This window comes from Kitasatospora sp. NPDC001664 (genome assembly GCF_053596675.1).
Genome location: NZ_JBSFGS010000008.1, coordinates 110,068 through 165,096 on the forward strand (window position 1 = coordinate 110,068; position 55,029 = coordinate 165,096).

Annotated in this window: 54 protein-coding genes and 4 tRNA genes (1 of these 58 only partly in view); 23 read left to right on the plus strand and 35 right to left on the minus strand. The window is 73.3% G+C overall.

Features of this window, described 5'->3' with window-relative positions:
* Nucleotides 1-16: 16 nt before the first annotated feature.
* Entirely contained in the window at nt 17-508 is a 492-nt protein-coding gene (locus ACWCYY_RS13655; protein WP_345287098.1) for a hypothetical protein, read from the plus strand.
* A 68-nt stretch (nt 509-576) separates the two neighbouring features.
* On the opposite strand, the gene ACWCYY_RS13660 is transcribed toward ACWCYY_RS13655, so the two are convergent.
* A complete protein-coding gene (locus ACWCYY_RS13660; RefSeq protein WP_345287100.1) occupies nt 577-1,278 on the minus strand; it encodes a Crp/Fnr family transcriptional regulator in 702 nt (233 codons plus the stop codon).
* Nucleotides 1,279-1,388: 110 nt separating this feature from the next.
* Between ACWCYY_RS13660 and ACWCYY_RS13665 the strand changes: the two genes are divergently transcribed.
* A complete protein-coding gene (locus ACWCYY_RS13665; protein WP_449796123.1) occupies nt 1,389-1,994 on the plus strand; it encodes an HhH-GPD-type base excision DNA repair protein in 606 nt (201 codons plus the stop codon).
* Here ACWCYY_RS13665 and ACWCYY_RS13670 read toward each other — a convergent pair.
* Nucleotides 1,987-2,193, minus strand: coding sequence for a KTSC domain-containing protein (locus tag ACWCYY_RS13670; RefSeq protein ID WP_345287104.1), 207 nt, complete (start codon nt 2,191-2,193; stop codon nt 1,987-1,989). The two genes, ACWCYY_RS13665 and ACWCYY_RS13670, sit on opposite strands and share 8 nt — an antisense overlap.
* Nucleotides 2,194-2,250: 57 nt before the next feature.
* Here ACWCYY_RS13670 and ACWCYY_RS13675 point away from each other — a divergent pair, with 57 nt between their 5' ends.
* Nucleotides 2,251-2,958 carry a nucleotidyl transferase AbiEii/AbiGii toxin family protein gene (locus ACWCYY_RS13675; protein ID WP_345287106.1) on the plus strand — a complete coding sequence of 236 codons (708 nt, stop codon included), beginning with the start codon at nt 2,251-2,253 and terminating at the stop codon, nt 2,956-2,958.
* Nucleotides 2,959-2,965: 7 nt separating this feature from the next.
* Here ACWCYY_RS13675 and pyrB read toward each other — a convergent pair whose 3' ends face one another.
* Both pyrB and ACWCYY_RS13685 read right to left on the minus strand, forming a co-directional pair.
* Nucleotides 2,966-4,000 (minus strand): aspartate carbamoyltransferase, encoded by a 1,035-nt coding sequence (pyrB, locus tag ACWCYY_RS13680; protein WP_345287108.1) that lies wholly within the window; start codon nt 3,998-4,000, stop codon nt 2,966-2,968.
* Nucleotides 4,001-4,107: 107 nt separating this feature from the next.
* Nucleotides 4,108-4,626 carry a YbhB/YbcL family Raf kinase inhibitor-like protein gene (locus ACWCYY_RS13685; RefSeq protein WP_345287110.1) on the minus strand — a complete coding sequence of 173 codons (519 nt, stop codon included), beginning with the start codon at nt 4,624-4,626 and terminating at the stop codon, nt 4,108-4,110.
* A 67-nt stretch (nt 4,627-4,693) separates the two neighbouring features.
* Between ACWCYY_RS13685 and ACWCYY_RS13690 the strand changes: the two genes are divergently transcribed.
* Entirely contained in the window at nt 4,694-5,419 is a 726-nt protein-coding gene (locus ACWCYY_RS13690) for a rhomboid family intramembrane serine protease (RefSeq protein WP_345287112.1), read from the plus strand.
* A 93-nt stretch (nt 5,420-5,512) separates the two neighbouring features.
* Entirely contained in the window at nt 5,513-6,670 is a 1,158-nt protein-coding gene (locus ACWCYY_RS13695) for a hypothetical protein (protein WP_449796124.1), read from the plus strand.
* 184 nt (nt 6,671-6,854) lie between these two features.
* Here ACWCYY_RS13695 and ACWCYY_RS13700 read toward each other — a convergent pair whose 3' ends face one another.
* Entirely contained in the window at nt 6,855-8,432 is a 1,578-nt protein-coding gene (locus ACWCYY_RS13700; RefSeq protein ID WP_345287116.1) for a helicase HerA-like domain-containing protein, read from the minus strand.
* A gap of 147 nt (nt 8,433-8,579) precedes the next feature.
* On the opposite strand from ACWCYY_RS13700, the gene ACWCYY_RS13705 reads away from it, so the two are divergent.
* Complete coding sequence (locus ACWCYY_RS13705) at nt 8,580-8,876, plus strand: type II toxin-antitoxin system VapB family antitoxin (RefSeq protein ID WP_104817069.1); 297 nt, start codon at nt 8,580-8,582, stop codon at nt 8,874-8,876.
* Nucleotides 8,877-9,093: 217 nt separating this feature from the next.
* Nucleotides 9,094-9,759, plus strand: coding sequence for a LytR C-terminal domain-containing protein (locus ACWCYY_RS13710; protein WP_449796198.1), 666 nt, complete (start codon nt 9,094-9,096; stop codon nt 9,757-9,759).
* Between the two features lie 108 nt (nt 9,760-9,867).
* On the opposite strand, the gene upp is transcribed toward ACWCYY_RS13710, so the two are convergent.
* Nucleotides 9,868-10,503 carry a uracil phosphoribosyltransferase gene (gene upp / locus ACWCYY_RS13715; RefSeq protein WP_345287119.1) on the minus strand — a complete coding sequence of 212 codons (636 nt, stop codon included), beginning with the start codon at nt 10,501-10,503 and terminating at the stop codon, nt 9,868-9,870.
* A gap of 164 nt (nt 10,504-10,667) precedes the next feature.
* Here upp and ACWCYY_RS13720 point away from each other — a divergent pair, with 164 nt between their 5' ends.
* From ACWCYY_RS13720 to ACWCYY_RS13760, 9 genes are all read left to right on the plus strand, one after another.
* Nucleotides 10,668-10,874 (plus strand): hypothetical protein, encoded by a 207-nt coding sequence (locus ACWCYY_RS13720; RefSeq protein ID WP_345287121.1) that lies wholly within the window; start codon nt 10,668-10,670, stop codon nt 10,872-10,874.
* Nucleotides 10,875-11,107: 233 nt separating this feature from the next.
* Complete coding sequence (locus tag ACWCYY_RS13725; protein ID WP_449796125.1) at nt 11,108-11,620, plus strand: tRNA adenosine deaminase-associated protein; 513 nt, start codon at nt 11,108-11,110, stop codon at nt 11,618-11,620.
* Nucleotides 11,621-11,653: 33 nt separating this feature from the next.
* Nucleotides 11,654-12,151, plus strand: coding sequence for a tRNA adenosine(34) deaminase TadA (gene tadA / locus ACWCYY_RS13730; RefSeq protein ID WP_345287125.1), 498 nt, complete (start codon nt 11,654-11,656; stop codon nt 12,149-12,151).
* A gap of 44 nt (nt 12,152-12,195) precedes the next feature.
* A tRNA-Ser gene (locus ACWCYY_RS13735) sits at nt 12,196-12,285 on the plus strand.
* A gap of 120 nt (nt 12,286-12,405) precedes the next feature.
* Nucleotides 12,406-12,660, plus strand: coding sequence for a hypothetical protein (locus ACWCYY_RS13740; protein WP_449796126.1), 255 nt, complete (start codon nt 12,406-12,408; stop codon nt 12,658-12,660).
* Between the two features lie 395 nt (nt 12,661-13,055).
* On the plus strand, nt 13,056-13,220 hold the full coding sequence (locus ACWCYY_RS13745; RefSeq protein ID WP_345287128.1) for a hypothetical protein: 165 nt from the start codon (nt 13,056-13,058) through the stop codon (nt 13,218-13,220).
* A gap of 82 nt (nt 13,221-13,302) precedes the next feature.
* On the plus strand, nt 13,303-13,596 hold the full coding sequence (locus tag ACWCYY_RS13750) for a Dabb family protein (RefSeq protein WP_449796127.1): 294 nt from the start codon (nt 13,303-13,305) through the stop codon (nt 13,594-13,596).
* A 237-nt stretch (nt 13,597-13,833) separates the two neighbouring features.
* The gene (locus ACWCYY_RS13755) at nt 13,834-14,787 is read left to right on the plus strand and encodes an RNA polymerase sigma factor SigF (protein ID WP_449796128.1); all 954 of its coding nucleotides are present in this window, start codon (nt 13,834-13,836) and stop codon (nt 14,785-14,787) included.
* Between the two features lie 158 nt (nt 14,788-14,945).
* Nucleotides 14,946-15,899 carry an RNA polymerase sigma factor SigF gene (locus tag ACWCYY_RS13760; protein WP_449796129.1) on the plus strand — a complete coding sequence of 318 codons (954 nt, stop codon included), beginning with the start codon at nt 14,946-14,948 and terminating at the stop codon, nt 15,897-15,899.
* 3 nt (nt 15,900-15,902) lie between these two features.
* Here the strand turns inward: ACWCYY_RS13760 and ACWCYY_RS13765 are convergent, their stop codons facing one another.
* A complete protein-coding gene (locus ACWCYY_RS13765; RefSeq protein WP_449796130.1) occupies nt 15,903-16,790 on the minus strand; it encodes a tyrosine-protein phosphatase in 888 nt (295 codons plus the stop codon).
* A 152-nt stretch (nt 16,791-16,942) separates the two neighbouring features.
* A complete protein-coding gene (locus ACWCYY_RS13770; protein WP_345287135.1) occupies nt 16,943-17,143 on the minus strand; it encodes a hypothetical protein in 201 nt (66 codons plus the stop codon).
* Between the two features lie 155 nt (nt 17,144-17,298).
* Here ACWCYY_RS13770 and ACWCYY_RS13775 point away from each other — a divergent pair, with 155 nt between their 5' ends.
* Nucleotides 17,299-18,270, plus strand: coding sequence for an aldo/keto reductase (locus ACWCYY_RS13775; protein WP_449796131.1), 972 nt, complete (start codon nt 17,299-17,301; stop codon nt 18,268-18,270).
* Nucleotides 18,271-18,385: 115 nt separating this feature from the next.
* Here ACWCYY_RS13775 and ACWCYY_RS13780 read toward each other — a convergent pair whose 3' ends face one another.
* The 3 genes from ACWCYY_RS13780 to ACWCYY_RS13790 all read right to left on the minus strand — a co-directional run bounded on the left by ACWCYY_RS13780 (nt 18,386) and on the right by ACWCYY_RS13790 (nt 23,989).
* Complete coding sequence (locus ACWCYY_RS13780; RefSeq protein ID WP_449796132.1) at nt 18,386-19,162, minus strand: C40 family peptidase; 777 nt, start codon at nt 19,160-19,162, stop codon at nt 18,386-18,388.
* The gene (locus ACWCYY_RS13785) at nt 19,159-20,508 is read right to left on the minus strand and encodes an SPFH domain-containing protein (protein ID WP_449796133.1); all 1,350 of its coding nucleotides are present in this window, start codon (nt 20,506-20,508) and stop codon (nt 19,159-19,161) included. The genes ACWCYY_RS13780 and ACWCYY_RS13785 overlap by 4 nt, the downstream gene beginning before the upstream one ends.
* Nucleotides 20,509-20,674: 166 nt before the next feature.
* Complete coding sequence (locus ACWCYY_RS13790; RefSeq protein WP_449796134.1) at nt 20,675-23,989, minus strand: Ig-like domain-containing protein; 3,315 nt, start codon at nt 23,987-23,989, stop codon at nt 20,675-20,677.
* Between the two features lie 416 nt (nt 23,990-24,405).
* Between ACWCYY_RS13790 and ACWCYY_RS13795 the strand changes: the two genes are divergently transcribed.
* Nucleotides 24,406-25,566: a globin domain-containing protein gene (locus tag ACWCYY_RS13795; RefSeq protein WP_345287146.1), complete on the plus strand. Its 1,161-nt coding sequence runs from the start codon at nt 24,406-24,408 to the stop codon at nt 25,564-25,566.
* A gap of 67 nt (nt 25,567-25,633) precedes the next feature.
* Here the strand turns inward: ACWCYY_RS13795 and ACWCYY_RS13800 are convergent.
* From ACWCYY_RS13800 to ACWCYY_RS13810, 3 genes are all read right to left on the minus strand, one after another.
* Nucleotides 25,634-25,709, minus strand: a tRNA-Arg gene (locus tag ACWCYY_RS13800).
* Between the two features lie 39 nt (nt 25,710-25,748).
* Nucleotides 25,749-25,824 (minus strand) — tRNA-Arg (locus ACWCYY_RS13805).
* A 124-nt stretch (nt 25,825-25,948) separates the two neighbouring features.
* Nucleotides 25,949-26,039: transfer RNA gene (locus ACWCYY_RS13810), tRNA-Ser, on the minus strand.
* Nucleotides 26,040-26,241: 202 nt separating this feature from the next.
* Between ACWCYY_RS13810 and ACWCYY_RS13815 the strand changes: the two genes are divergently transcribed.
* Nucleotides 26,242-29,499 carry a PAS domain-containing protein gene (locus ACWCYY_RS13815; RefSeq protein ID WP_449796135.1) on the plus strand — a complete coding sequence of 1,086 codons (3,258 nt, stop codon included), beginning with the start codon at nt 26,242-26,244 and terminating at the stop codon, nt 29,497-29,499.
* 87 nt (nt 29,500-29,586) lie between these two features.
* Here the strand turns inward: ACWCYY_RS13815 and ACWCYY_RS13820 are convergent, their stop codons facing one another.
* Together ACWCYY_RS13820 and ACWCYY_RS13825 are read right to left on the minus strand one after the other, a co-directional pair.
* Nucleotides 29,587-31,245, minus strand: coding sequence for a long-chain fatty acid--CoA ligase (locus ACWCYY_RS13820; RefSeq protein WP_345287149.1), 1,659 nt, complete (start codon nt 31,243-31,245; stop codon nt 29,587-29,589).
* 143 nt (nt 31,246-31,388) lie between these two features.
* Entirely contained in the window at nt 31,389-32,354 is a 966-nt protein-coding gene (locus ACWCYY_RS13825) for a DUF1906 domain-containing protein (protein WP_345287151.1), read from the minus strand.
* 121 nt (nt 32,355-32,475) lie between these two features.
* Here ACWCYY_RS13825 and ACWCYY_RS13830 point away from each other — a divergent pair, with 121 nt between their 5' ends.
* Entirely contained in the window at nt 32,476-33,411 is a 936-nt protein-coding gene (locus ACWCYY_RS13830; protein ID WP_345287153.1) for an EamA family transporter, read from the plus strand.
* Between the two features lie 142 nt (nt 33,412-33,553).
* On the opposite strand, the gene ACWCYY_RS13835 is transcribed toward ACWCYY_RS13830, so the two are convergent.
* The 11 genes from ACWCYY_RS13835 to ACWCYY_RS13885 all read right to left on the minus strand — a co-directional run bounded on the left by ACWCYY_RS13835 (nt 33,554) and on the right by ACWCYY_RS13885 (nt 44,530).
* Nucleotides 33,554-33,883: a hypothetical protein gene (locus ACWCYY_RS13835; RefSeq protein ID WP_345287155.1), complete on the minus strand. Its 330-nt coding sequence runs from the start codon at nt 33,881-33,883 to the stop codon at nt 33,554-33,556.
* A 302-nt stretch (nt 33,884-34,185) separates the two neighbouring features.
* Nucleotides 34,186-35,133 (minus strand): glutathione S-transferase family protein, encoded by a 948-nt coding sequence (locus ACWCYY_RS13840; protein ID WP_345287157.1) that lies wholly within the window; start codon nt 35,131-35,133, stop codon nt 34,186-34,188.
* 67 nt (nt 35,134-35,200) lie between these two features.
* Nucleotides 35,201-35,815 carry a CE1759 family FMN reductase gene (locus ACWCYY_RS13845; protein ID WP_345287158.1) on the minus strand — a complete coding sequence of 205 codons (615 nt, stop codon included), beginning with the start codon at nt 35,813-35,815 and terminating at the stop codon, nt 35,201-35,203.
* The gene (locus tag ACWCYY_RS13850; protein WP_345287160.1) at nt 35,812-36,894 is read right to left on the minus strand and encodes a CE1758 family FMN-dependent luciferase-like monooxygenase; all 1,083 of its coding nucleotides are present in this window, start codon (nt 36,892-36,894) and stop codon (nt 35,812-35,814) included. The genes ACWCYY_RS13845 and ACWCYY_RS13850 overlap by 4 nt, the downstream gene beginning before the upstream one ends.
* Before the next feature lie 123 nt (nt 36,895-37,017).
* The gene (aroC, locus tag ACWCYY_RS13855; protein ID WP_345287272.1) at nt 37,018-38,202 is read right to left on the minus strand and encodes a chorismate synthase; all 1,185 of its coding nucleotides are present in this window, start codon (nt 38,200-38,202) and stop codon (nt 37,018-37,020) included.
* Between the two features lie 2 nt (nt 38,203-38,204).
* Nucleotides 38,205-39,434: a 3-hydroxybenzoate 6-monooxygenase gene (locus tag ACWCYY_RS13860; RefSeq protein ID WP_449796136.1), complete on the minus strand. Its 1,230-nt coding sequence runs from the start codon at nt 39,432-39,434 to the stop codon at nt 38,205-38,207.
* Between the two features lie 153 nt (nt 39,435-39,587).
* A complete protein-coding gene (locus ACWCYY_RS13865) occupies nt 39,588-40,778 on the minus strand; it encodes a transaldolase family protein (RefSeq protein WP_345287164.1) in 1,191 nt (396 codons plus the stop codon).
* On the minus strand, nt 40,778-41,539 hold the full coding sequence (locus ACWCYY_RS13870) for a glucose 1-dehydrogenase (protein ID WP_345287166.1): 762 nt from the start codon (nt 41,537-41,539) through the stop codon (nt 40,778-40,780). The genes ACWCYY_RS13865 and ACWCYY_RS13870 overlap by 1 nt, the downstream gene beginning before the upstream one ends.
* A gap of 35 nt (nt 41,540-41,574) precedes the next feature.
* A complete protein-coding gene (locus ACWCYY_RS13875; protein ID WP_345287168.1) occupies nt 41,575-42,060 on the minus strand; it encodes an AtaL-like protein in 486 nt (161 codons plus the stop codon).
* A gap of 171 nt (nt 42,061-42,231) precedes the next feature.
* Nucleotides 42,232-42,849 (minus strand): NAD(P)H:quinone oxidoreductase, encoded by a 618-nt coding sequence (gene wrbA / locus ACWCYY_RS13880; RefSeq protein WP_345287170.1) that lies wholly within the window; start codon nt 42,847-42,849, stop codon nt 42,232-42,234.
* A gap of 202 nt (nt 42,850-43,051) precedes the next feature.
* Nucleotides 43,052-44,530 carry a multicopper oxidase family protein gene (locus tag ACWCYY_RS13885; protein ID WP_380149492.1) on the minus strand — a complete coding sequence of 493 codons (1,479 nt, stop codon included), beginning with the start codon at nt 44,528-44,530 and terminating at the stop codon, nt 43,052-43,054.
* A gap of 343 nt (nt 44,531-44,873) precedes the next feature.
* On the opposite strand from ACWCYY_RS13885, the gene ACWCYY_RS13890 reads away from it, so the two are divergent.
* Nucleotides 44,874-45,749, plus strand: coding sequence for a shikimate dehydrogenase (locus tag ACWCYY_RS13890; RefSeq protein WP_345287176.1), 876 nt, complete (start codon nt 44,874-44,876; stop codon nt 45,747-45,749).
* Between the two features lie 125 nt (nt 45,750-45,874).
* Here the strand turns inward: ACWCYY_RS13890 and ACWCYY_RS13895 are convergent, their stop codons facing one another.
* Nucleotides 45,875-47,089 carry an IS701 family transposase gene (locus tag ACWCYY_RS13895; RefSeq protein WP_345287178.1) on the minus strand — a complete coding sequence of 405 codons (1,215 nt, stop codon included), beginning with the start codon at nt 47,087-47,089 and terminating at the stop codon, nt 45,875-45,877.
* Between the two features lie 276 nt (nt 47,090-47,365).
* Here ACWCYY_RS13895 and ACWCYY_RS13900 point away from each other — a divergent pair, with 276 nt between their 5' ends.
* A complete protein-coding gene (locus ACWCYY_RS13900; protein ID WP_345287180.1) occupies nt 47,366-48,067 on the plus strand; it encodes a ScbR family autoregulator-binding transcription factor in 702 nt (233 codons plus the stop codon).
* 54 nt (nt 48,068-48,121) lie between these two features.
* Here ACWCYY_RS13900 and ACWCYY_RS13905 read toward each other — a convergent pair whose 3' ends face one another.
* Nucleotides 48,122-48,760, minus strand: a complete 639-nt coding sequence (locus ACWCYY_RS13905) for a ScbR family autoregulator-binding transcription factor (RefSeq protein ID WP_345287182.1) — start codon at nt 48,758-48,760, stop codon at nt 48,122-48,124.
* 274 nt (nt 48,761-49,034) lie between these two features.
* On the opposite strand from ACWCYY_RS13905, the gene ACWCYY_RS13910 reads away from it, so the two are divergent.
* Nucleotides 49,035-49,997 carry a ScbA/BarX family gamma-butyrolactone biosynthesis protein gene (locus tag ACWCYY_RS13910; RefSeq protein WP_345287184.1) on the plus strand — a complete coding sequence of 321 codons (963 nt, stop codon included), beginning with the start codon at nt 49,035-49,037 and terminating at the stop codon, nt 49,995-49,997.
* Between the two features lie 27 nt (nt 49,998-50,024).
* Here the strand turns inward: ACWCYY_RS13910 and ACWCYY_RS13915 are convergent, their stop codons facing one another.
* The 6 genes from ACWCYY_RS13915 to ACWCYY_RS13940 form a co-directional block, all read right to left on the minus strand.
* Nucleotides 50,025-50,723, minus strand: coding sequence for an HAD family hydrolase (locus tag ACWCYY_RS13915; RefSeq protein WP_449796137.1), 699 nt, complete (start codon nt 50,721-50,723; stop codon nt 50,025-50,027).
* 156 nt (nt 50,724-50,879) lie between these two features.
* On the minus strand, nt 50,880-51,212 hold the full coding sequence (locus tag ACWCYY_RS13920) for a hypothetical protein (protein ID WP_345287188.1): 333 nt from the start codon (nt 51,210-51,212) through the stop codon (nt 50,880-50,882).
* A 98-nt stretch (nt 51,213-51,310) separates the two neighbouring features.
* Entirely contained in the window at nt 51,311-53,245 is a 1,935-nt protein-coding gene (locus ACWCYY_RS13925) for an anthranilate synthase family protein (RefSeq protein ID WP_345287190.1), read from the minus strand.
* A gap of 69 nt (nt 53,246-53,314) precedes the next feature.
* Complete coding sequence (locus ACWCYY_RS13930) at nt 53,315-53,950, minus strand: isochorismatase family protein (protein ID WP_345287192.1); 636 nt, start codon at nt 53,948-53,950, stop codon at nt 53,315-53,317.
* A 117-nt stretch (nt 53,951-54,067) separates the two neighbouring features.
* Entirely contained in the window at nt 54,068-54,847 is a 780-nt protein-coding gene (locus ACWCYY_RS13935) for a 2,3-dihydro-2,3-dihydroxybenzoate dehydrogenase (RefSeq protein WP_345287194.1), read from the minus strand.
* Between the two features lie 81 nt (nt 54,848-54,928).
* Nucleotides 54,929-55,029: the 3' end of a 3-deoxy-7-phosphoheptulonate synthase gene (locus tag ACWCYY_RS13940; protein ID WP_449796199.1), read on the minus strand. Its footprint extends 1,108 nt past the window's final position; the window shows 101 of its 1,209 coding nt (coding positions 1,109-1,209); its start codon lies off the right edge, out of view; its stop codon occupies nt 54,929-54,931.

The following is a 55,029-nucleotide window of genomic DNA, read 5'->3' on the forward strand; positions in this document are numbered from 1 at the left end:
GAATCATCAAATCGACATGGCGGCTCAGCCGGAGCCGTCCGCGCTGAGCGTCGCACTCAGCGCGCTGACCGCCTTCCAGGGCTACGTGCAGCAGGCCGACAGCAAGGTCAACACCCTCCTGGTGGTGCACACCGGCGGGGTGGTCGCGGTGGTGAGCGCCCTGGCCGGGCGGGACACCCCGGCCCGCTTCCCGGTGCCCACGCTGCTGGTGATGGCGGGCTTCGTGGCGGCCTTCCTGATCTCCGGACTCCATCTGGTCCAGGCGCTCCGCCCCCGGCTGAGCCCGCCGGTGCCGCCCAGCCGGTTCGCCATGACGGGCGTCGGCCACCTCGGCCTCGGCCACGTCGCCGGGGCCGATCCGGACGCCCAGCGGGTGGAGGCCTGGGCGATGGCCCAACTGCTGGGCCAGATCGCCCTGCTGAAGAACCGGCACCTGGCCAGGGCGACGCCCTGGACGGCCGTGATGCTGCTGCTCGGGGTGGTGGCGGCCCTGCTCCGCTCCTGGTGACCGCCGGGAGCGGGGCGGGGGAGCTCACGCGTCGGCGAGGTACCGCGGAGGGGCCGGAGCGGGGCGGCTCACTCGTCGGCGAAGTGCCGCAGCCCCTCCAGGTCGAGCACCACGACGCTGCGGTACTGCGAGCGGACCAGCCCGGCCGCCTTCAGGCGGTGCATCGCCCGGCCGACGGCGTCGGTGCCCGCCCCGATCAGCCGGCCGAGCTCGGGCTGGGAGAGCTCGACCCCGATGCTGTGACCGCCGCCGACCCGGTGCCCGTACTGCTCGACCAGCTCGACCAGGATCCGGGAGAGCCGCTGCGCCACGTCGAAGGCCGCGAAGTCGAGCCGGCGCCGGTTGGCCGAGTTCAGCCGGTCCGCCATCATCACCGTCAACGCCAGCCCCGCCGAGGGGTGTTCGGCCAGGAAGCCCATGAACCGCTCCCGCGTGACGTGGCCGACCAGCACCGGGCTGCAGGCCGTCACGGTGGCCGAGCGCGTCCCGTCGGTGATCACGGCCTGCTCCCCCACCAGGTCTCCCCCGACCCTGATGCCGAGCAGCCCCTCCGCCCCGTTCTCCAGGGTCGCGGTCACCTTGGCGCAGGCCAGCGCCGAGCTGTCCACCGGTTGGAGCAGGCAGACGTGGGTGCCGTCGTCCCCCTGACGCACGATCACTTCGCCCGGCGCGTACCGGACCTGACGGGCCAGGCCCAACAGACGCTCTGCCTGGACCGGCTCCAGCCGGGCCAGGTACGAGTTGCGTGCCCAGGGCGCGTTCTCCCTCATGTCCGGTATTGAACCCCCGTCGGAGCCCCAGGTGAAGCCCTCGGAGCGGCACCCCGCCGGGGCGGGCGGGCACACCTACGCTGGGCCGCAGCGACGACGAGGAGACGGCGATGGCGACCGAGGTGCACCTGGCGCAGCAGGCGGAGGCCGACGAACTGCTCGGGCGCAGCCCGTTGGCGGCGTTGATCGGCATGCTGCTGGACCAGCAGGTGCCGATGGAGAAGGCGTTCAGCGGGCCCCGGGTGGTGCTGGACCGGATGGGCGGGGAGGACCTGGACGCGCACGCCATCGCCACCTACGACCCCGAGGGGTTCGTGGCGCTCTGCGCGCGGACCCCGGCCGTGCACCGGTACCCGGGGTCGATGGCCAAGCGGATGCAGCAGCTCTGCCAGTACCTGGTGGCGGAGTACGACGGCGACGCGGAGGCCGTCTGGCGGGGGGCCTCGACCGGGGCCGAGCTGCTCAAGCGGCTGGAGGCGCTGCCGGGGTACGGGCGGCAGAAGGCGCAGATCTTCCTGGCGCTGCTGGGCAAGCAGTACGGCGTGCGGCCGGAGGGCTGGCGGCAGGCGGCCGGCGCGTACGGGGAGGAGGGGAGCTTCCGCTCGGTGGCGGACATCACCGGGCCGGAGTCCCTCTCCCAGGTGCGGGCGCACAAGCAGGAGGTGAAGGCGGCGGCCAAGGCGGAGAAGGCCGCCAGGACGGGCCGGGTCAGCTGAGGCGGCGGTAGGGGTACCGGTCCCGGATGTGTGCGTGGAAGTACCGGCCGAGGCTGGGCGCGGCGAGCAGTGCGCGGTACTCCGCCTCGGGCACGTCCGCGTACGCGTAGACCGAGCCGCCGTGGAACTCCAGCTCCAGCGTCGTGCCCCGGTGACCGACGGAGGAGAGGCAGCTGGATTCGACGGGTAGGCGTTCCACTGGGTGCTCCGCCCTCCAGTATGAGCGGGGAGCCGCAGGCCCGGCGATACTGACGGCATGTCACCCATGACGGACACCGGACGGCGGCTGCTGGCCGATCTGCTGGCGCTCGGCACCCGCTTCCCGCTGGTGCTCGGCGGCGACTGCGCCGCCCTCGCGCACGGCCTGCCGGACCGGCCGGTGCGCACGGTGGAGCTGGCGACCGCGAGCCCGGTGCCGCTGGAGGAGCTGACCGCGCGGACGGCCGCCGAACTGCTGGCCCGCGGCTGGACCGTCCGGGTGCTGGTGGACGATCCGCTGGCCTCCGCCCTGACGGCGGCCGCTCCGGGAACGGGCGAGGAGTACGGGGTGGAGCTGCGGAAGGAGAACTTCTGGCAGCCCCCGCACCAGGGCCCGGACGGGCCGGTGCTGGCCCTGGCGGACCTGGCCGGGACGAAGGTCCGCGCCCTGGTCGACCGGGGGCTGCCCCGGGACCTCGCGGACCTGTTCGCCCTGGCGGACCGGTGGTCGTACCCGGAGCTGGAGACCCTGGGCCGCCGGCACACCGGCGAACCGGGGCTGGACCCGGCCGAGCTGCAGGCCCGGCTGGCCGAGGCGGGGTGGCGCGAGGAGCGCGACCTGGCCCGGCTGGGGCTCGACGCCGGGGAGTCCGCCGCCCTGCGCGACTGGGCGCAGGGCTGGCTGGACGACCTCACGGAGCGCCTGATGGAACGTCAGGCACCGCTCGCGGAGGAGGACGACGAGGACCCCGACGGGGAGTCCTGAACCGCCGTCACTTGTAGAACGGCGCGTCGTCCGGCCCGACGTACTCCGGCCGGTACCAGCGGGCCGGGCGGAGCGAGCCGGGGATCTCCTCGGCGACGCCGAGCACCGAGGCGAAGAGCGCCATCCGGGTCGGGATGCCGGCGTCGGTCTGCCGGAAGACCGCCAGCCGCGGGTCGCGGTTGAGGTCGGCGCTGAGGTCGTTGGAGCCGGGGCGGGAGTCCCGCGGGAGCGGGTGCATGATCACCGCGTCCTCCCGGCAGACCCGGTTCACCAGGGCGCTGTCGATCCGGAAGTCGTCGCTGTAGGGCAGCGGCCGGTCCTTGAAGCGCTCGGTCTGCAGACGGGTGGTGTAGACGAGGTCGGCGTCCTTGAGGCCCAGGGTCGGCTGGTCGGTCACCTCGACCCGGTGGCCGCGCTCGGCGGCCAGCTCCAGCAGGTGGGCGGGCATGCCCAGCTCCTCCGGGGCCACGCAGACGATGGTCATGTCCTGGTAGCGGGAGAGCAGCTTGACCAGCGAGTGCACGGTGCGGCCGTGCTTGAGGTCACCGACCAGGGCGATCCGGCGGCCGTCCATGGACTTGCCGAGCCGGTCGAACTCGCGGTGCAGGGCGAACATGTCCAGCAGCGCCTGGGTCGGGTGCTCGCCCGCCCCGTTGCCGGCGTTGACCACCGGGACGTTGGTCGCGGCGGCGAACTCGTGGATCGAGCTGACCTCGGGGTGACGCATCACCACCAGGTCGACGTAGCCGGTCACCACGCGGCTGGTGTCGGCCAGCGACTCGCCCTTGGCGATCGAGGTGACCTCGGTGCCGGTGGTGGAGGTGACCCCGCCGCCCAGGCGCAGGAACGCGGTCTCGCAGCTGAGCCGGGTACGGGTGGAGGCCTCGAAGAACAGGCTGGCCATCACGGCGCCCTCGAGCACCCGGGTGGTCTGCTCGCCCCGGGCCACCGGCACCAGCAGGTCGGCCAGCCGGAACAGCTGCTCCAGGTCCTGCCGCTCGAACTGGTCGCTGGAGAGGATGTGCTTCCCGGTCAGTGACATGGCGGCTGGGTTCTCCCTCGGGCGACGCGCTGGACGCCGTCAGTTTACTGGCCGGGCACCGGCCGCCGCCCGGGCCCTCCGCGGGCCCGGACGACGGCCGCCGCAGGTCACGGCCGTGCGTACTCGACGGTGAGCAGCGCCCGGCCGAGCGCGTGGTGGGTGAGGTGGAAGCCCACCACCGCGGCCGGGGTGTCCGGGGTGAGGTCGAGCTCCGCCACGTCCAGCGCGTGCACCGCGAAGACGTACCGGTGGGCCGGGCCGGGCGGCGGGGCGGCCCCGTCGTAGCGGTGGCCGGGGAAGTCGTTGCGGACGTGGAACGCCCCGCCCGGCAGGGTCCCGTCCGAGGCACCGGCCCCGGCCGGGAGCCCGGTGGTGCCGGCCGGGAGGTTGACGGCCAGCCAGTGCCACCACCCGCTGGCGGTCGGCGCGTCCGGGTCGTAGCAGGTGACCGCGTAGCTCAGCGTCCCCTCCGGGGCGCCGGACCAGGCCAGCTGCGGCGAGGTGTTCCCGGCCGCGTGCACCTGGGCGTCCGGCATGGTGCCGCCCTCGGTGAGGTCCTCGCTGGTCAGCTCGAACGACGGGACCGGGGGCAGGAATTCGTACGGCAGCGGCGGGCGCCGGCTCATCGCGGGACCTTCCTCGACTTCGGTGGCGGGGGTCACCGTGCAGCCTATGACCTCTAGAGTGCGGGGCATGGCAGCCGAACAGACTCCCGCTCCCGACTACGGCCGAATGGTCGCCGAGGCCCGGCGGGCCTTCTACGTGATGTTCGGGGTGCTCTGCCTGGTCTGGGCGCTGCACCTCGTCAACTGGCTGACGGACTACCAGCTGAGCGTCGACGGCGGCATCCGGGCCCGTGAGCCCGACTCCCTGCCGGACCTGGTCTCCGCGCCCTTCCTGCACGTCAACTGGGCGCACCTGGAGGGCAACTCCGGCCCGCTCTTCATCTTCGGCTTCCTCGCCGCCTACCGGGGCGTCAAGCGCTTCCTCGGGCTCACCGCGCTGGTCGCCCTGACCAGCGGGACGGCGATCTGGCTGTTCTCCCCGGAGCGCTCGCTCACCATCGGGGCCAGCGGACTGGTCTTCGGCTACTTCGGCTACGTGGTGCTGCGCGGCCTGATCGACCGGAACCTGATCGACAGTCTGGTCGGCGTGGTGATGGGCGCCTCCTTCGCCTACATCCTCACCACCGCGGTGCCCGGCACCCCCGGCGTCAGCTGGCAGGGCCACCTGGGCGGGCTGCTCGGCGGCCTGGCGGGCGCGTGGCTCTTCCGCGAGCGCCGCCCGAAGGCCTCGACCGCCGCCGCGGCCGCCCCCTCCTCGGCCGTCCTCCCCGCCCAGTCCGCCCCCACGGAGGGTGGAGCCGCGCTGACGGAGCGCCAGAAGCTGCTCAAGGAGCTGGACGACCTGGGGCTCTAGACCCGACGCGCCCCCCTTGGAGGTATAGACCATTCGAGGGCCCCCCGGTTAGCGTGGTCGCACCCGCCCGCACCACCCGTCCGGAGCCGCCCCGTGGACTCGTCCGTCCTCGCCTTCGCCACCGACCTGCTCGACGAGGGCCCCGAGACCTTCTTCGGCAACCTCACCGACCGCGCCGGGGTCGGCGGCGTCACCCTCGCCTCGGTCTACCACGAGGCCCGCGACGTCTTCCCGCACAACCCGCACCGGGTGGTCCGCTACCTGGAGCCGGGCGCCGCCTACTTCCGCCCCGACCCGGCCCGCTGGGCCGGGCGCCGGCTCACCCCGCTGCCCTCCACCGCGATCGGCGACCGCGACCCGTTCGCCGAGGCGGCCGAGGAGGCCCGGCGGCGCGGCCTCAAGCTGCACGCCTGGACGGTCTTCTGCCACAACGACCGGCTCGGCTTCCGCCACCCCGAAGTCTCCCCCGAGAACGCCTTCGGCGACCGCCACCTCACCGAGCTCTGCCCGGCCAACCCCGAGGTCCGCGACTACGCCACCACCCTGGTCGGCGAGTTCGCCCGCTACGGCGTCGACGCGATCCGCGCCGAGTCGCTGCACTTCCACGGCCTGCGCCACGGCTACCACCACGAGCGCTACTTCGAGCAGCTCGGACCGGTCACCGAGGCCCTGCTCGGCCTCTGCTTCTGCGAGCACTGCCGGGCCGCCTTCGGCCCGGACGCGGAGGCCGTCCGCACCGCCGTCCGCACCGAGGTCCGGGCCCGCCTGGCCGACGAGGCCCGGGCCGCCGAGCCCGCCCCGCTCGACGGCCTCGCGGACGGCGCGGTGGCCGCGTACGTGGACGCCTCCGCCCGCACCGTCACCTCGCTGGCCACCGAGGTCGCCGAGGCGGCCGCCGCCGACGGCATGCGGCTCAGCTTCATGGACGGCGGCGGCCCCGGCACCGGCTGGCTCTCCGGCATCGACCTGCCCGCCCTGACCAAGGGCGTCCACCAGATCGAGACCCTCGGCTACGCCCGCACCCCCGAGGCGGTCCGCGACAAGGTCGCCGCCTTCGCGGTGCACGGCGTGCGCCCCGAGGAGATGGCCGTCATCCTCCGCCCGATGACCGAGGACTGCGACGGCCCCGCCAACCTCGCCGCCAAGATCGCCGTCCTGCGCGAGCTCGGCGTCCCGGAGGTCGAGTTCTACAACTACGGCCTGATGCGGCTCTCCTCCATGGACCGCATCGGCCAGGCCCTCCGCGGCTGACCCCCCGTCACCACCCCGGCCGGGAGGTCCCGCCCCACCCCGCGAGACCTCCCGCCCCGCCCGCCGCAGGCGCCGCTACCGCTTGCGGCGCGACGTCCCGAAGACGCTCCGCAAGACCTCCCTCCCGACCTGCGCCCCGGCCGACCTCTCCCTCCCCTGCCCTCCCCGCCCGCCGCAGGCGGCCCTACCGCTTGCGACGCGAGGTCCCGAAGATGCTCCGCGAGATCTCCCTCCCGAGCTGCGTCCCCGCCGAGCGCGCGAACGACTTCAGCATCGGGTTGTTCAGCAGCGCGTCCATCAGCCCCGGCTCGGGCTTCGCCGCGGGCGGCGCGGGAGCAGGAGCGGGCTCGGGCAGTGCCTCGGGCTGCGGCGGCGCCTCCGGCTCCGGCTCCGGACGGGCCGTCAGCTTCTCGTACGCCGACTCGCGGTCGACCGCGTCCCGGTAGCGCCCGATCAGCGCCGACCCGTCCACCGCCGCCCGCAGCGCCTCCGCCGGCACCGGCCCCATCAACGACTGCGGCGCCCGCAGCCGGGTGGCCGCGACCGGCGTCGGCGCGCCCTTCTCGGAGAGCACCGTCACCACCGCCTCCCCCGTCCCGAGCCCGGTCAGCACCTCCCCGAGGTCGTAGGCGGCCGACTTCGGGAAGGTGGAGACGGTCGCCTTCAGCGCCTTGGCGTCGTCCGGCGTGAAGGCCCGCAGCGCGTGCTGCACCCGGTTGCCCAGCTGCGCCAGCACGTCCCCCGGCACGTCCTTGGGCGTCTGGGTCACGAAGAAGACCCCGACCCCCTTGCTGCGGATCAGCCGCACCGTCTGGGTGATCGCCTCCAGGAAGGCCTTCGAGGCCCCCTTGAACAGCAGGTGCGCCTCGTCGAAGAAGAACACCAGCTTGGGCTTCTCCGGGTCCCCCACCTCCGGCAGCTCCTGGTAGAGCTCGGCCAGCAGCCACATCAGGAAGGTGGAGAACAGCCGCGGCCGGTCCTGCACCGCCGGCAGCTCCAGCACCGAGACCACCCCGCGCCCGTCCTGCGCGCACCGCAGCAGCTCGGAGGTGTCGAACTCCGGCTCGCCGAAGAAGGACCCGGCCCCCTCGTTCTCCAGCACCGTCACCGACCGCAGGATCACCCCCGCCGTGGCGGCGGACAGCCCGCCGATGCCCTTGAGCTGCTCCTTGCCCTCGGGGGAGGTGAGGAAGGAGATCACCGCCGAAAGGTCCTTGAGGTCGTAGAGCTCCAGGCCGTTGCGGTCGGCGAAGTGGAAGATCAGCGAGAGCGAGGCCTCCTGGGTCTCGTTCAGCTCCAGCACCTTGGACATCAGGAGCGGCCCGAAGCTGGTCACGGTGGCCCGCAGCGGGATGCCGTCGCCGAGCCCGCCGAGGGCGTAGAACTCGGCCGGGCAGCCCTGCGCCGACCAGACCTGCCCGACCTCGGCGGCCCGGCCGGCCACCTTCTCGTTGGCCTGCCCGGGCGCGGAGATGCCGGAGACGTCGCCCTTCACGTCGGCCAGGAACACCGGGACGCCCTGGGCCGAGAGCTGTTCGGCGATCAGCTGGAGGGTCTTGGTCTTGCCGGTGCCGGTCGCCCCGGCCACCAGACCGTGCCGGTTCAGCGCCCCGAGCGGGATGCGGACCGGCGCCCCGGGGAAGGCGGTGCCGTCCAGCAGCACGGCGCCGAGGTCGAGCGCGGGGCCGGTGAAGGCGTATCCGGCCGCGATCTCCCGCACCTCGGCCGGCAGCTCGTCGATGGGCTTCTGGTCGGTGGTCATCTCGGCAGGCTCCCGGTCCTCGCGAACGGATCGTCAGAACAACCACCCCGAAAAGGGGATGTTTCCTATGTAATCCCTACGAATCACCGAACGCAGGCCGGGTCACGCTTGCTGTGCCCCGGGGCGGCGTGACGGTAGGCTTTCCGTGTGATCTTCAAGCGCATCGGCAACGCACGGCCGTACCCGGATCACGGCCGGACCAGCACCCGCCAGTGGGCGGACGTCGCGCCGCGCCCGGTGCGGCTGGACCAACTGGTCACCACCAAGGGCCAGCTGGACCTCGAGACCCTCCTGGCCGAGGACTCCACCTTCTACGGGGACCTCTTCGCCCACGTGGTGAAGTGGCGCGGCGACCTCTACCTGGAGGACGGCCTGCACCGCGCGGTCCGGGCCGCGCTCCAGCAGCGCCAGGTCCTGCACGCCCGCGTCCTCGAGATGGACTGACCCTCCGTCACTCCTTCGCGGGACCGCTGCCGTCGTCCGTTCGGACGCCGGTACATCCTTTCGAGTGCCCGCGTACTCCAGATGATGATCATTTAGTACCTCCGGGCCGGGTGTGGCACTAATCTGCTGATTACGGCCGCAGACTCCGGCACTCCGCCCCGTCGGCCGCATCCGCCCGACCCTTGCCCTGGCACGAGGGGGAGACCGACCCGTGAGCATGTTGACTCCCCAGGGACTGAAGGGGAAGCAGTACCGGATCACCGGTAACTCCTACCCCCGCCTTGGACGCCCGCCGAAGAAGAGCCGCAAGATCCTTGCCGCGATCGGCGCCCTGCTGGCCCTCTCGCTGATCGCCCTCGGCGGCGTGCAGCTGGTGGACATCTTCTCCGGCACGAAGGGCGGCACCGCGCAGGCCTGCGCCTCCCCCTCCGGGAAGCCGCTGGCCGCCCCCGAACCGGCCGGCACCCCGGCCGCCTCCCCCACCGCCGGCGCCACCTCGACGGCCGTCCCGCAGCCGAACGCCGTGACGGTGAACGTCTACAACGCCACCGCCAAGTCGGGCCTGGCCGCGCGGACCGCCGAGGAGTTCAAGAAGCGCGGCTTCACCATCGGCAAGGTCGGCAACGCGCCCGCCAACGTGGAGAAGCTGCCCACCACCACCGTCCAGGTGATCAGCGGCCCCGGCGGCCTCGGCGGCGCCACCCTGCTCGCCTCCCAGGTCGGCGGCGCCACCAAGTCGGCCGACACCCGGGTGGACGGCTCCGTGGACGTGGTGGTCGGCGACGCCTTCACCGCACTGCTCGAACCGAACCAGGCCGCCGCCGCACTGGCCGAGGCCACCAAGCCCTCGCCCACCCCCAGCCCGGTGCCCGGCAGCTGCTGACCGGCCCCGCCGCCGGGCGCCGACGGCCGCCGTGCGGCACCACTGACCGAACGTCAGGAGGGCCCCACCCCCGTGCGGGGGTGGGGCCCTCCTCGCGTGCTCCGTGCCTCAGCCGGCGGTGCCGTACAGGCGGTCGCCCGCGTCGCCCAGGCCCGGCACGATGTAGCCGTTCTCGTTCAGGCGCTCGTCCACGGCGGCGGTCACCACGGTGACCGGCAGGCCGGCCAGCTCGCGCTCCATCACCTCGACGCCCTCCGGCGCCGCCAGCAGCACCACGGCGGTGACGTCGGTGGCGCCCCGCTCGATCAGCATCCGGATCGCCGCGACCAGCGTGCCGCCGGTGGCCAGCATCGGGTCCAGCACGTACACCTGACGGCCCGAGAGGTCGTCCGGCATCCGGGTGGCGTAGGTGGAGGCCTCCAGGGTCTCCTCGTTCCGCACCATGCCGAGGAAGCCGACCTCGGCGGTCGGCAGCAGCCGGGTCATCCCGTCCAGCATGCCGAGGCCGGCCCGCAGGATCGGCACCACCAGCGGGCGCGGGTAGCTGAGCCTGGTCCCGGTGGTGACGGCGACCGGGGTGGTGATCTCCACCTCGTCGGTCCGGACGTCCCGGGTGGCCTCGTAGGCGAGCAGGGTGACCAGCTCGTCGGTGAGCCGACGGAAGGTCGGCGAGTCGGTGCGCTCGTCACGCAGGGTGGAGAGCTTGTGGGCCACCAAGGGGTGGTCGACGACATGGAGACGCATGTTCCGACCATAACGGGCATCGGCACACCCGTACGACCAGCCGGGCCGCACCCCTCCCCACCTGCGGGCTTCACCCGGCCCGCCCGGCGACCCGCCGCACCGGGTCGCCGGAGCCGCGCACCAGCTGTGGTATTTACCGGACACATCTGGGAAAGTCGGACCTTATGAAGAGCAGCACCCCGGCACCCGGGCCTCGCTCGACAGAGGAGCCCGAGGTCCCGCACGAGACCGAAGCCGAACGCCGCCGCCGGCGCGCAGTCTTCCTGCGCGAGCTGGCCGAGGCCCGCGAGCTCCGCGCCAGGGTGCAGCCACGGCGCACCAAGGAGCGCAGGATGCGCGAAGCCCTCCGGATGCGAACCTTCCGAATCTGACGGTACGTCGGTCATTCCGACACGACCTGCGAAGACGCGCTGCCGAACACTCCCCGCAGCGCCGGGCTTTCTGTCACGATGCCGGAGGGACGGTCCGAACAGCGGGCCGCACCCGGCGCGGGGGCGGCCAGGCCGCGCCCGTCCGAGATCGCCGACAGCCGAGACCAATCTTGGGAGAGTCCCTGGTGGCGTACTTCGCTGCAGTGCTTGCTCGCACCTCCGGCGGGTGGGACGTGAGCGAGACAGAACTGGACGACGTCGAGACCCTGACCGACCTGGCCGACCTGGCCAGGGAGGCGGCCCAGGACGACGACAGCGTCCTGATCTTCATCGAGCAGGAGGACGCCTGGTTCGCCGTCCTCCGGGTGGACGGCGAGGAGGATCCGCGGATCTTCGTCTCGGACGGGGCCGCCGCCGCCCGCAGCTCCTACGGTTCGATCCTCACCGACGAACTCCTCGACCGCGGCCCCGACGACTTCGACGAGCTCGACCGGCTGGTCGACCTCGACGAGGACTCCGAGGACTCCGACTCCGACACCTCCGACGGGGACGAGGACGAGGACAACGCCACCGGCCACGACGGCATCCCGATCGGCCCGCTCGGCGACGCCGAACTCCTCGCCGAGTTCGGCCTGGCCGCCGACGGCCTGCGCGAGCTCAGCGGCGAGGGCGCCCTGCCCGGCGACGCGCTCGGCGAGATCGCCGAGGCGATCGGCTGCGGCGAGGTCCTGGAGGCGGTCCGCTGAGGGCCTGAGGGCACCATGCCCGACACTGGTCCCATGCAGATCGCCCCGCTCCCGGCCCCCGTACGCCCCGACCCGGTGCGCGACCGCTGGACGGACGCGATGCGCCTCGCCATCGACGAGGCCGCACTCGCCACCGCCACCGGCGACGTACCGGTCGGGGCACTCGTGCTCGGCCCCGACGGCACCCTCCTCGGCCGCGGCCACAACGAACGCGAAGCCGTCGGCGACCCCACCGCCCACGCCGAGGTCGTCGCCATCCGGCAGGCCGCCGCCGCCCTCGGCGAGTGGCGCCTCAGCGGCTGCACCCTCGTCGTCACCCTCGAACCCTGCACCATGTGCGCCGGCGCCATCGTCCTCTCCCGCCTCGACCGCGTCGTCTACGGAGCCCTCGACGACAAGGCCGGCGCCGCCGGCTCCCTCTTCGACGTCATCCGCGACCGCCGCCTCAACCACCGCCCCGAGGTCATCCCCGGCGTCCTCGCCACCGCCTGCGCCGACCAGCTCCGCACCTGGTTCGACACCCACCGCTGAACGGATTTCGTCCCCACCCACCCCATCCGGTAGAGTCTCATCTCGGTAGCGTGTCCGAGCGGCCAAAGGAGCACGCCTCGAAAGCGTGTGTGGGGGCAACTTCACCGTGGGTTCGAATCCCACCGCTACCGCCATCAGCCCGAAGGGCCCCGATCCACCGGATCGGGGCCCTTCGGCGTTGCGGGAGGAGATCGGCACGGCGACCAGTGCGGGGCGAGGTCCTGGTGGGCGAGCTGCACGCTACGCGGTGTGACATGCCGTGGCTCCTGTACCGGTGCGCGCCGGCCGAGGGCCGGGAGGACGTGCGTACACGGTTCGAGGAACTGGCGACCTCCGTCTCCGTCCCGAACGACGACGGCAGGAGGTGGGTCGCCGCGGGCCTCGCGATCCGGGCCGTCGGCCTCCGGCCGGTGCCGTTCGGCTTCCAGGAACGGGGGCTGACGGGGTGGGCCGGCTCGTTCCTGTACATCGCGGACGGCTCCGCCGGACTGCGGTACCCGCACACCTGACGACTCGTCGTCCGGGCACGGAAAAGGCCCCGCACTCGGGGCTTTGACCACCGTGGCCCGGGGTGAGTGCGAGGCCTGTTGAGGGGGCAGCCGTCCCGGGGGGACGGACGGCTGCCCCGGGCGGAGGTCCCACAACCGGGGTCGTGTCGGGGGGAAGCCACGACGCCCGGTCCCACAGCGGGGAGCTCCGGTCCTCGTACCTGGGGATTCCTGCCAGATCCCTCGGTACGTGTTCCATCCTGCTGGACGGGGTGGGGGCGGGCGAGCGGAGAAGGGCCCGTCTTGGGGGGACCTTCGTCCTGGGGGGTGAACGGGGTGCTGACCTGATGGGCCGTCCGGTCGATAAGCTGCTCGGGGTGGTGGGCCAGGTGGGCTAGCGGGAGGCGGCGAGCAGGGTGGCACAGGCGAAGAAGATCGGGATGTGGCTGCTGCTGATCTTCGTGATCTACACGGTGATCACCTCTCCGACCCGGGCGGCCGAGCTGGTGCAGTCGGGGTTCGTGGGGATCTCGGACGCGGCCAAGGCGGTCGGGACGTTCATGACGGGGCTGGTCAGCTAGCGGACGGGAAGGACGGGGCCGCGGGGGCGGAGGCTACGGTGGGCGGGACAGCACACACCCTCGACCCGCTGGGAGCGGCATCGTGATTCGGCATCTGGTCCTGTTCAGGCTCAACGACGGCGTCACCAAGGACGACGAGCGCGCGGTGGCCGGCGCGAAGGCGTTCGAGGAGCTCGGCGGGCTGATCACCGAGCTGCGCGAGTGGGAGTGCGGCTGGAACACCACGGAGCGGGACATCGCCTACGACTTCGCGATCAACAGCCTGGTGGAGGACCGCGACGCGCTGGCCGCCTACCTGGGCCACCCGGCCCATCAGGCGGCCGCCCGGCAGTGGCGCGAGTTCGCCACCTGGGTGATCGCGGACATCGAGGTCTGAGTAGGCCGTTCGGACAGGTCGTACCCCAAGGACCCTTCGGCCCCCTGGCGCCCAGTGCGCCGGGGGGCCGTTCCACACCCCGACAGCTCTCCCGACTATCCGCCAACACGCCTACTACGGGTGCTTGCTCCCGATGTGCACGACTTGTGATGCTATGACCGTTTTTGCCGGACCTGGTGAGCGACGGGCAGCGGACCACGACCGGTGGTCCCTGGCACAGGGCGTGGGAGGGGTGGCGTGGCCGTGCGGACGCGGGACAGTCAGGACAGCAGTGCGCCGGAGGCCGGCGAGGAGCGGATCACCGAGGCGCGGATCAGCGAGGAGCGGATCGCCGAGGCTCGGGTCAGCGAGGAGCGGATCAGCGAGGAGCGGGTCGCCGAGGACCGGGGCGAGGCCGGGCCGGCGGCGGAGGTGCGCGGCCCCGCCCGGGGCCAGGTGGACGTGCGGACGCTGACCAGGGTGCTGTTCGAGCGGTTGGCGGAACTGCCGCCGGGCGCCCCGGAGCGGGAGCGGGTGCGGGCGGCGCTGATCGAGGCGAACATCCCGCTGGTGCGCTACGCGGCGACCCGCTTCCGCAGCCGGAACGAGCCGATGGAGGACATCGTCCAGGTCGGCACCATCGGCCTGATCAACGCGATCGACCGCTTCGACCCGACCCGGGGCGTGCAGTTCCCGACGTACGCGCTGCCGACCATCCTGGGCGAGATCAAGCGGTACTTCCGGGACAACGTCCGCACCATGCACGTGCCGCGCCGGCTGCAGGAGCTGTGGGTCCAGGTCAGCGGCGCCATGGAGGAGTTGACGGTCACTCACGGGCGCTCGCCCAAGGTGCCGGAGATCGCCGCCAACCTGCGGATCCCGGAGGAGGACGTCCGGGCCTGCCTGGCGGCCGGGCGGGCGTACAACGCGGCCTCGCTGGAGGCCGCGCAGGAGCACGAGGGCGGGCTGGCCCTGCTGGACCGGCTGGGCTACGAGGACTCGGCGCTGGCCGACGTGGAGCACCGGGACATGGTGCGCCACCTGCTGGTGCAACTGCCCGAGCGGGAGCGGCGGATCATCATGCTCCGGTTCTTCGCGAACCTGACGCAGTCCCAGATCAGCACCGAGCTCGGTATGTCGCAGATGCACGTGTCCCGACTACTGTCCAGAATCCTGACCCGTCTGCGGACCGGGAACTCCTGGGAGGAGTGACGCCGCGACGGGTAGCCGTGCGTCACTGCGGCGTGACATCTTGCGACGTTCGGGTTTGCCGGGGCGCCTGGGCCGGTATGGAGCTGGAGGGGTAGTCCGAAGCCGGGAACTGTCGCTGGGTAGTGCCCGTTGTACAGTCGGTCACGAGGGGGTGGAGCATGTCCGCAGAGCTGGGCAGCGCGGAGGGCCACGGTACGGCCGCCACGCTCGCGTCCGTGACGGGGCCGGGGCCGGTGCCCGAGCCGGTGGTGGTCGTGGTGGAGATCCCCTCCCAGGCGACGGCGGAGCGGCCCGCGGCCGGGGAGCCGGCGGGGCCCGAGGGCGCCGCGGACGGGCGTCCCGTCCTCGAGAAGGGTCTGGACACCCGGACGCTCTCGCGCTCGCTGTTCGCCCGGCTGGCCGGGCTGGAGCCGGGCAGCGAGGAGCACACCTACGTCCGCGACACCCTGATCGAGCTCAACCTGCCGCTGGTCCGGTACGCCTCCGCCCGCTTCCGCAGCCGGAACGAGCCGATGGAGGACATCGTCCAGGTCGGCACCATCGGCCTGATCAAGGCGATCGACCGCTTCGACCCGGAGCGCGGGGTGGAGTTCCCCACCTTCGCGATGCCCACCGTGGTCGGCGAGATCAAGCGCTTCTTCCGGGACACCAGCTGGTCGGTCCGGGTGCCGCGGCGGCTCCAGGAGCTGCGGCTGGCCCTCACCAAGGCCGGCGACGAGCTCTCCCAGAAGCTGGACCGCTCCCCCACCGTGGCCGAGCTCGCGGTCTTCCTCGGCGTCACCGAGGAGGACGTGGTCGAGGGCCTCGCGGTGGGGAACGCGTACACCGCCTCCTCGCTGGACTCCACTCCCGGCGAGGAGGACGGCGACGGGCCGCTGGCCGACCGGCTCGGCTACGAGGACCTGGCGCTGGAGGGCGTCGAGTACCGCGAGTCGCTCAAGCCGCTGCTGGCCAAGCTGCCGCCGCGCGAGCGCCGGATCATCATGCTCCGGTTCTTCGGCGGGCTGACGCAGTCCCAGATCGGCGAGGAGATCGGCATCTCGCAGATGCACGTCTCGCGGCTGCTCACCAAGACCCTGAGCCAGCTGCGGAACGGGCTGACCGGCGAGTAGCGCCTACGGCTCCAGCAGGTTGGCGCGCAGGCCGGCCAGGACGGCGTCGTCCAGGCCGAGGCCGTCGCGCCAGAAGTGGTCGAAGGAGTCCCAGCCCGCCTCCACCTCGGCGAAGGCGGCGTCCAGGAACTCGCGCTCGGCGCGGAGGACCGGGAGCAGCAGCGAGGGGTCCTCCATCAGGCCGGAGGTGCCGAAGCTCTCCATCAGGTGGTCGACCACGCGGGCCGAGCGCTCGTTGGTGAGCAGGTAGTCCTGGTAGACGGTCCCGCGGTCCACGCCGAGCGCGGTGAGGGCCAGGGCGGCCACCCAGCCGGTCCGGTCCTTGCCGGCCGAGCAGTGGAAGAGCACCGGCGGGCCGTCCGGCGCGGCCAGCAGCCGCAGCACCTCGGCGAAGCGCTCGCGGGCCTCGGGGACGGTGACGAACCAGCGGTAGAGGCCGGTCATGATGCCGGCCGCCCGACCGTCGCCGAGCAGCTCGCGCTGGCGGGCCGGATCGCGGTCGGCGAGGGCGTCGCGCAGGGCCACGTAGACGTCGAAGTCGGCGGCGAAGACCGGCAGGTGGTGGAGCGTCAGCCCGCCCTCCAGGGTGAGGGCGGCGGAGGTGGCCTCGGCCTGCTCCAGCTCGGCCAGACCGGCCACCGGCAGGCCTGCCATCCGGTCGGCCCCGGCCTCCCGGACCTCGCCGAAGCTGCGCAGGTCGACCACCCGGCGCACGCCGGCGGCGAGCAGCGCCGCGCCGTCCTCATCGGTCAGCCGGTGCAGCGCGTCGGCCCGCAGCGCCACGCCGTGGCGCACCACCGAGCCGTCCGCGGTGCGGTACCCGCCCAGGTCACGGGCGTTGGAGGCACCGGCCAGTCCGAGGCTGCGGGCTTGCTCGACGGACTGGGTCACGGGGGCCTCCGGGGCACGCTGGAACGGGAGTGCGGATCTTCCGCGCCAGTCTAGGCGGGTCGGATCCGCACCCCGGAGGGCGTCCCGGCAGGTGACGGGGTGCGTGGCGGCAGACGGTGCGGCGCACCGCACGGCGTGCCGCTACGCGGGGGTCACTTGACGGCCAGCCAGATGACGGCACCCAGGACCGCCAGGCCGAGCACGGCGAGACCGACGATCAGGCCGGTGCGGCTGTTGCCGCCGGTGCTGCCGTAGGTCGTCACCGAGCCGGGCGCCTGCGGGGCCGGGGCCTCGTCGACGAAGGCCCGGAACATCTGGGTGCTGCCGGCGGGGTCGTAGTCGTTGTCAGCCATGCCACGGACTCTAGCCAACCCCGCAGGTCGAGGAACACCCCGGACCCCCTCGTTAGTGGTGCCCGATGGCAGCACTGCTACGGGCGTACGACGGTCCTGTGAAGGCCCGTGGAGAACCCGCGCGGGCCGGTGAACGGTGCGGTTGGATCGCCCCCATGACCGACATCCTCAGCGACGCCCGGCACCGGGTGACCCTCGGCGCCTCGGACCTCTCCGTCTCCCGGCTGGCCCTCGGCGGCAACGTCTTCGGCTGGACCGCCGACCGCGACGCCTCCTTCGCCGTGCTGGACGCCTACGCCGCGGCCGGCGGCAACTTCGTGGACACCGCCGACGTCTACTCGGCCTGGGTGCCGGGGAACACCGGCGGCGAGTCCGAGGCGATCATCGGCGAGTGGCTGCGCAGCCGGGGGAACCGGGACGCGGTGGTGGTCGCCACCAAGGTCGGCGCGCACCCCGAGGCGGAGGGCCTCTCGGCGGCCACCGTGCGCTCGGCCACCGAGGCCTCGCTGCGGCGCCTGGGCCTGGACCACGTCGACCTGCTGTACACCCACCGGGACGACCTCGGGACGCCGGTGGCCGAGATCGTCGGCGTGCTGGACGAGCTGGTCCGGGAGGGCAAGGTCCGGGCGGTGGCCGCCTCCAACATCGGCGCGGACCGGCTGGCCGAGTCGCTGGCGCACTCCGCCGCCGAGGGCCTGGCGGCGTACGTCGCGGTGCAGCCGAACTACAGCCTGGTCTCCCGCGGCACCTACGAGGGCGGGCTGGCGGAGGTGGTGGCCGAGTACGGGCTGTCCGCCGTGCCGTACTACGCGCTGGCCTCGGGCTTCCTGACGGGCAAGTACCGGCCGGGCGGCCCGGAGGTGGACAGCGCCCGGGCGGTCGGCGCCTCGCGCCACCTGACCGAGGGGCGCGGCCTGGCCGTGCTGGAGGCGCTGGACCGGATCGCGGAGGGGCGCGGGGCGGCCCTGGCCAGTGTGGCGCTGGCCTGGGTGGCGGCGCAGCCGACCGTCGCGGCGCCGATCGCCTCCGCGCGGACGGTGGAGCAGTTGCCGGCGCTGCTGGAGGGCGTGCGGCTGGAGCTGACGCCGGAGGAGCTGGAGCTGCTGGACGCCGCCTCGGCGGGGTGACCCGGGCCGTCGGGCTGCCGGACGGACGGGCGGGCGGTCTGACGGACGGGCGGACTGACGGACCGTCCGCGCGGGCCCGGGGCGGCTGGTGCTCCGGGCCCGCGCGGGCTCTCCGCTACGGGCGGCCGATGTGGGTCGGGAAGTAGCCCTGGCTGAGGGTCGAGATCCGGATCCGGGTGCCGGGGCGGGCAGCCTCGAGGTACTTGTTGTCGCCGAGGTAGACGGCGACGTGGTGGATCCCGGAGGCCCGGCTGCTGTTGGACCAGAACAGCAGGTCCCCGCGCCGGAGTTGGCCCGCATCGATCGGCGTGGTGGCGGCGTACTGGTCGTCGGCCACCCGGGGCAGCGAGATGCCCGCCCGGCGGTAGGCCTGCTGCACCAGGCCCGAACAGTCGTACCCGGAGGGGCCGTTGCCGCCCCAGACGTAGGGCTTTCCCAACTGGGCGGTGGCGTAGGCGATCGCGGCCTCGACCGAGGAGGAGCCCGGCTGCGAGGGCTGCGGCGCCGGGGGCTTGGGCTGCGGCGCCGGGGGCTGGGGCTGTCCGGCGCCCGCGCCGGTGCGGGCGTTGTAGACCGAGAGGTGGCTGGTCCAGCGCCACTCACCCGAGGCGTTCTTGAACCAGTACTTCGAACCGTCCCAACCCTGGCTCCCGGCGGCGGCGTTGGCGTTCGCCGCACCGAGTCCGAGGCCGACCGTACCGGCTCCGGCGAGCACCGTGGTGGCCACGCAGGTGGCGCGCACCGCCCGGTGTATTCGCCCGGGCTCGGCGTCCTCGCGGGCGGCGGCGGACCTGCTCCGCTCCTCCTCGCGGCACGGAGGGCAGGCGCACGGCCCCTCCCCCGGGGAGGTCTCGGAGAAGTCGATCAGGGCGGGGTCGGTGGCTATCCTCACGCGGGCCTTCCTTCCTTGCGCCCGGCCCTGGCGGCCGGGGACGGCACGGCGGCGGCCACCCCGGCGGGGGCCACGAAGGCGACCAGCAGCTGCTCCATCAGCGCGCTGCGGGCGGCCTCGTCCAGCTGGTGCGCGGTGGCCCGCTCAAGGCGGCGGACGGCCAGCGCGGCGGCCTCCACCGCGTCGTCCACCAGGACGGTGCGCAGGCCCGCGTCCAGATCGGCCAGCCGACGGCGGCGCATCGACTCGGCGACCTCCGGCGCGTAGTCCAGGGAGAGCGGCTGCACCGAGTAGGCCTCGATCCCGGCCGGGGCGACCTCGGCGGCCAGCGCCCGGGTCAGCTCGTCGGCGAACCACTGACCGTCCCGCAGGGCAGGCCCCGGCGCGGAGTTGGAGTCACAGGGCAGGGCGCTGGCGATCCGGGTCAGCACCGCGTGCACCTGCTCGCGCAGGTAGGCCTCGTGCTCGGCGATGGCCAGGGCGGCCCGCGCGGTGTCCCGCACCCGCCAGACGATCAGCAGCCGGACCACGATCGGGGTGCCGGTGCGGTCGGTGACGTGCACCGGCTCGCTGCGCCAGTGCCGGAGCCGGACGTCCACCCGGCGGCGGCGCAGCAGCGGGTTGACCCAGAGCAGACCGGTGCGGCGCACCGTGCCCCGGTACCGGCCCCAACGGGTGAGCACCCGGGTCTCGCCGCCCGCGTTGACCAACAGTCCCGACAGCGCGACCAGCACCGCCAGCCCGGCGGCCGCGACGGCCGCTGCCGAACGGAGCGTCACCTCGGAACCGCCGCTCGCCCTCGCAGCCTCGCCACGGAGGTCGGGCAGCACGTCCGGGTGCGGCAGCACCCCGGCCCGGGCCAGCACCAGCAGCACCCCGGCGATCCCGGCCAGCAGCACCAGCAGGGCCAGCCAACCGGGCAGCGAACGGGCCTGGCGCTCCCGGAGGTTGGGGTCGGTCCGGGGCGGGCGACGGCCGGCCCGGACCTCGGTGACGGCCGGGCCTTCGAGGGTCGGCGCGTCGGCGGCCGGCGCGGCCGGCCGATCGTGGGCGGCGACCCTCGGCGCCTCGGACGCGGTCGGCGTGTCCGGCGTGTCCGGCGTGTCCGGCGTGTCCGGCGTGTCGGGCGTGGCGGGCGTGGCGTGTCCCGGCGTGACGGCGTCCGGCACGACGGCGGGCTCGCCCTCGACGGGCAGCGGGTGCACCTTGATCAGCGGACGGGCGACCGCACCGGCCACGGCCAGGCTGAGCGGCGTGGCGCCGCCACCACCGGGCAGCTCCGGCCGTTCCGGCAGGACCGGGGGCCAGGTCTCGGGACGGGGGGAGGGTTCGCGGGTGACGTCCATGCACGGGTTCCTTGGTGGTCGGTGTGTCGCGCAACGGGCGGCCCGGAACTGACGGGCGGGGCCAGGTTCAGGCTAGGTTGATAAGTCATCAAATGCGACATTTGCGGCGCGGCGTGTCGAGCATATCTGACGGCGCGTCGGGCGACGCGCCGTCAGATTCCGCAGCTCAGCGGCGTCGTCGGCCGCCACTGCCCCGGCTGAGCACCCGCCGGGCCAGCAGACCGAGCGCCGTCAGCATGAGCAGCAGCCCGAACGCACCGTTCCGCCAACTCTCGGCCTCGCTCTGGGCCCCGACCGGCGGTGCGGCGAGGTTCCGCTCCTCCGGGCCCGTCTCGGACGTCGAGGGCTCGGGGCTCGGCGGAGGCGCCGGAGCATCGGCGGCCCCCGGCTGCCCCGCCGCGGAGGTGACGGCGGGTCGCCCCGCCGTGGAGGGGGACGGCGACGGCGTACCCGAGGGGGCGCCCGAAGGCGAGGCCGACGACGACGGAGAGGTTGTGGCGGCCGTTGGCGAAGCCGACACGACCGGGGGGGCTGATTCCACCGCGGGTGCGGCGGCCGGACCCGACGGCGGCGGGGAGACCGGGCTGCCCTGTTCCGTTTGGGTGGACGGCGAGGCCGAGACCGAGGGAACGGCCGCGGCGGACACCGAAGGTGACGCAGCCACAGTCGCCGACCCGGACGGCGACGCCGACGGCGAAGCGGGGGCCGACGGCGCGGGCGAGGCGGACGGTACGGACCCCGAAGGCGGGGCCGACACGGCTGCGGACGCCGGAGCCGACGACGGCGAACCCGAAGCAGCTGCGGATGCGGACGAGGAAGGCGCTGCGGACGGCGAGGCCGACGCGGATGCGGGGGCGGAGGCCGACGGCGAGGCCGAAGGGGACGCCGAGGCCGACGGGGACGGCTCGGGTACGGCCGGGTCCGTACCGCCGCCGGGCACCACGATCGGGACGATCGCGGCCAGCTCGTCCGGCGTCAACACCGGTCCGGTGGACGGCGGTTCGGACGGCTCACCGGACGGCGTGGGCCGTACGGAGGCCGGCACGGTCGGCAGCAGCGACGGCGAACCGGACGGCAGCGGAAGGGCGCTGGCCGGGACGGACGGCGACGGCGTGTCGGCCGGACCCGACGCCGACGGCCCCACGGCGGGCCGGGAGGGAGAAGCCGAGGACGGGACCGACGGAAGGGCGGCCACCGAGGGAGAGGCCGAGGCGGAGGCGGACGGCGACGGCACCACCGAGACCGACGGCGTGGGCGTGGGCGTGGGCGTGGGCACAACCGAAGGCGAAGCGGAGGGCGAAGGCGAAGGAGACGGCGACGGCGACGGCGACGGCGACGGCTCCGCCGGCGGACGGACCGTCAGGTCGGCCGCGTTGGCCGAAGCCGTGTTCCCCGCCCGGTCCGTGGCCGTGACCACCACCGCGTAGTCGCCCGCCGCCAGGTCACGTGCGGCGGTGCAGCTCCAGGCCCCGTCCGCCCCGGTGACGGCGGTGCAGAGCACGAACCGCTCCCCCGCCGCCCGCGGCCGGGCGGTGACGGTCACGGTGGAGCCGGGCTCGGCGCGGCCGGTGAGGCGGGGTCGGGTGGTGTCGAGGACCGCACCCGCCGCCGGGGAGCCGAGGGAGGGCCGGGGCGGGGCGACGGTGTCGACCACCAGGGCGGCGGGCTTGCCGGCCGTGCGGTTGCCGGCGGCGTCGGAGGCGGAGGGGGTGAGCTGGTGACGGCCGTCGGCGAGGTTCTCCACCGGGAGGCAGGACCAGGTGCCGTCGGCGGCCACGGCGGTGCTGCACAGCTCGCCGGCGATCCGCCCGGCGCCGGGCGCGGCCGGGGAGTCGACCACGGAGACGGTGGTGCCGGGGTCGGCGGTGCCGGTGAGCAGCAGACCGGGGTCGTTGGTGTACTCGGGGAGGGTCAACTGCGGGGCCGAGGGCGGATCGGTCTTGACGGTGAGTCGGATCTCCTCGCCGCGCAGCACCAGCCCGCCCCGGGTGGTCTCCACCGGGACCAGGACGTGCTCCCCGGCGGGGAGCGGCTGGTCCGGGCGGCAGACCCAGCCGCCGTCCCGTCCGACGGCCGCGCGGCAGAGCTCGCGCTCGCCCTCCAGCACCGCGACGGTGGCGCCGGCGACGCCCGCCTCGCCGCGGATCTCCGGGCGGGCCTCGGCCAGCACGCTGCCGCTGACCGGGCTGGTGAGCTCGGGGCGGGCGGCACCGACGGTGAGCCGGACCTTCTGGTCGAGCACCTCGCCGGAGTCGGCGAAGCCGCCCGGGTTGACCACCTGGGCGGCGGCGTGGGCCAGCCGGAGCCGGGCCCACGCCTCCCCCGCGGCCGCGTTGCCGGGCACGATCCACTCCAGCCGGGCGCTCTTCGCGCCGGGGACCACCTCGGCCTGCACCCGCTCGGGGGCGTCGAACTTCCCGTTGTGGTCGAAGTCGATCCAGCCGGCCAGGGTGGCCGGCCCGGAGGCGGCGGCGACCGGGACGGTGGCCTCGTAGTAGCGCCCGATCGCGGCCTCGGCGGGGAAGACCACGGTCGGGTCGGGGCCCTGGTAGTCGCCCCGGCCGGGCTGGGGGGTGCCGGGCGCGGTGGGCCGCTCGAAGGCGCTGCGGCGGGACTCGCCGCCGTCCAACTCGACCATCGGCTGCGAGCGTTCGAGCAGGGCCTCGGGCTCCTGCGGGCCGGCCGGGCCCTCCGGCACCAGCGGCCGGGCCACGGTGGCGGTGCCGGGGCGGGCCGCGCCGGTGGCGGTGCGTCCGAGGAAGAGGTCGGAGACCAGGTGCGAGGCGTTGGTGTAGCCCTGGGGCGCGCTGCCCACGCCCTCGTCCAGGGTCACCGTGTACGCCTGCCGGAGCGGCCCCGGGGCGGGGGCGGAGCCGGACGCCGTGCTGCGCTGCTCCAGACGGAAGGTCACGGTGGAGACGGTGCCGGAGAGTTCGAGGCTGCCCTGCCCGGGCCCGGCCTCGGGGCCGGTCTCCCCGGAGCCCGCGGGGGTGAGGGCGTTGTCGGTGACGGTCCAGCCGGGCCAGTCGGTGCGGGCGACCAGGCTGGGGGCGCTCGGGCTGCCGCCGGTGACGGTCAGCCGGCTCACCGTGGAGGTCGACCCGTTCCTTCCGCCGGCCAGCGCGGAGAGGCCGCTGAGGTGCAGCCGGGGATTGCGGACCGGGCCGGAGAAGGAGAGCTGGAGGGTGCCGAGGGTGCGCCAGGAACCGTCCGTGGTGGGCCGTTCCGCGCCGAGTTCGAACGCGGTGGCCGGATCTCCGCCGCGCAGCCCGTCGGAGTATCCGCCGCCACCGGTGGCGAGCTTTCCGGCACCGCCTTTGGCGGTGATTCCGGGGAGGGGGGAGAAATCCAGCTGGACCCGGAGTCCGGAGGGCAGCGCGGCGCGGCGTTCGGCCGACCAGGAGTCCGGGGTCTGCTGCGCGACCGCGGCCGGGGCCAGCAGCGGTGAATTCCAGCCGAGCAGCAGCCCGGTGGCCAGCACCGCCGCCATTCTCCGCCCGATTCCCGACCTCCGGCCGGCGCTCCCCCCTGCCCTCCCGGAGGCGACCTCCGCCGCAGGTGCGGCGCACCGGCCCGAGCGGGCGGCTGACGGCGTGTCGGCAGAACGGAACTGTCGGCTCATCCGGCTCTCCTTCGGTGTCGGCCGCGAACGGGCACGGCGGGCATAAGTTCCGACAAAACGGAATCACGACATGGAGTCCGTCATACCGTGACACTGCGGGGAACGTCCCACTGCAACCCGATTGGCGGTCACTCGTCCGGCAGTCTCCGACTTACCCCACGCGCACCGGTTCCAGCCGTCGGAGTTGTCCGCCAACCGGACGTCAGGGAGCCTTGCCTGACCATTCGTCACCGATTTCCGTTCGAATAAATCTCCGGTTGAGTAGAGTCAGCGCAGTGTCCTTCGACCCCGCGCTGCTGCGCGCCAGCTTCGCCGTCGTCGAGCGCCGGGCCGACCAGCTGGTCCGGTTCTTCTACGTCCACCTGTTCGCACACAACCCCGGTCTGCGCGGACACTTCCCCGCCGACCTGACCGCGCAGCGCGACCGCCTCTTCCGCGCCCTCGCGCAGGTGGTGCTCCACCTCGACCAGCCCGCCCGGCTCACCGAGTACCTGCGGGGGCTCGGCCGGGACCACCGCAAGTACCGCGCCGCCGCCGAGCACTACCCCGCCGTCGGGGCCAGCCTGATCGCCGCGCTGCGGCACTTCTCCGGCCGGTCCTGGACCCAGGAGGTGGAGAAGGCCTGGACCGAGGCGTACACGGTGGTCTCGCAGACGATGATCGAGGCCGCCGAGTCCGACGCCGGAGCACCCGCCTGGTGGGAGGCCGAGGTGACGCACCGTCGGCGGGCCGCCGCCGACGTGGTGGTGCTCACCCTCCGCCCCGACCAGCCCTACCCGTACGCGGCCGGCCAGTACCTGACCCTCAGTTCGCCCCGGCTGCCGCGGCTGTGGCGCCCGTACTCGATCGCCAACGCCCCGCGCCCGGACGGCACCCTGGAGCTGCACGTGCGCCGCGTGCCCGGCGGGACGCTCAGCCCGGTGCTGGTGAACGACGTGCTGCCCGGCGAGCGGCTGCTGCTCGGCGCGCCGCTCGGCTCCACCGTTCTCGACCCCGGCTCGGACCGGCCGGTCCTGGCGGTGGCCGGCGGCACCGGCTGGGCCACCGTCAAAGCGCTGCTGGAGCAGCTCTCCCGGGGCCCGGCCCGCCCGGCCACCGTCTTCCTGGCCGCCCGGGACGACGACGACCAGTACGACCTGGCGGGCGTCACCGCGCTGGTCACCCGGCACGCCTGGCTGGAGGTGGTCCTGGCGGCACCCGAGCGGGGGGCCGGCCCCGAGGAGGCGGCCGCACTGCTGCGCACCGGGCTGCGCCGGGCCCGCGACTGGTCCGGCCACGACGTCTACCTGAGCGGGCCTCCGGCCATGGCCCCCGAACTCACCCGTCTGCTCACCGGGCTGCACGCCGAACCGGAGCTGATCCGCCACGATCCGGCCCCACCGGCCACCCGGCCCGACGGGCACCTCAGCTCGGCCGAGTGGTTCCTCGGACCCTGAAGGACCCCGGAGGCGGGTGGGCCGGGAACGGCGAGAGGGCCCCGGGATCTCCCGGGGCCCTCTCGTCTGGTGCGCTCAGCAGGATTCGAACCTGCAACCTCTTGATCCGTAGTCAAGTGCTCTATCCGTTGAGCTATGAGCGCTTGCGCGGCCCAACTGGCGGGCTGCGAAGCGGTGGTGCGTGGTGCGCTCAGCAGGATTCGAACCTGCAACCTCTTGATCCGTAGTCAAGTGCTCTATCCGTTGAGCTATGAGCGCTTGCCCCTGGCGGGGCGTTGCGGGGACAACATTACATGACCCGCGACCTGGGGCGAAATCGATTGCCCCGGGGGTACGACACAGGAGCCCCGACGGTCAGTGACCGCCGGGGCTCCCGGTTGAGCGGAGGCTGAGGGATTTGAACCCTCGATCAGGAATAACCCCGAAACCGCATTAGCAGTGCGGCGCCATAGACCGGACTAGGCGAAGCCTCCTCCACAGGGACCGCACCGGCGAAGCCGGTGCACTCCGTGCGAGTGTGATGATGCCACAGCCTGGGGCCCCGACACCAACCGCCGCCAACGATACTGGGCGGGTCGTCCGCGGTGCAAAGAAGAATGAGATACTCCAGTCTCCCGAGAGAGCGCGAGCCGCCGGTCGCACGCCGTGACGCAAGCCGTGAGGAGACCTGTCGACATGAGCAGCAGGCCGATCCGAGGCGCTGCTCGCCTCGCCGCGATACTCGACGCGCTGCCCGACGCACTGCTGCTGGTGAACAGCAACGGCACCGTGGTCGACGCCAACGCCGCTGCCGTGCAGGCGATGCAGACCCCCGGCACCTCCCTGGTCGGACGCGGGGTGCTCGACCTGCTGCCGGAGTTCGACCCGAGCCGGATCCCCGGTTCGATGCGCCCGGCCCCGCGCGAGCCGGAGGGCCTGGACCGCCCGGTGCGGATGACCGCCCGGCGGACCGACGGGACCACCTTCCCGGTCGAGGTCTCGGGCAACGACTTCACCGACGAGGGCGAGGGCCGGGGCGGCTCCGGCTACACCTTCTATCCGGACGGCGGTTCCTCGGCCGGGGAGCTGCTGCTCCTGCTGGTGCGCGACCTGAGCGGCCGGCTCGGGGTCGAGGCGGAGCTGCGCCGCCAGCACAAGCAGACCGAGATGATCCTGCGGGCCGCCGCCGAGGGCGTGCTCGGGGTGGACCTGGACGGCCGGGTGGTGCTGGTCAACCCGGCCGCCGCGCACATCCTGGACTACCGGGCCAGTGAGCTGGGCGGCCGCGAGCTGCACCCGCTGGTCCAGCACTCGCAGGCCGACGGCACTCCGCTGGCGCTCGAGGGCTCGGCGCTGCTGGACACCCTGCTCTCCGGCCGCAAGCACCGGGTGCGCGGCGCGGTGCTCTGGCGCAAGGACGGCACCCCGGTGACGGTGGACCTCACCACCGCCCCGGTCCGGGACGGCGACCAGCTGGTCGGCGCGGTGATGACCTTCACCGACCGGACCAGGGAGCTGGCCCTGATCGCCCGCAACGAGCACCTGACGGCCGTTCTGGAGAGCGAGCTGGGCGGGGCGTTGGAGGACCTGCGGAGCCGGATCGACGGGCTGGCCGAGGACCCGGCCGGCTCGCTCTGGCCCGAGGCCAACTGGACCCTGCGGCGGCTGGCCGACGAGTGCCGCCGCTTCGGCACGCTGATCGAGGGGGTGCTGGACCACCAGCGCTTCGAGGTGGCGGCCGAGTCCGGGCGGGAGCAGCTGGACCGCGAGCCGGTGCCGCTGGACGAGGTGGTCAAGCGCGCGGTCGAGCAGGCCGGCGAGCTGGTCGGTGCGGGCCGGGTGCGGTACTCGGTGCACGCCGCCTCGGTCGAGGTGGTGGCGGACCGGGAGCGGCTGGCCCGGGCGCTGGCCCACCTGGTGGCGGACGTCAGCGGTGTGGCGCTCTCCTTGGACGGCGACACCGGCGAGGCCCCGATGGTGGTGCTGGCCGCCGCCCAGCGCGGCGAGGTGGCCCGGATCGAGGTGCGCGGCCCGGCCCGGGCGGCCAACCCCGTGCACCTGCCGATCGCCCGGGGCACCGTCGAGCGGCACGGCGGGGTGCTCCAGCGGCACGACCTGCCGGCCCGCGGCGGTACGACGTACGTGGTGGAGCTGCCGCTCGACCCGGCCACCGCCGCCCTGCACCGGACCAGGCCGAGCGTCCCCAAGGAGACCGACACGGCGATGCTGCCGGACCTCCCCGAGGTGCCGCCCGCCGAGGAGGCCCGGGGCGGGGAGCCCGCCGGGAGGCCCGCCGACCGCGCGGAGGCGGACGGGGAGGAGCCCGCGAAGGACGGGGAGCCGCAGGCCCGCACCCCGATCGCGCTGGGCCCCGGCTCCGACGCGCCGTCGGCCCCCGAGGCCGCACCCGCCGAGGAAGGCGGCCGGGTCGGGCGGCGCCGGCGCGGTGCCCCCGCCCCCACCCCCGGGGAGGCGCTCGCACTGCCGGGCGTGCCGGACCCGGGCACGCCCGTCTACCCCGGTCTGGAACGCTCCCTGACGGAGGCCCAGCCCACCGCCGAACCCACCGCCACCCCGCCGACCGGGCGCCGCCGCCGGCTCGCCCTGCCCGCCCAGGCCGGCCAGGGGAGCCAGGGGCAGCGGACGGACGAGGGGAACCGGTCCGGCTCCGAGCCGGAGGCGGCCCGGGGCGCGCTGGAGCTGCCCGCCGCTCCCAACGGCTCGTCACCCGCCCTCCCCCCGGCCCTCCCTGAGCCCCCGTCGGTCCCGCCGACCGCGCACCTGGTGCCCGCGGGCGAGTCCGGGCCGCCCCAGCCGGTCGGCACCGGGCTGGGCGAGCTGGCCCCGCCGCGCCCGATGGGCGGCGGCTTCGCGGGGGCCTTCCCGAACGCCTTCCCGCAGCAGCCCGCGGGCCCGGGCGGAGCGGAGCGCGCCGCGCTCCCCGCGCTCACCGCCGGCGGTGCCCCGGCGGACGGGCTCGCGCCCGGCGCCGGCGCACCGAACACCGGTACGCCGAACACCGGGGCACCGAGCACCGGTGCGCCGGGGGCCGGTGGGCCGGAGGCCGGTGCGTCCGAGGGCGTGCGGCAGGACGGCGCGCTGGTGCCGGCCGCCCCCGCGCCCCGCACCCCGCCCCGGCCGACCTCCGAACTCGCGCTGGCGGCGGGCCCGTCCGGCCAGGTCCCGGACGAGTCCCCGACCGTGGTGGTGCCCGCCGTGGACGGCGGTCCGCGCCGCCTGCTGGTCTGGCCGGAGCCCGAGCCGGCCACCGAGCGGGCGCTCCAGGACCGGGGCTTCCTGCCCGTCACGGTCCGCTCCCGCGAGGAGGTCGACTCCGAGGCCCCCGGCTACCCCGCCGCGCTCTTCGTCGACCCGCTGACCGGCCCGATCACCCGCACCGCACTCCAGTCGCTGCGCACCGCCGCGCTCAACAACCGGGTGCCGGTGCTGGTCACCGCCGGGCTCGGCCAGGCCACCCGGGACGCCGCGTACGGAGCCGAACCGGCCGTGCTGCTACGGGCGTTGGCCCCCAAGGACAGCGAGAACCACGCCCCCCGGGTGCTGCTGGTGGAGTCCGACCCGGACGTGGCCGCCGCGCTGATCGGCGGTCTGGAGCGGCGCGGCATGCACGTGGAGCACGCCACCGACGAGAACGACGCGGTCTCCCGGGCCAGCAGCGTGCAGCCCAACCTGGTGGTGATGGACCTGCTCCAGATCCGCCGCCGCCGGCTCGGCCTGCTGGACTGGCTGCGCGCCAACGACCGCCTGCACCGGACCCCGCTGGTCGTCTACACCTCGGTGGACCTCGACCCGGCGGCGCTGCCCCGGCTGCGCACCGGCGAGACGGTGCTCTTCCTGGCCGAGCGCTCCACCTCCGACGAGGTGCAGGCCCGGATCGTCGACCTGCTGGCCCGGATCGGCTCGCTGGCCGAGCCCGCCGCCGCCGAGCGCTGACCGGCACCGGCACCCGCACGGACGCCGACGCGGGACGGGGCCCGGACCGCCGCACGCGGTCCGGGCCCCGTCATCGCCGACCCGGCGTCACTTCCCGAGGGTGGTGACGTCCAGCTCGTCGGCCGCGTACTGGGCGCGGATCACCTTCTTGTCGAACTTGCCGACCGAGGTCTTCGGCACCGCCTCGACCAGCGACCAGCGCTCGGGCAGCTGCCAGGACGCCACCCGCCCGGCCAGGAAGGCGCGCAGCTCGGCCAGGCCGGCGGTGGCGCCGGGGCGCAGCACCACGGTGGCCAGCGGGCGCTCGCCCCACTTCTCGTCCGGCACCGCCACCACGGCGGCCTCGGCCACCTCCGGGTGGGCCATCAGGTGGTTCTCCAGCTCCACCGAGGAGATCCACTCGCCGCCGGACTTGATCACGTCCTTGGCCCGGTCGGTCAGGGTGAGGTAGCCGTCCGGGGTGATGGTGCCGACGTCACCGGTGCGCAGCCAGCCGTCCGGGCTGAACTTGTCCTCGGGGCGCTCCGGCTCCTGCCCCGCGCCGCCGAAGTACGCCCCCGCGATCCACGGGCCGCGCACCTCCAACTCGCCGGCGGAGACGCCGTCGTGCGGCATCCGCTCGCCGGCCGGGCCGATCAGCCGGGCCTCCACCGAGGCCGGGAAGCGGCCCTGGGTGTAGCGGTACGGCCACTCCTCCTCCTCGGTCAGCCCGCCCGGCGGGAGGCCGAAGGAGCCGAGCGGGGAGGTCTCGGTCATGCCCCAGGCGTGCACCACCCGGATGCCGTGGCGCTCCTGGAAGGCCCGCATCAGCGCGGGCGGGCAGGCCGAGCCGCCGATCACCACCATTGCCAGGCTGGAGGTGTCGTAGGAGCCGGCGTCCAGCTCGTCCAGCAGCCCGTTCCAGATGGTCGGCACGGCGGCGGCCACGGTCGGCCGGCAGCGCTCGATCATCTCGGCCAGCGGCTTGGGCTGGAGGAAGCGGTCCGGCATCAGCAGCTTGGCGCCGGACATGAAGGCGGCGTACGGCTTGCCCCAGGCGTTCACGTGGAACATCGGGACCACCGGCAGCACGGTGTCCCGCTGGCTCATGCCGAAGCTGTCGGCGGAGAGCACCTGGAGGCAGTGCAGGTAGACCGAGCGGTGGCTGTAGGCCACGCCCTTCGGGTCCCCCGTGGTGCCGGAGGTGTAGCAGAGCGCGGCGGCCCGGCGCTCGTCGATGTCGGTCAGCCAGGGGTAGTCGGCCGGGCGGTCGGCGATCAGCGCCTCGTAGTCGTGCACCCGGCCGGCGAAGCCGTCCAGCAGCGAGCGGTCGCCGGGGCCGTTCACCACGATGTGACGGAGCGTCGGGTTGAGCTGCGGCAGCACGCCGGCCAGCAGCGGCAGCACGCTGCCGTCGACCAGGATGGCGTGGTCGGCGGCGTGGTTGATGATGTACGCCAGCTGCTGCGGGGGCAGCCGGAGGTTGAGGGTGTGCAGCACCGCGCCCATCGAGGGGACGGCGAGGTAGGCCTCCAGGTGCTCGGCGTTGTTCCACATCAGGGTGGCGATGACGGACTCCTCGCCCGCCCCGAGCTCGTCCCGCAGCGCGTGGGCCAGCTGCCCGGCGCGGGCGCCCACCTCGCCGAAGGTGCGGACCACCGGCCCGGTGCCGTCCCAGGTGGAGACGGTGGAGGCGGCGTGCAGGGTCGATCCGTGCGTCAGGATCCTGGCGACGGTGAGCGGTACGTCCTGCATGGTGCTGAACACGCGGGTCCTCCTTGACCGGGCGGGGGGACGAGCAATCGCGCCAGTGACTACTGGCGGGTAGTGAGATGCTGCTTGTCCCGGATTCCGTCGTCAAGGGAATGGACCGTCAGCGACGAAGGTCACGCCCCGGCCCCGACGGGTCGTCAGGCCGCGACCGGGGCGTCCACGCTGTTGTGGTCGATCGAGAGGGTGGCGCCGCCGTGGGTCTCGGTGGTGTTGCCGCGGTACTGGTGGACGCGGGCGTGCGGGGACCACTGGCCGGAGGTCAGGGCGGTGGTGGAGGTGGTGTCGGCCTTGTCGTCCCAGCGGGCGTACCAGACCGCGTCCGGCAGCGGGGAGGCCCCGGCCTTCGCGGCGGCCGCCAGGTCGGCGATGCCGGAGTCGGTGCTGGAGTAGAAGCCGGAGCGGTATCCGGCGGCGTGCAGGGCCCTGGTCCAGGAGAGGGTGAAGTCCACCACGCCCTGGGCGCAGCGCTGGTCGCCGCGCGGGTAGGACTCGATGTCCAGGTAGACCGGGCTGCCCGGGCCGAGCCCCAGGGCACGCAGCGCGGCGGCCGCCTCGGCGGCCTCCTCCTTGCCCTGGCGGACGGCGGCGGCCGGGTCGATCCGGCGGGGCTTGCCGCCGAGGGCGGCGCAGGGGGCCTGCAGGCCGACGTGGGTGGGGATCAGCCGCCAGCCCATCGCCCGGACCTCGCGGACCCAGTCGGCGGTGAGCCGGGGTTGGGAGCAGCCGCGCTGGCTCCCGCTGACGTAGATGCCCACCGCGCCGTACGGGGAGTCCCGCTTCCAGGCCCGCATGGTCTCCAGCGGGGGCGCGGTGCAGGCGTCGAAGCCGCCGCCGGTGAAGACCTCCGCCGGGGCGAGGGAGCGCCGGGTGCGGCTCTCCGTCAGCCGGGTGCCGCGGATCACCACGGGCCGCGGCGAGGGGGCGGCCGAGCGGGAGGGGGAGGCGGCGGGGGCCTTGGCCGGGACCACGCTGGCGACGGGCACGGCGGCCGGCGCCGCGACGGGCACGGCCTCGGCGACGGGGGCGGCGGCGGGCATCCCCTCGGCAGCGACCAGCAGCACGAGCGAGGAGACGGTGAGGGCGGCCGGGGCCAGGTAGCGCATCACAACCGGGATACCTGACCAACCGTCAGGCGGAACAGCCGCCCGGCCGCGAAGTTCACCCGTTCGCACCCGGCCTGTCATGGGTTTGCCCGGGCTGCGGTCCTTACGTCACACTCCTTGGATGTCCACCGCCGACCTCGCCGCCCCCGCGGCCACCACCCCTGCCACCAGCACCGCTCCCCCGTACGGGGGCCGCACCGCCCGCGTTCCCGCGCCCCTGCTCTGCGTGGTGGCGATGTTCACCGTCCAGCTGGGCATCGCGCTCTCCAAGCCGCTCTTCGGCCAGCTCGGCGTGGGCGGCGCCACCTTCCTGCGGATCACCTTCGCGGCGGTGCTGCTGCTCGCGCTGACCCGCCCCCGGCTGCGCGGCCGCAGCGCCCGCGACCTGGGGGCCACCGCCCTGCTGGGCGCGGCCTCGGCCGGGATGACGCTGCTCTTCGCCGGCGCGGTGGACCGCCTGCCGATGGGCACCGCGGCCACCATCGAGTTCCTCGGCCCGCTCGCGGTGGCACTGGCCTTCTCCCGGCGGCTGCCGCACCTGCTCTGGGCCCTGCTGGCCGGCGGCGGAGTGGCGCTGCTCACCCTGCTCGGCGAGGGCGGCGGGCACGGCGGCGGGCTGGACCCGGTCGGCCTGCTCTGCGCCTTCGGCGCGGCCGCCTGCTACGCCGGGTACATCCTGCTGACCGACAAGGTCGGCGCCGCCTTCCAGGGCTTCCAGGGGCTGGCGGTCTCGATGGCGGTCGGCGCCGTGCTGCTGGCCCCGGTCGGGCTCGGCGGGGCCTGGTCGGGGCTCTCCTCGGCCGAGTCGCCCTGGCTGCTGCTGGCCGCCTCGGCGGGGGTGGCGCTGCTGCTGCCGGTGATCCCGTACGCGCTGGAGATGACGGCGCTGCGGCGGATGCCGCAGCGGGTGTTCAGCGTGCTGGTGAGCCTGGAGCCGGCGGTCAGCGCGCTGATGGGCCTGCTGGTGCTCGGCCAGCTGCTCGGAGCGGTCCAACTGGCCGGGATCGCCTGCGTGGTGGCCGCGAGCCTGGGCGCCACCCTGACGAGCCGTCACTGAACGGCGCGCGCCGGACGCGCCCGTGGGCGGTGCCGCGCGATGCGGCACCGCCCACGGTGCGTTCTCTCGGGAGCGAGTGACCCTTCCCACTCCTGGGAGGCCGGGCGTCGGGGTGCTCAGCTCACCCCGGCCCGGTGACCGGTCAGTGGAAGACCGGCGCGAAGACGAAGTTGAAGTCCCGGTTGCCCTGGTCGCTGAAGATGAAGCCGGTGTTGTCCTTGGCCTGCAGGTTGTTGTTCTGGTTCGACGCGCCGGAGCCGGTGGCCACCTGCTGGGTCGAGTTGTAGTTGCCGTTCACGGTTCCGAAGATGTTCCCGCTGCCGACGTTGGACACCACGCTGCTGTTGGAACCCTGCCCGGCCAGCGCGCCGTTGTCGGCCGACGCGGTGCCGGCGCAGGCGAGCAGCAGGCCGGCGGCGAGCGGGGCGCCGGCCAGCAGGCCGACCAGTCGGGTGGTGCGAGAGCGAACCATGGTGAAGCCTCCAGATAACCGCACAGATAACTGCACTTCGGGTACTGCGTGCGGGAGTTCGCGGCCAGACGAGCTCCTGCGGGCTGCGACGCCGAGGAACAGGTTTCCTTAACAAATCGACAAAGTGCCAGTATCTGGAGGGGTTTTCGCCCGTTAGCGTGATCTCGCCGACCCGCCGCATAGTCCGTGGACGCCCGGTTCGTGGGCAGGCGCACCGGCCTTCACCAGCGGCTTCCCCCGATCGGCGGCGGCTCCGAAGAGCCACCGCCCGGCGCGCACCGACACGCCGCGCGCCGCGCCCGTCAGCCCCGGCCGTGCGGGGTGAGCCAGAGCTCCGGGTCCGGGCCGACCGCCACCACCCGGGTCGGGTTGATGTTGTCGTGGGTCGCGTAGTAGTGCCGGCGGATGTGCTCGAAGTCCACCGTCTCGCCGAAGCCGGGGGTCTGGAACAGGTCCCGGGCGTAGGCCCAGAGCGCGGGGTACTCGCTCAACTTCCGGATGTTGCACTTGAAGTGGCCGTGGTAGACCGCGTCGAAGCGCACCAGCGTGGTCCAGAGCCGGATGTCCGCCTCGGTGAAGGCGTCGCCGACCAGGTAGCGCTGCTCGCGCAGCCGCTCCTCCAGCGCGTCCAGCCGGCGGAAGAGCACCCGCACGGCCTGGTCGTAGAAGGCCTGGTTGGGCGAGAAACCCGCCCGGTACACCTGGGTGTTGACCTCCTCGTAGACGATCTCGTTGATCGCGTCGATCTCCGCCCGCAGGTGCTCGGGGTAGAGGTCGGGAGCGCCCTCGCGCTGCCACTGCTTCCACTCCGTGCCCAGGTCGAGGGTGAGGTTGGCGAAGTCGTTGTTCACCAGGAAGCCGGTCCTGGTGTCCACCAGGCCCGGCACGCTCACGCCGCCCGTGTAGTCCGGCTCGGCGGCCAGGTAGGCCTCCCGCAGCGCGTGGATGCCCAGCACCTCGTCGACGCCGCCGGCGTCGCCGTTCTCCTCGGTGAAGACCCAGTGGTACTCGCCCTCGATCATCTCCTGGACCGGGTCGGTGACGGCCAGCGAGATGACGTCCTGAAGACCCATCAACTCCCGGGTGATGACCACCCGGTGGGCCCACGGGCAGGCCCGGCTGACCACCAGTCGGTACCGGTCGGCCTCGGCCTTGACGTCGCCGTCGCCGCTGCCGTCCGCGGTGAGCCGGGTGGTGAAGTGCTGCGGAGCCCGGACGTGCTCCTTGGCCTCGCTCTGCTCGGTGGTCATGCCAGTCCCCTCCAGGTGTGCGGTCACCGCGTGGTCGGTGCGCGGTCGGTGCGCGGTCGCCGCGCTGTCACTCCAGGCCGAGTGCGGCCAACTGCTCTGCGAACGGCACGAGTTCGTCCTCGGAGGACGACCCGTGCGATGACGGCGCGGTGGGCGCGCCCAGCGCGGCGGCCAGCTCGGCCCCGCCCCGGTCGATCCGGCCGGCCAGCTCCTCGGTGCCGCTCTCCACCCCCGCGCCCCAGTCCGAGGAGGCGGCGTACACCGCCGTCGGCAGCACCACGGCGCGCAGGTAGACGAACATCGGACGCAGCGCGTGCTCCAGCGCCAGCGAGTGCCGGGTGGAGCCGCCGGTGGCGCCGAGCAGCACCGGCTTGCCGGTCAGCGCGGTGTTCTCCAGGACGTCGAAGAAGGACTTGAACAGGCCGCTGTACGAGGCGGTGAACACCGGGGTGACGGCGATCAGGGCGTCCGCCGCCGCGACCGCCTCCTGCACCTCCCGCAGCGCGGGCGTCGGGAATCCGCTGACCAGGTTCTTGGCCACGTCCACGGCCAGCTCGCGCAGCTCCACCACCCGCACCCCGACGGGCGTCAGGCGGGCGGTGGCCTCGGCCAGCCGGTCGGCCAGCAGCCGGGTGGAGGAGGGCTCGCTCAGCCCGGCCGAGACGACCACCAGGCGCTTCACCGCCCGGCCCGCCCGGCCGCCGCCACCCGGGCCTCGTGGGTCGGACCGGCCGGCACGTCCACCGGGCGGCCGACCGCGAACTCCTTGCGCAGCTCGGGGAGCACGTGCTCGCCGAGCAGGTCCAGCTGCTCCAGCACCACCTTCAGCGGGGCACCGCCGCCGTCCATCAGGAACAGCTGGCGCTGGTAGTCGCCGAAGTGCTCGCGGAAGGTCAGGGTCTTCTCGATCACCTGCTGCGGGCTGCCCACGGTGAGCGGGGTGGCCTCCAGGTAGTCCTCCAGCACCCCGCCGCGGTAGACGCCGCTGTTGTTGAAGTACGGGCGGTACGCCTTGATCGCGTCCTGGGAGCTCTTCCCGATGAAGACCTGCCCGCCGAGGCCGACGTAGGCCTGCTCGGGGCGGCCGTGGCCGTAGTGCGCGTACCTGGTCCGGTAGAGCTCGATCAGCTTCCGGAAGTGGTCGGTGGGCCAGAAGATGTGGTTGGCGAAGAAGCCGTCGCCGTAGTACGCGGCCTGCTCGGCGATCTCGGGGCTGCGGATCGAGCCGTGCCAGACGAACGGCGGCACGCCGTCCAGCGGCCGGGGCACCGAGGTGAAGCCCTGCAGCGGGGTGCGGAAGCGGCCCTTCCAGTCCACCGCCTCCTCGCGCCAGAGCTTGTGCAGCAGCGCGTAGTTCTCGATCGCCAGCGGGATGCCCTGGCGGATGTCCTTGCCGAACCAGGGGTAGACCGGGCCGGTGTTGCCGCGGCCCATCATCAGGTCCACCCGGCCCTCGGCCAGGTGCTGGAGGACCGCGAAGTCCTCGGCGATCTTCACCGGGTCGTTGGTGGTGATCAGCGTGGTGGAGGTGGAGAGGATGATCCGCTCGGTCTGCGCGGCGATGTACGCCAGCAGCGTGGTCGGGGAGGAGGTGACGAACGGCGGATTGTGGTGCTCGCCGGTGGCGAAGACGTCCAGGCCGACCTCTTCGACCTTGCGGGCGATGGCGACCGTCGCCCTGGTCCGCTCCTGCTCGGTCGGCGGGCGCCCGGTGGACGGATCGGCGGTCAGGTCGCCGACGGTGAACAGACCGAACTGCATGTCTCTCTCCATACCGACAATCGTGGGTGCTCGCGGGAACGGGCGGGAAAGCCCGGCCCGATACTTCGTCAACTGCCGCGCGGGCCCGGCCCGGAGGACGAGCCTCCGGGCCGGGCCCGCGGCTCAGCGGATGGCCATCGCGTCCAGGTAGCCCCGCACGTTGCGGCTCGTCTCGGCGACGCTGTCGCCGCCGAACTTCTCCAGCACCGCTTCGGCCAGCACCAGGGCGGTCATCGCCTCGGCGACGATGCCCGCCGCCGGGACGGCGCAGACGTCCGAGCGCTGGTGGTGGGCCGGGGTGAACTCGCCGGTGCGGACGTCCACCGTGCGCAGCGCGTGCGGCACGGTGGCGATCGGCTTCATCGCCGCCCGCACCCGCAGCGCCTCGCCGGTGGAGATGCCGCCCTCCACCCCGCCCGCCCGGGCCGAGGCCCGGCGGATGCCGGCCGGGGTGGGCACGATCTCGTCGTGCGCCTGCGAGCCGGGCAGCCGGGCCAGGTCGAAGCCGTCGCCGACCTCCACGCCCTTGATCGCCTGAATGCCCATCAGGGCGGCGGCCAGGCGCGCGTCCAGCCGGCGGTCCCAGTGCACGTGCGAGCCCAGGCCCACCGGCAGGCCGTACGCCAGCACCTCGACCACGCCGCCCAGGGTGTCGCCGTCCTTGTGCGCCCGGTCGATCTCGTCCACCATCCGGGCCGAGCTCTCCGGGTCCAGGCAGCGGACCGGATCGGCGTCCAGGTACGGCTGGTCCTCCGGCTTGGGGGACAGCCAGGACGGGGCGGTCGCCCGGCCGAGACCGACCACGTGCGAGACCACCTCGATCCCGGCGGCGGCCCGCAGGAAGGACTTGGCCACGGCGCCGAGCGCGACCCGGGCCGCGGTCTCCCGTGCCGAGGCCCGCTCCAGCACCGGCCGCGCCTCGTCGAAGCCGTACTTCTGCATGCCCGCCAGGTCGGCGTGGCCCGGCCGGGGCCGGGTCAGCGGCTCGTTCCGGGCCAGGCCCGCGAGGACCTCCGGGTCGACCGGGTCGGCCGACATGACCTGCTCCCACTTGGGCCACTCGGTGTTGCCGACCAGGACGGCCACCGGGCTCCCGATGGACTCGCCGTGCCGGACGCCGCCGAGCAGGGTGACCTCGTCCCGCTCGAACGCCATCCGGGCGCCCCGGCCGTGGCCGAGGCGGCGGCGGGCCAGCTCGTCCGCCACCGCCGAGGTGGTCACCGGCACGCCGGCCGGCAGGCCCTCCAGGGTGGCCAGCAGGGCCGGACCGTGCGACTCGCCCGCGGTCAGCCAGCGCAGCCCGCCCACGGTCACCGGCCTTCGCCGGCGGCCCGACGGCCGATCACCGGCGGCTCGATGACGGTGCCGTCACCGACCCGGGTGCCGTGCAGCCACTGCACCTTGTCGTGCAGCTGCTCCGGGGTGAGCGAGGCGAGCAGCGCGTTGCGGGCCTTGGCGGCCTCGCCGATCGGGTGGTACAGCTGCTTGCCCATCTCCCGGGCGACCAGCTGGGTGGCGGCGGTGCGCTCGCGGCGCTCGCCGTTGAACTTCTCGAAGCGCTGCGGGAACTCGCAGGCCTCGGTGCCGATCACCTGGCCGAGCACCACCGCGTCCTCGACCGCCTGGCAGGCGCCCTGGGCGGCGTACTGGAGCATCGGGTGCGCGGCGTCGCCGATCAGCACCACCCGGCCGTCGGTCCACTTCTCGACCGGGTCGCGGTCGCAGAGCACCCAGGCCTTCCAGTCCTCGCCGAGCTCCAGCAGCCGGCGCGGGATCTCGCCCAGGTCGGGGAACTCGTTCAGCACGAAGTCCTTCTCGGCCGGGGCGCCGATCACCGCCTCCTGGGCGTCGTCGTCCCGGGTGGCGGCCAGGTTGAAGTACTTGCCGCCGCCGATCGGGTAGTGGACGAAGTGCCACTTGGGGCCGGCCCAGAGGGTCACGGTGTTCCAGCGCAGCTCCTCGGGCACCTTCTCCATCGGGATGACGGAGCGGTAGATGGTGTGCCCGGAGACCTTCGGGAAGCCGTCGCCGACCAGCTGCTTGCGGACGAAGGAGTTGATGCCGTCGGCGCCGATCAGCGCCTCGCCCCGCACCTCCTCCCCGGAGGCCAGCACCGCGGTGACGCCCTCGGCGTCCTGACGGTAGCTCAGCAGCTGGGAGTCGGTGCGCAGCTCGATCGCGTCCGAGGCGCGGGCCGCGTCCAGCAGCGGGGCGTAGATGTCGATCCGGTGCACCACCGCGTACGGGTTGCCGAAGCGCTCCCGGTACCCGCCGGTCAGCGGCATGGTGGCCACCAGCTCGGAGGTGGTGCCGTCCATGAAGCGCAGCTCGTCGATGTGCACGGCGCGGGAGCGGACCTCGTCGCCGACGCCCAGCACGTCCAGGGCGTGGAAGGCGTTCGGGCCCAGCTGGATGCCGGCGCCGAGCTCGGTGAAGGTGTCACGGGCCTCCAGCACCACCACCTGGTGCCCCTGGCGGGAGACGCTCAGCGCGGTCGCCAGACCGCCGATGCCACCGCCGGCTATCAGGATCTTCGCCATCTGGCTGTTCTGCCTTTCGGGTTGGTCGGGTTGACGGTCCGTCGGATCCCGCTCAGGGACCGAACAGCCGGTGGAGCTCCCGGTGGGATCCGGGGAAGGTGCGGTCGGTGCGGGACGGGTGGTCCGAGGCGTTGGCGGTCGGGGCGGTCTGGGTCATCGGCGCGCCCTCGCCGGCTCGTGGCCCAGCGGGCCGTCCGGGGCCGGGCCGGGAGCCGCCCCGGCAGGAGCGGCTCCGTCCGCGGCGGCCCGGGCGGCCCTGGCCTCGGTGAGCCGTGCCAGTACCGACTCCAGGAGTTCGGTCCGGGTCCGGCGCAGCCCGGCCAGGGCCTCCCGCTCCAGTTCGGTGAGCAGCCCGGCCAGGTCGAGGCCGAACCACTCCAGGTAGCCCAGCACCCGCTCGGCGTCGGCGTACCCGGCGGCGAACCGCTGGGCCGGGGCCGGCCGGCCGTGGTCGCGGACCTCGGCCAGGGTCGCCTCGGTGACCGCGGTCACCGAGTTGGGCGCGACCAGCTCGTCCACGTAGCGGGTGCCGCGCCGCCCGGAGGGCTCCCGCACCTCGGTGCGGGACCAGAGCAGGCGCTGCGGCCGGGCGCCGAGCGCGGCCAGCACCGTCCAGCGCTCCGAGCCGAACTCCCGCTCGTAGCGCCGGTAGGCGATCCGGGCCAGCGCCGGACCGGCCTGGCCCCGGAAGGCCTTGGCCTCCTCGGTGCCGACCGCCTCCAGCGCGTGGTCCACCACCGCGTCCAGCAGACCGACCGGCACCTCGGCCACCGAGTTGATCCGGGAGACGTCCCGGCCCTGCTCGGCGGCCAGCTCCAGGCCGGTCACGAAGGCCTCCAGCACCTGGCCGTACCGCTCGGGCGAGAGCACCAGCGAGACGTGCACGCCGATCCCCTCGGCCAGGCAGCGGGTGACGGCGGGCAGCGCCTCGGTCGTGGCCGGCAGTTCGACCAGCAGGTTGGGGCGGTCCACCGCCTGGTGCAGGGTCCGCGCCTCGGCCAGCGCGGCCAGCGTGCCGCGGGCGAAGGCCGGGTCGACGGCGGCCGAGACCAGACCGTCCAGGCCCGCGGTGCACCGGTGGACCGGGTCCAGCAGTTCACAGGCCCGCCGCAGGTCACGGACCGTCAGTTCGCGCAGCGCGACGGTCGCGGAGGCACCCCGGGCGGCCAGCTCGGCCAGCTGCTGGTGGTACGCCGGGCCCGTCCCGGGCGCGGCGAGCGCCCCGGCCACGGACCGGTCGCCGACCAGGGCGGCCAGGCCCCCGTCGGCCAGCCGGTCGCGGCCGAGGCCGTCCAACCAGAGCGAGACGCCCTCCTCGGAGAGCCGCCGCAGGATGCCCGTCATCAGGCGGTGGCCCCGCCGTCGAGCACCAGGTCGTGGCCGACCACGAAGCTGGACTCGTCGCCGGAGAGCCAGAGCACGGTGTCCGCGATCTCCTCGGTCCGGGCGACCCGGCCGATCGGGACGCCGTTGCGGACCCGCTCGTCCCGCTGCTCCTCGGTCTCGTTGTAGCGGCGGCCCTGGTCGGTGTCGACCGTGCCGGGGCTGATCGCGTTGATCCGGATGCCCTCCTTGATGTACTCGCGGGCGGCGGTCCGGGTCAGGGTGGAGAGCGCGGCCTTCGAGGCGGCGAAGGCGCCGAAGCCGGGGATCCGGCCGTGGATGCCGATGTTGGCCGCGGTGTTCACGATGACGCCGCCGCCGTGCTCGCGCATGTGGGCGATCTCGTGCTTCATCAGCAGCCACGCACCGGTGAGGTTGGTGGACAGGATGTCGCCCCAGACCGCCTCGCAGACCTCGGCGAGCGGGCTCGGACGGCCCATCACACCGGCGTTGTTGAAGGCGATGTGCAGGCCGCCGTGCCGATCCACGGTGGACTGCACCAGCTTGATGACGTCCATGCCGTGCGTGACGTCGGCGCGGATGCAGTCGGCCTTGCCGCCCGCCTCCTCGATCAGGGCCACGGTCTCCCGCAGCTCGCTCGGCTCGCGGCCGGCCACCATCACGGTGGCGCCCTCCCGGGCGAAGGCCAGCGCGGTGGCACGGCCGATGCCGGACCCGCCACCGGTGACCAGGGCGACCTTGCCGTCGAATCGTGCGGTCATCAGGTTCCTCCTGTGGATGTGCAAGTACCGGTCGTTCAGGCGGCGTTGATCAGCTCGACGGTCCCGACGGTGGCCCGGATCTCGTCGATCGCGGCGCGCAGCGCATCGGTGAAGTAGGCGTCCGCGGCCTCCAGGAACCTGCTCTCCCGGACGGCTCGCTCGACCCCCTCGGGAGCCAGGTCCACCGAGATGGTCAGCGCCAGCGAGCCGTCCTCGGTGCGGTCGATCCGGTTGCTGATCGCCTGGATCTCCGGGTCGCCGGGCTGGCGGTAGACGATCTCGTCACCGGGCTCTATCTCGATGCGCTGGAACACGGTGCGGCCGTCCCGGACGATGCTCCGGTGGAATCCGCCGGGAAAGCGGTCGAGTACGGTGCACTCGGTGATCGCGGGAACGTAGGGGACGGGATTCTCGGCCTTGGCCATCAACTGGCTCCACAGCCCGTGCGCGTCCATCCGTGCTGGCCCGGACGTCGTCCCGGAATTGACCGGTACCGTCCAGGAGATCGTCACCGTCGACATCCGCTGCCCCTTCGCCGGGTAATTCGAACCGTTCTCCTTTCGAGAACTCTGGGCCAGCCCTCTGGACTGCGGCAATGAGGGTCCCCTGACTTCGTCAGCTGCCCGAAAAGCGGGCAGCGCAGCGATTACGGGAATTCCGCATCCGCTGCGCTGCCGGGTGGTGACGGTCCGTCAGGACGCCGCGAGGCCGACCTTCAGGGCTGCGGCGATCCGGACCGTGCGACGGGCCTGGTGGCCGATCGCGGCCAGGTTCTCGTCGTTCGGGGTGCCCACGCCGTTGTTCGACACGTGGCTGGTGCCGTACGGGTTGCCGTTGGTCGGCGCGAACTGCACCTCGTGGGTGTAGCCGGGCGGGACGATGACGGCGCCCCAGTGGTAGAAGGTGTTGTTCAGCGCCAGCAGGGTGCTCTCCTGGCCGCCGTGCAGGGTGGAGGTGGAGGTGAAGGAGGAGACCACCTTGTTCACCAGCTTGCCCTGGAACCACAGGCCGCCCGTGGTGTCGATGAACTGCTTGAGCTGGGCGGCCGGCAGGCCGAAGCGGGTCGGGGTGCCGAACAGGATCGCGTCGGCCCACTCCAGGTCGGCCAGGGTGGCCACGGGCACGTCCTTGGTCGCCTCGTGGTGGTCCGCCCACTCCTGCTTCGCGGCGACCACGGCGGCCGGGGCGAGCTCGGCGACCTTGCGCAGCCGGACCTCGGCCCCCGCCTTCGCCGCGGCCGAGGCGGCCTCCTCGGCCAGCTTGTGGACGTGGCCGGTGGACGAGTAGTAGATGATGGCGACGTTGGTCACGGTCGCTACTCCATTCCCGGTGGGTCCGTCCTGCGGGGCGGCCGGGGCCTCCCCCGACGCGCACGACTCTCCCGCGCGGGCGCACCGACCGGCAACCGTGAGCGGCCCACTCCATCACCTTGTGGCGACTTGGCACTGACGGCGGCCCGGTCCGTCAGTCCGTCCGGTTCCGCGGAAGTCCTCCGGCGGATTCCCGGAGGTGTCAGTAGATCTCCATCTGCCCCATCATCCCCATCGCTCCGTGGTCGAACATGTGGCAGTGGTAGGGGAAGACGCCGCGGTAGCTGTTGAAGGTGACCAGCAGCTTGACCGTCTCCCCCGCCAGCACCTGGACGGTGTCCTTGAGCCCGGCCTCGGCCGCGGCCGGCGGCGTGCCGTTGCGCTCCAGGACGCGGAACTGCACCAGGTGCAGGTGGAAGTTGTGCGGGGCACGGGTGTTGGTGTTACTGACGGTCCAGACCTCGGTCGAGCCCCAGGGGATCCGCACGTCGATCCGGGCCGGGTCGTAGGTCTGCCCGTTGATGGTGGCCCGCGGGTCGGGCCGGCCGTCCTCGTCCATCCGCAGCTCGAAGCTGCGGTTCGCGGTGGCGGGCGGCGGGGTCGGCAGGGTGGTCAGCCGGTCCGGCACGGTGGAGCCGTCGGCGGCGGTCCTGACCACGTCGAAGCGCATGACCTTCCCGACCTGGTCGGCCGGGCCGGGCCCGAGGGCGTTCTGCAGCACCAGCTGGGTACCGACCGGGTAGCGGGAGAAGTCGATCACGACGTCGGCCCGCTCCCCGGGCGAGACCGCCAGCACCGGGGTCACGTTCGGCCGCTCCAGCAGGCCGCCGTCCGAGCCGATCTGGGTGAAGGCGCTGCCGTCGGAGAGGTTGAGCAGGAGGAAGCGGACGTTGGCCGAGTTGACGATCCGGAAGCGGTACTTGCGGGCCGCCACCCGGAAGTACGGCCACGGCGAACCGTTCACCGTGATGGTGGTGCGGTTCATGAAGTCGTCCATGACGTAGACGAGTTGGCCGTTCTCGTCGTAGCGGCCGTCCCGGATCACCAGCGGCACGTCGTAGGCGCCGGAGGGCAGGCCGAGCGCCTGCTCGGCGTCGTCGTTGATCACGTAGACCGAGGAGAGTCCGCGGTAGACGTTCTCCGACTCGACGTGGTGCGCGTGGTCGTGCGTCCAGAGCGTCGTGGCCCGCTGGTTGTTCGGGTAGGTGTACACCTTGCTGGCCCCGGGCGCGATGGTGTCCATCGGCGAGCCGTCGCTGTCCATCGGGACGTCGGCGCCGTGCAGGTGCACCGAGACCGGCACGTCCAGCTGGTTGGTCTGACGGACCACCACCCGGGTGCCGCGCCTGGCCCTGATGGTCGGCCCGGGCACCAGGCCGTTGTAGCCGTAGAACTCGGTCTGCTTTCCGGGCACGACCTCCTTGAGCACCTTCTTCATGGTGACCAGGTAGTAGTCGGTGGTGCCGCTGGAGAGCAGCGGCGAGAGCACCGGCGGCACCGTGAGCGGGACCGCGAACTGCGGGATCACCGCCGGCGCCCCGATCGCACCGGGCACCGCGCCCGCCCCCGGCTCGGCGGCCTCGGCGGCCCGCGAGCCGAACACCGGGCTGGCCAGTCCGGCCGCCCCGACCACCCCCGTGGTGATCGCTCCGGCCTTGAGCGCGTTCCTACGTGACAGCATCGGTTCCCCGTTCCCGTTGCGTCGACGGCGCGTCGACTAGGCTCGGACGACCAGTTCGATCATCCACTGGGAAGCGTGCGGATTCTCCGTACGACCTATCAAACGCAGGTTCGAGACCATGTCAGCTGCTTGATTGACAGGCAAAATGGCATGGTGAGCATGACAATCAACGATGCGTGACGGAGTGGGGGTCAAAAGCCGTCAGGTCGTCCCCGAACGTGACTCTGTGTCAGGCGGCCCACCCGCTTCCGGCCCACCGCTACCTAAGCTGGGCGGTAACCGGGACAGTGAGTGGAACCTGCCCGTCCGGTAGGCCGTTCCCCCTGGCGAAAGGAGCACGACGATGCGCATCGAACAGCCCCCCGTGCTGGAGAGCAGCACGCCGCCCCGCCAGGCCGCCCGACGCACCGCGGTGCTCGGCTCACCCGTCGGCCAGTCGATCACCGCGGCGCTGCACCGAGCCGGGCTGACCGCCATGGGCCTGGACTGGTCGTACCAGAACATCGAGTGCGACGAGACCGAACTCCCCGGCGTGCTGGCCGGTCTGGAGAGCGGCTGGGCCGGCTTCGCGCTCGGCATGCCGCTCAAGCGCTCGGTGCTGCCGCTGATCGACGAGGTCTCCGACCTCGGGCTGGACGTCGGCGGGGTGAACACCGTGGTGTTCCGCCGCGGCCGCAGCCACGGGGAGACCACCGACGTCTACGGCATGCTGACCGCGCTGCGCGAGGCCGGGGTCACCTCACCCGGCTCGGCGGTGGTGCTCGGCGGCGGAGCCACGGCCTGCTCGGCACTGGCCGCGCTGCGCGAACTCGGCGTGCTGGAGCCCTCGGTGGTGGTCCGCGACCGAAGCCGCGCGACCGAGGCCACCGCCGCGGCCGGCCGCCTGGGCATCGCCGTGGACGTGCACACCTTCGGCGGCCTGGAGGCCCTGCTGCCCGGGGCCGGCCTGGTGATCTCCACCCTGCCCGCCGGGGCCGCCGACACCTTCGCCGCCGCCGTGATGCACTCCCGGGCCGCCGTCTTCGACGTCGTCACCTCGGCCTGGCCGACCAGGCTGGTCAAGGCGGCCGGCTTCGCGGGCTCCACCGTCGTGGACGGCGTCTCCTTCGCGGTCCACCAGGCCGCCCGTCAGCTGGAGCTGCTCACCGGCCGGAGCGACGTGCCGATCGCGGCGCTGCGCCGCGCGGCCCAGGAGGAGCTGCTCCGCCGCGCGGACTGACCCGCCCCGCCCGTCCGGGCCGACCCGCTCCCGGGAGGCCCGGACGGTCCGTCGGGCGGGGTGGCCGTCGCACGACCGTGCGCAGGCCACCCCGCCCGTCGCCGTCTCCCGCCCCCGGGCCGCCATCAGGCCGACAGCTCCTGCGACTTGTCGAAGCCCTGGCGCCGCGCGGTGGAGAGCACCGAGATCGCGTGGGCCACCGAGCACAGGGTGGCGTGCCGGTGCCAGCCGGCGTAGGAGCGTCCCTCGAAGTCCCGCATCCCGACCCGGCCGGAGACCTCGGCGAAGTCCTTGGCGACCCGCCGGGTGAGCCGGCCCAGCCGCAGCAGTGCGACCGGCGGCACGTCCACCAGGTTGGAGAGCCAGAGCTCGGCGGGCTTGCCCTTGGAGCCCGACCAGCCGCCGACCAGGGCCAGCGCGCGCTCCGGCGGCACCATCATGCCGGGGCGCCGGACCGTCGGCATGGTCACCCTGGTCCCGCTGACCAGGATCGAGCGGGTGATCGAGTAGTCCGGGTCCACCCAGCCCACCGGCCGGGAGAAGCGCTTCGCCCACTCGATCAACTGCTGGGCCTGGAAGACCCGTTCGCCGCGCCCCGGCAGGCTGCCGTCGAAGCCGACCAGCCTGGTCGACCCGCTCACCCGCATCACGAACGGGACCCCGCGCCGGCAGAACTCCTCGACCAGGGTGGCGGCGTCCAGCTCGCGGGCGTCCAGCACCGCCGGGCGGCGGCGCAACCCCCAGTCGGGAGCGGCCAGTTCGACCACGCTGTTGACGGCACAGAGCTCCGGGGTGGTGGCCGAGACCTCGTCCGGGATCTTGGCGCGCTTGCGCCGCTCCTCGTTGGCCAGCCAGTCGGCCGGCAGTACCAGACCCCAGTTGACCGGTGCGCTCATGTCCTCGCTGGCGAGCCACACCCCGTACGCCTGCTGGCTGTTGACGACCCGTCCGAGCTCGGTCCGGAAGGACTCCTCGACCCCGACCGAGTGCTCGCCGGCCTTGGGGATGGCCATCGAGTTGAGCACCCAGGCCTGCGGCAGCAGCACCCGGTCCAGGTGCTTGGCCAGCGCCTGGCGGACCGGCCCCCACCGCCAGGACGAGTCGCTGATGAAGTGGTGCAGGCTCTGCTCTGCAGCTCCGTACCCGGCCACCGCCGCCAAGGCCCGCATGGACTTGCGGCCCTGCACCGACAGTAAGCCCGAGATGTACCACTCCCCGCGGGCACGCTGGTCGCGACGCTTCAGCGAAGCCAGCATCCGGCGGGAGAACTCCGTGACGAAGTCGTCCGCCACGTCACCCCAGATGTGCTCAGGAACGTTCTTCTCGCTAACACCTTCCACAGCCCCCGTCCCCTCCTCCGTGGTCACCGTCCGGTGGGGCGCCGGGCGGCGCCGCGCAGCCAGACAGCAGATGCTGGTGATGGATACAGTACAGAACCGACTGGTTGGTTTTGCTGACTCCGTCATCTTACGCACCGCCAGCGCAAGGTCACCAGAGGAAACATGACAGACCTTAGAAATACCGGGTAAGCGGTTTGTTACGCTACTCCGGAAGATGAACACTCAGCAAACCGGGGCTTCGCGCGGGGCCACCGGCGCCACCAGGGAGGAGCCTTGATGGCCCGTCAGGAACGCGCCGAACGCACCCGCATGGTCCTGATCAGGGCAGCAGCCGCCTCGTTCGACCAGGTGGGCTTCGCGATGACCGGCCTGAACGACGTGACCCGGCCGACCGGGATCTCCAAGGGAGCGCTCTACTTCCACTTCGGCTCCAAGGAGTTGCTCGCCGAGGCGGTCATGGCCGAGTCGCGGCACGGACTCCGTGAGGTCGTCCGCCGGGCCCGGCGTGCGGGCGGCTGTCCGCTGCAGTACCTGATCGACCTCAGCCACGGCCTGGCGCACCTGCTGGCCACCGACATCGTCTTCCGGGCCGGCCTGCGGCTCACCGACGACAACGGACTGACCGAGCAGCAGCGACCGAACCCCCATCCGGCCTGGATCCGCCTGATCACCCGTCAGCTCTCCCGCAGCGCCTCGGCGGGCCGCATGCACCCCGAGGCCGGGGTCGAGGAGGCGGCCGGGCTGCTCGCCGCCGCCACCGCGGGGGTGGAGATCATCGCCCGGCGCGACCGGGACTGGCTGGAGCCCAAGGTGATCACCCGGCTCTGGCAGGCCGTGCTCCCGCTGCTGGTCCCCGCGGAGCAGCTGGACGACATCCGCACCTCGCCCCGTCCCTCCGTGGACGTTCCGGCCGGGGATCCGATCGGCGATCCGATCGCGGCCTCCGTCGCGGGGCGGGCAGGCCACTCGGCCCGCTGACGTGCCGTTCCGACGGAGTGTCTGCCCCTCCGCCTTCCCGACGCCGCCCCGTGCTCAGTCCTGGCCGGCCATCGCCAGCACCCTGGCCCCCCGGCCGGATGCCGCGTCGAGCCGCACCAGGGTGGCCGGCAGTGCGATGGTCGGCAACAGGTGCCGCCAGAGCACCGAGACCCGCTCCTCCATGTCGGCCAGGTTGGTGGCCGCCTGGGAGAAGGTCTGCACCCCGGCGAAGCTGGCGACCAGCATTTCGGCCGTCTCCTTGGCGTCCACCTGCGCCAGCACCTCCCCCAGCCCCTTCGCCTTCTCCAGCAGACCACCGCACACCCCGGCCCAGGCCAGTAGCGGATTGCTGTCGGAGAAGTCGACCGAACCCCGCTCCATGGCCAGCCGCAGGCCGGCCCGCAGCAGCGGCGAGACGGGAAGCATGTGAGCCACCGCCATCGTCAGGTCGATCAATTCCTGGAGCTTCGAGACGTTCTCCGGAATGTCCAGATAGACGGTCTGTTCCTGGAGCACGCCCCGGGCCAACTCCTCCTTCGACGGAAAGTGGAAGTAGAGGGCGCCCTTCGTCACCTGGGCCCTGACCAGGATCTCCTTGATCGAGGCGGCGTCATATCCGTACTCGTCGAACACCTGGGCCGCGCCGAGCAGGATGCTCCTCCTGGTCTGGACTGCCCGTTCCTGCTGTGCCATGGGCTGGCTCTCTCCCGTCTTACTTTGATCCGTTCATGACAGGCATTGGACTGCTGTCGGAGTTCGAGGTATCAGGGTCTACAAATAAACCGGCTGCCCTGTATTGTAAGTGCCTGCTGCGCGTCGTCGCCCGTCTGCTGACAGTGATCCTTTGGGGGGGACCATGTCTGACCTGCTCTCGGCCACCGCACTCGGAGTCGAGGCGGTGCACCGCCCGACAAGCACCACTTCCTTGCACTCCCTACTGGCCCCACCTGCGTCTTTCACCACCACTGTGCCCAAGGAGCTGGTGCACCGCGCCGCCGTGGCCGAGGTCCTGCTGACCCGCTGGCGCCGGATCGACGACCGGTTCTTCTCGGTCTCGGCCCAGTGGCCCCGCGGTCACAGCTTCTTCGGCTCGCCCGACGGCCTTCACCACGACTCCACTCTCATAGCAGAAACCATCCGGCAGGTTGGTACTCTACTCGCCCACGCTGAGTTCGCCGTACCTCTCACGAGCCGTTTTCTGCTGCACGACCTGGAGTTCACCGCGGTACTCCACCAGCTCACCGTCCGTGACACTCCGGCCGAGCTGGAGGTGCTGGTCAGCACGACGGTGACCAGGCAGCACGGGCGCCGGGTGGCCGGTCTGCGGTACCAGATGACGCTGCTGAGGGACGGTCAGATCGCCGCCGTCGCCAACGTGAGCGCCACCTTCATGAGCCCCGAGGTCTACCGCCGGGTCCGGGAGAACCGGGTGGTGTCACCGCTCGTCCACGTGCAGCCGACCCCGCCGGTGGATCCCGCCCTGGTCGGCCGGCTCTCCCCGGCGGACGTGGTGCTCTCGGCCACCGGTGAGCGGGACCGTTGGCAGCTGCGGCTGGACACCCGGCACCCGGTGCTCTTCGACCACCCCGGCGACCACGTCCCGGGCATGGTGATGCTGGAGGCGGCCCGGCAGGCGGCCCGGATCATGGTGCCGGAGGCGGCCCTGGTCTCCTCGGCCAGCTCGGAGTTCAGCCACTACGTGGAGTTCGACGCGCCCTGTTTCGTCGAGGCGGTCGAGCTGCCCGTCGAGCACCCGAACCGGCGCACCGTCTCGGTCCGCGCCGAGCAGGGGGGCCGGACGGTCTTCGCCAGCACGCTGACCGTGCCCACCTGTCTGCTCCGCGGCAGCCGCACCGGTGCCGTCTCCTCGTCCGGCCGCGGCCGGGTCACCGCCGAGCTCAGCCACCCGTGGGTGTGCAGCCCGGCCTGACGCCGCGTCACGCCCGCCTCTTCGGCCTCAGCTCCACAGCCTCCCGGTGGCGGCCTCCTCGTCCACCGCTCGCACCAGTGCCTCGTCCACCTCGGCAGGCTCCGCCGCCAGGTGCCGCACCCCGGCCTCCCGCATCAGCCGCGGTTGGAAGCCGTGCTCGAACCCGCTCGGGTGACCGATGAACGCCGTCCCCAGCCCACGGGCGGCCTCGGCCACCCGGGCCACGTCGTCGACGAAGAGCACCTCGTCGTGGCGCAGCCCCAGCACGTCCACGACGATCTCCCGGACACCGGGGCGGAATCCGTCGGTGCACACATAGCCCGGATCGTCGAACAGTGCGGTGTGCTCGCCGAGTTCGCGCTCGAAGTGGGCCCTCGACAGGCCGCCGTAGCAGACCGTCCGCAGGCCCAGGGCGCGCAGCCGGGCCACCATCTCGGGTGCGCCGTCGAGGACTTGGAGCGGGCGCCGGGCCAGGTACTCCTCGCGCTCCCGGAAGTAGACCTCCAGGACGCGCTCCACCGGCCAGTCCAGGCCGGCCGCCTCGGCGGCGGCGGCAGCAGCGCTGCGCTGGTCCTGCGAGAAGATCCGGCGCTCCACCTCCGCGGTGTACGCGCCGCCCCGGCTGGTGACGAAGTGGTGGATCACCGGACTGAAGGTGTCGTCGAGCATCACACCGTCGATGTTGACGGCGGCCGCACGCAGCCGCCGGAGCGGCTCAGCCGCCATCGGCCCCTCCCCGATCGGATCGGCCGCCAGTCTACGACCCGGGGCGGGGCCTCCTGCCAGAGCACCGTCAACTCAGCCGCGCTCTACGTCACTTCGACCGACGCTCTCCGGCCGGTCGGGCCCGGGCGGGGCCCTGAGCGGGCAGCCGAACGGCCGTCAGCCGAACGCCAGGCCGAGTCCGGCCAGACCGGCCAGGCGGTGCTCGGCCCCCAGCACGCCGGCCTCGACGTCGAAGGCCCAGCGGTGGGTGGGCGGGTACCCGATGAGTTCGGCGGCCCGGGGCGGGAGCGGACGCCCCGCCGCCTCGGCGGACTCCCAGAGGAAGACCGCGCCCCAGCGGTTGGCCTCCAGGTCGGAGATCCAGCTCTTGTGGACCAGCCCGGGGTGACCGGTGAAGCGCTCGACCGCCTCGTCCCGCAGGAAGGCCCGCAGCTCCTCGATGCCCGCCTTCGACTCGGCGAGGTCCCACCAGACCACGACAACGCGCATGTGACTGCTCCAACTCGGCCGGATCGGTTCGTGGAAGGCCTTCGTGCGGGGCGGCCGGGGAGGGGGGCCGCCCCGCACGGGTCGGGGGTGGTCCGGGCTCAGGAGGCGAGCAGCGAGACCAGGGTGTCGGTGATGATGTGCAGGCCGTCCTGGCTCAGCACCGACTCGGGGTGGAACTGCATGGAGCGGAAGCCGGGCCCGCGCAGCGCGTGCACCTGGCCGTTGGCCGGGTCGCGGCTGACCTCCACCTCGGCCTCGGCCCCGCCGTCGCCGAGCGGGAGCCGCAGCAGGTCCCGCTCGGAGTGCCCGGCGAAGGTGTTGTAGAAGCCGACCAGCTCGGTCCGGCCGAACAGGTCGATCTTCTTGGCCACGCCCTGGTTGGGCATGTCCCGGCGGACCAGGTCCAGGCCGAGCACCGCGCAGAGCACCTGGTGGCTCAGGCAGACCGAGAGGAAGGGCGTGCCCGAGGCCAGCAGCCGGCGGGTGGCGCCGTGCAGGTGGGCGATCTTCGGGTGGTCCACCTCCTGCGGGTCGCCCGGGCCGGGACCGAGCAGCACCAAGTCCCAGTCCTCGTCCAGCGAGTACTCCTCGTCGAACCGACGCAGCGTCACCTCCAGCCCCAGCGACCGGAGTTGGTGGTCCCACATGGCGGTGAAGGTGTCCTCGGCGTCCACCACCAGGACCCGGCGGCCGGCCAGCCCGGGGACGGGGCGCTTGCGCTCCGCGGTGTCCTCCAGCCAGAACGGCGCCAGCGCGAGGTTGCGCTGGGCCAGGGCGGCCAGCACGTCCGGGTGCCGCGCGAAGCGCACCGGCTCGGCCGGGGCGGCGGCGCCCGCCGGGCGGGTGGCGAACGCGGCCAGCAGGCCGGCCGCCTTGGCCGCCGTCTCGGCGACCTCGGACTCCGGCCGGGAGTCGCGGACCAGGGTGGCGCCGACGCCGATGCTCAGGCGGCCGGCGGCGGATATCTCGGCGGTGCGGATCAGGATCGAGGAGTCCAGGGTGCGACCGCCCTCCGCGTCGCGGCCGATCAGCGCGACCAGGCCGCTGTAGTAGCCGCGGCCCTTGGGCTCGTAACGCTTGATCACCTTGGCCGCGCTCTCCAGCGGGCTGCCGGTGACGGTGGGGGCGAACAGCGTCTCGCGCAGGATCTCCCGCGGGTCGCGCGAGGTCTCGCCCTCGATGAAGTACTCGGTGTGCGCCAGACGGGCCATCTCCATCAGGTGCGGGCCGGTCACCCGGCCGCCCGACTCGGTGATCCGGGCCATCATCTTGAGCTCTTCGTCGACCACCATGTAGAGCTCGTTCGCCTCCTTGGGGTCGGCCAGGAAGGAGAGCACGCCGGTGAGTTCGGGCCCGCCGGCCGGGTAGCGGTAGGTACCGCTGATCGGGTTCATCACCGCGACGCCGCCCGAGAGGCTGATGTGCCGCTCGGGGGTGGCGCCGACGAAGGTGCGCTCACCGGTGTCGATGACGAAGGTCCAGTAGGCGCCGCGCTCGCGCTCCAGCAGACGGCGGAAGAAGGTGAGGCCGGCCGCCGGGGTGTAGTCGGTGATGTCGGCGACGAAGGCCCGCCGGATCACGAAGTTGGCGCCCTCGCCGTTGCCGATCTCCTCGGCCAGGATCTGCCGGACCACACCGGCGTACTCCTGGTCGTCCACGTCGAACGCGCCGTTCGCCAACTCGATCGCCTGGTCCGGGAGTTGTGCGATCACCTGGTCGAGCGGCAGCGAGGCCTGCTCCCGCACGGCGAGCGCCAGCAGCGGCGCCCCGTCGTCGGCGGCGGCGAAGCCGCGCTCGGCGATCTGGCGGTAGGGCACCAGGGCGAGCACCTCGTGCTCGGCCCGGCCGGTGGCGGTCGGCTCCCCTTCGGCCAGCGGGATGTCGGCCAGCCGGGCGACCTCGGCCACCTCTCCGCCGAGCAGGTCCACCCGGCCCGGCCCGCCGGCCTCCGGCCGGTACAGCAGGGCGTAGCCGGACTGCCGCCCGGAGAGGATCCGCTCCAGCAGCTCTTGCCCGGCCTGACTGTCCGTCATGTTGCTCTCCTCCATTGTCCGTTGGCGCCGCTTCTGGTGCTTGCTCCGTCGCGTTCCGGCCCCGTCCGCTCAGTCCAGGTCGGCGAGCACGGCCTTGGTGGTGACCGCCATCGCGCAGCGCTCGGCGGCGTACTTGAGCGCCATCCGGTGGTAGTCGAGCGTGAAGTCGGCGATCGCGTCGCCGACCAGGAACGGCTGGATGTCGTGGGTGTAGGCGTCGAGGGTGGTGGCCAGCACGCCGATGTGGGCGTAGACCCCGCAGACGACCAGCTGGTCCCGGCCCTGCTCGCGCAGGAACTCCAGCAGCTGGGTGCGGTGGAACGCGCTGTAGCGCCACTTGGTCAGCACCAGGTCGCCCTCGGCCGGGGCGATCGGCTCGACCACCTGCTTGTGCTCGGCGTCGATGGTCATCCCCGGGCCCCAGAAGTCCTTGAGCAGGCCGCGCTGTTCGGGCGTCATGCCGCCGGGCTGGGCGGTGTACGCGACCGGGATGCCGAGCTCGGCGGCGCGGTCCCGGAGCAGGGTGGCGTTGGCCACCAGCTGGGTGACCGGGGACTCGCCGGCCTCGAAGGGCTTGAGGAAGTACTTCTGCATGTCGTGGATCAGCAGCACCGCGCGGGCCGGGTCCACGGTCCACTGGACGGTGTTCTCCGGCAGGTCGCCCTGCTGGGGCATCGGGTACGGGCTGATGGTCGGGATCCCCATGACGCTTGTCCTCTCAACTCTGCTGTTCCGTACGGTTGCCGACGCGGCGTCGGGGCGGCTGCGGGCCGGTGGGACGACCCGCAGCCCCGGCGGCCGGCGGTGGGGCGCCGGCCCTGGTCAGTGCCCGAGCGCGGCGCCTCCGTCGACGGTGAGGTCGTGCATGGTGATGTGCGCGGCCTGGTCCGAGAGCAGGAAGAGCACCGCGTCCGCGATGTGCGAGGGCTGCGCGATCCGCCCGAGCGGGATGCCCACCCGGAAGACCTCGGCCACGCCCTCGATCGAGGCCCGCGAGGCGCTGTCGTCACCGTCGGACCAGAGCGCGGTGAGCATGGGGGTGTCGGTCGAGCCGGGCGCCACCACGTTGCAGCGGATGCCGTACTTGGAGACCTCCAGACCCAGGCACTTGGTGAACATGGTGGCCGCCGCCTTGGAGGCCGCGTACGCCGACATGTCCACCCGCGCGGTGCCGGCGGCGTTGGACGCCACCGTGACGATCGCGCCGCGGTGCCCGCGCTCCACCATCCGGTTGACCACCGCGCGGGAGATGAAGAACACCCCGGTGGTGTTGACCGCGAAGGTGGTCGCCCAGTCCTGGTCGGTCAGCTCCTTGGCGGGACCGAGCCGGAGCACGCCGGCCCCGTTCACCAGGTAGTCGATCCCGCCGAGCTGACGCTCGATCGAGTCCACCACCTCCTCGACATCGGTGCTGCTGGTCACGTCGGCCGGAAACGCCTCCGCCCGCCCGCCCGCGTTCCGCAGCTCCTTGGCGATGTCCTCCAGCCGGTCGCCGTTCCGGTCGACCAGGGCGACCGTCACACCTCGCTCGACCAGCCCTCGGACGACCGCCTCACCGATGCCGCCGGCCGCGCCGGTGACCATCGCGACCTTGTTTTCCATTCCGTGAATGCTCATTTCGACCCCAAAGATCGAGGAGGATCGACCGTTGTCGGCCGGTAGGAGGGGTGGCGCCGGGCCGGGTCAGCCCCGCCAGGCAGCCGCGACTTCAAGTGCCTGCTCCGGGTTGAGCCGGGGGTCGCAGAAGCTGGTGTACTTCTCGCCGATCCGGTCGAGCTGGCGCT

Bases quoted from the DNA above. Each gene is read 5' to 3' on its own strand.
- ACWCYY_RS13915 (WP_449796137.1), bottom strand. From the start codon at position 50,723: ATGGCGGCTGAGCCGCTCCGGCGGCTGCGTGCGGCCGCCGTCAACATC.
- ACWCYY_RS13675 (WP_345287106.1), top strand. From the start codon at position 2,251: ATGTCACCCATGACGGACACCGGACGGCGGCTGCTGGCCGATCTGCTG.
- ACWCYY_RS13760 (WP_449796129.1), top strand. From the start codon at position 14,946: ATGTCCGCAGAGCTGGGCAGCGCGGAGGGCCACGGTACGGCCGCCACG.
- ACWCYY_RS13920 (WP_345287188.1), bottom strand. From the start codon at position 51,212: ATGCGCGTTGTCGTGGTCTGGTGGGACCTCGCCGAGTCGAAGGCGGGC.
- ACWCYY_RS13655 (WP_345287098.1), top strand. From the start codon at position 17: ATGGCGGCTCAGCCGGAGCCGTCCGCGCTGAGCGTCGCACTCAGCGCG.
- upp (WP_345287119.1), bottom strand. From the start codon at position 10,503: ATGCGTCTCCATGTCGTCGACCACCCCTTGGTGGCCCACAAGCTCTCC.
- ACWCYY_RS13870 (WP_345287166.1), bottom strand. From the start codon at position 41,539: ATGACCGCACGATTCGACGGCAAGGTCGCCCTGGTCACCGGTGGCGGG.
- ACWCYY_RS13770 (WP_345287135.1), bottom strand. From the start codon at position 17,143: ATGGCTGACAACGACTACGACCCCGCCGGCAGCACCCAGATGTTCCGG.
- ACWCYY_RS13690 (WP_345287112.1), top strand. From the start codon at position 4,694: ATGGCAGCCGAACAGACTCCCGCTCCCGACTACGGCCGAATGGTCGCC.
- ACWCYY_RS13815 (WP_449796135.1), top strand. From the start codon at position 26,242: ATGAGCAGCAGGCCGATCCGAGGCGCTGCTCGCCTCGCCGCGATACTC.
- ACWCYY_RS13785 (WP_449796133.1), bottom strand. From the start codon at position 20,508: ATGGACGTCACCCGCGAACCCTCCCCCCGTCCCGAGACCTGGCCCCCG.
- ACWCYY_RS13840 (WP_345287157.1), bottom strand. From the start codon at position 35,133: ATGACCACCGAGCAGAGCGAGGCCAAGGAGCACGTCCGGGCTCCGCAG.
- ACWCYY_RS13700 (WP_345287116.1), bottom strand. From the start codon at position 8,432: ATGACCACCGACCAGAAGCCCATCGACGAGCTGCCGGCCGAGGTGCGG.
- ACWCYY_RS13665 (WP_449796123.1), top strand. From the start codon at position 1,389: ATGGCGACCGAGGTGCACCTGGCGCAGCAGGCGGAGGCCGACGAACTG.
- ACWCYY_RS13930 (WP_345287192.1), bottom strand. From the start codon at position 53,950: ATGGGGATCCCGACCATCAGCCCGTACCCGATGCCCCAGCAGGGCGAC.
- ACWCYY_RS13935 (WP_345287194.1), bottom strand. From the start codon at position 54,847: ATGGAAAACAAGGTCGCGATGGTCACCGGCGCGGCCGGCGGCATCGGT.
- ACWCYY_RS13900 (WP_345287180.1), top strand. From the start codon at position 47,366: ATGGCCCGTCAGGAACGCGCCGAACGCACCCGCATGGTCCTGATCAGG.
- ACWCYY_RS13890 (WP_345287176.1), top strand. From the start codon at position 44,874: ATGCGCATCGAACAGCCCCCCGTGCTGGAGAGCAGCACGCCGCCCCGC.
- ACWCYY_RS13720 (WP_345287121.1), top strand. From the start codon at position 10,668: ATGAAGAGCAGCACCCCGGCACCCGGGCCTCGCTCGACAGAGGAGCCC.
- ACWCYY_RS13860 (WP_449796136.1), bottom strand. From the start codon at position 39,434: ATGGCGAAGATCCTGATAGCCGGCGGTGGCATCGGCGGTCTGGCGACC.
- pyrB (WP_345287108.1), bottom strand. From the start codon at position 4,000: ATGTCACTGACCGGGAAGCACATCCTCTCCAGCGACCAGTTCGAGCGG.
- ACWCYY_RS13905 (WP_345287182.1), bottom strand. From the start codon at position 48,760: ATGGCACAGCAGGAACGGGCAGTCCAGACCAGGAGGAGCATCCTGCTC.
- ACWCYY_RS13925 (WP_345287190.1), bottom strand. From the start codon at position 53,245: ATGACGGACAGTCAGGCCGGGCAAGAGCTGCTGGAGCGGATCCTCTCC.
- ACWCYY_RS13885 (WP_380149492.1), bottom strand. From the start codon at position 44,530: ATGCTGTCACGTAGGAACGCGCTCAAGGCCGGAGCGATCACCACGGGG.
- ACWCYY_RS13710 (WP_449796198.1), top strand. From the start codon at position 9,094: ATGTTGACTCCCCAGGGACTGAAGGGGAAGCAGTACCGGATCACCGGT.
- tadA (WP_345287125.1), top strand. From the start codon at position 11,654: ATGCAGATCGCCCCGCTCCCGGCCCCCGTACGCCCCGACCCGGTGCGC.
- ACWCYY_RS13685 (WP_345287110.1), bottom strand. From the start codon at position 4,626: ATGAGCCGGCGCCCGCCGCTGCCGTACGAATTCCTGCCCCCGGTCCCG.
- ACWCYY_RS13660 (WP_345287100.1), bottom strand. From the start codon at position 1,278: ATGAGGGAGAACGCGCCCTGGGCACGCAACTCGTACCTGGCCCGGCTG.
- ACWCYY_RS13740 (WP_449796126.1), top strand. From the start codon at position 12,406: ATGCCGTGGCTCCTGTACCGGTGCGCGCCGGCCGAGGGCCGGGAGGAC.
- ACWCYY_RS13835 (WP_345287155.1), bottom strand. From the start codon at position 33,883: ATGGTTCGCTCTCGCACCACCCGACTGGTCGGCCTGCTGGCCGGCGCC.
- ACWCYY_RS13830 (WP_345287153.1), top strand. From the start codon at position 32,476: ATGTCCACCGCCGACCTCGCCGCCCCCGCGGCCACCACCCCTGCCACC.
- ACWCYY_RS13875 (WP_345287168.1), bottom strand. From the start codon at position 42,060: ATGTCGACGGTGACGATCTCCTGGACGGTACCGGTCAATTCCGGGACG.
- ACWCYY_RS13865 (WP_345287164.1), bottom strand. From the start codon at position 40,778: ATGACGGGCATCCTGCGGCGGCTCTCCGAGGAGGGCGTCTCGCTCTGG.
- ACWCYY_RS13850 (WP_345287160.1), bottom strand. From the start codon at position 36,894: ATGCAGTTCGGTCTGTTCACCGTCGGCGACCTGACCGCCGATCCGTCC.
- ACWCYY_RS13775 (WP_449796131.1), top strand. From the start codon at position 17,299: ATGACCGACATCCTCAGCGACGCCCGGCACCGGGTGACCCTCGGCGCC.
- ACWCYY_RS13825 (WP_345287151.1), bottom strand. From the start codon at position 32,354: ATGCGCTACCTGGCCCCGGCCGCCCTCACCGTCTCCTCGCTCGTGCTG.